At 58.2% G+C, this 57,523-nt stretch carries 52 protein-coding genes (2 of these 52 running past the window's edge); 32 read left to right on the top strand and 20 right to left on the bottom strand.

Annotated features, from left to right (window positions below):
- The 3 genes from EH164_RS10120 to EH164_RS10130 all read left to right on the top strand — a co-directional run.
- Positions 1–566 carry the end of a cytochrome ubiquinol oxidase subunit I gene (locus EH164_RS10120; RefSeq protein WP_124968135.1) on the top strand. It extends 814 nt beyond the left edge of the window, so 566 of the gene's 1,380 nt are visible here — the last part of the coding sequence; its start codon lies off the left edge, out of view; its stop codon occupies positions 564–566.
- A gap of 1 nt (position 567) precedes the next feature.
- A complete protein-coding gene (locus tag EH164_RS10125; RefSeq protein WP_124968136.1) occupies positions 568–1,554 on the top strand; it encodes a cytochrome d ubiquinol oxidase subunit II in 987 nt (328 codons plus the stop codon).
- A gap of 68 nt (positions 1,555–1,622) precedes the next feature.
- A complete protein-coding gene (locus EH164_RS10130) occupies positions 1,623–1,832 on the top strand; it encodes a hypothetical protein (protein ID WP_034812560.1) in 210 nt (69 codons plus the stop codon).
- Positions 1,833–2,060: 228 nt separating this feature from the next.
- Here EH164_RS10130 and katG read toward each other — a convergent pair whose 3' ends face one another.
- Positions 2,061–4,250, bottom strand: coding sequence for a catalase/peroxidase HPI (katG, locus tag EH164_RS10135; RefSeq protein WP_124968137.1), 2,190 nt, complete (start codon positions 4,248–4,250; stop codon positions 2,061–2,063).
- A gap of 263 nt (positions 4,251–4,513) precedes the next feature.
- Between katG and EH164_RS10140 the strand changes: the two genes are divergently transcribed.
- On the top strand, positions 4,514–5,263 hold the full coding sequence (locus EH164_RS10140) for an OBAP family protein (RefSeq protein WP_124968138.1): 750 nt from the start codon (positions 4,514–4,516) through the stop codon (positions 5,261–5,263).
- 17 nt (positions 5,264–5,280) lie between these two features.
- Positions 5,281–6,114 carry an MBL fold metallo-hydrolase gene (locus EH164_RS10145; protein WP_124968139.1) on the top strand — a complete coding sequence of 278 codons (834 nt, stop codon included), beginning with the start codon at positions 5,281–5,283 and terminating at the stop codon, positions 6,112–6,114.
- 45 nt (positions 6,115–6,159) lie between these two features.
- Here EH164_RS10145 and EH164_RS10150 read toward each other — a convergent pair whose 3' ends face one another.
- Both EH164_RS10150 and EH164_RS10155 read right to left on the bottom strand, forming a co-directional pair.
- Positions 6,160–7,038 carry a manganese catalase family protein gene (locus EH164_RS10150; protein ID WP_023479276.1) on the bottom strand — a complete coding sequence of 293 codons (879 nt, stop codon included), beginning with the start codon at positions 7,036–7,038 and terminating at the stop codon, positions 6,160–6,162.
- A gap of 24 nt (positions 7,039–7,062) precedes the next feature.
- Positions 7,063–7,569: a ferritin-like domain-containing protein gene (locus EH164_RS10155; protein ID WP_124968140.1), complete on the bottom strand. Its 507-nt coding sequence runs from the start codon at positions 7,567–7,569 to the stop codon at positions 7,063–7,065.
- Between the two features lie 797 nt (positions 7,570–8,366).
- On the opposite strand from EH164_RS10155, the gene EH164_RS10160 reads away from it, so the two are divergent.
- The 4 genes from EH164_RS10160 to EH164_RS10175 are packed head-to-tail and all read left to right on the top strand — an operon-like array spanning position 8,367 to position 12,821.
- Positions 8,367–8,822, top strand: a complete 456-nt coding sequence (locus tag EH164_RS10160; RefSeq protein ID WP_124968141.1) for a MarR family transcriptional regulator — start codon at positions 8,367–8,369, stop codon at positions 8,820–8,822.
- 22 nt (positions 8,823–8,844) lie between these two features.
- Positions 8,845–10,017 (top strand): efflux RND transporter periplasmic adaptor subunit, encoded by a 1,173-nt coding sequence (locus tag EH164_RS10165; protein ID WP_124968142.1) that lies wholly within the window; start codon positions 8,845–8,847, stop codon positions 10,015–10,017.
- 10 nt (positions 10,018–10,027) lie between these two features.
- Entirely contained in the window at positions 10,028–11,563 is a 1,536-nt protein-coding gene (locus EH164_RS10170; RefSeq protein WP_124968143.1) for a DHA2 family efflux MFS transporter permease subunit, read from the top strand.
- A 22-nt stretch (positions 11,564–11,585) separates the two neighbouring features.
- Complete coding sequence (locus EH164_RS10175; RefSeq protein WP_023479268.1) at positions 11,586–12,821, top strand: MFS transporter; 1,236 nt, start codon at positions 11,586–11,588, stop codon at positions 12,819–12,821.
- A 509-nt stretch (positions 12,822–13,330) separates the two neighbouring features.
- Here EH164_RS10175 and EH164_RS10180 read toward each other — a convergent pair.
- Positions 13,331–15,724: a phosphoketolase gene (locus EH164_RS10180; protein ID WP_124968144.1), complete on the bottom strand. Its 2,394-nt coding sequence runs from the start codon at positions 15,722–15,724 to the stop codon at positions 13,331–13,333.
- 106 nt (positions 15,725–15,830) lie between these two features.
- Between EH164_RS10180 and EH164_RS10185 the strand changes: the two genes are divergently transcribed.
- The gene (locus EH164_RS10185; RefSeq protein WP_124968145.1) at positions 15,831–17,654 is read left to right on the top strand and encodes a glycoside hydrolase family 15 protein; all 1,824 of its coding nucleotides are present in this window, start codon (positions 15,831–15,833) and stop codon (positions 17,652–17,654) included.
- A 9-nt stretch (positions 17,655–17,663) separates the two neighbouring features.
- Here the strand turns inward: EH164_RS10185 and EH164_RS10190 are convergent, their stop codons facing one another.
- On the bottom strand, positions 17,664–18,398 hold the full coding sequence (locus EH164_RS10190) for a MerR family transcriptional regulator (protein WP_124968146.1): 735 nt from the start codon (positions 18,396–18,398) through the stop codon (positions 17,664–17,666).
- A gap of 91 nt (positions 18,399–18,489) precedes the next feature.
- Positions 18,490–19,710: a diguanylate phosphodiesterase gene (locus EH164_RS10195; RefSeq protein WP_124968147.1), complete on the bottom strand. Its 1,221-nt coding sequence runs from the start codon at positions 19,708–19,710 to the stop codon at positions 18,490–18,492.
- A gap of 298 nt (positions 19,711–20,008) precedes the next feature.
- Between EH164_RS10195 and ycgZ the strand changes: the two genes are divergently transcribed.
- From ycgZ to EH164_RS10220, 5 genes are all read left to right on the top strand, one after another.
- Entirely contained in the window at positions 20,009–20,248 is a 240-nt protein-coding gene (ycgZ, locus tag EH164_RS10200) for a regulatory protein YcgZ (protein ID WP_023478790.1), read from the top strand.
- A 159-nt stretch (positions 20,249–20,407) separates the two neighbouring features.
- Positions 20,408–20,716 carry a hypothetical protein gene (locus tag EH164_RS10205; protein WP_124968148.1) on the top strand — a complete coding sequence of 103 codons (309 nt, stop codon included), beginning with the start codon at positions 20,408–20,410 and terminating at the stop codon, positions 20,714–20,716.
- A gap of 37 nt (positions 20,717–20,753) precedes the next feature.
- Entirely contained in the window at positions 20,754–21,029 is a 276-nt protein-coding gene (locus EH164_RS10210) for a biofilm development regulator YmgB/AriR family protein (protein WP_023478767.1), read from the top strand.
- Between the two features lie 121 nt (positions 21,030–21,150).
- Entirely contained in the window at positions 21,151–21,459 is a 309-nt protein-coding gene (locus tag EH164_RS10215; RefSeq protein WP_124968149.1) for a monooxygenase, read from the top strand.
- A gap of 143 nt (positions 21,460–21,602) precedes the next feature.
- Entirely contained in the window at positions 21,603–22,511 is a 909-nt protein-coding gene (locus EH164_RS10220) for a flagellin (protein ID WP_124968150.1), read from the top strand.
- Between the two features lie 88 nt (positions 22,512–22,599).
- Here EH164_RS10220 and EH164_RS10225 read toward each other — a convergent pair whose 3' ends face one another.
- Positions 22,600–23,607, bottom strand: coding sequence for a LacI family DNA-binding transcriptional regulator (locus EH164_RS10225; RefSeq protein WP_124968151.1), 1,008 nt, complete (start codon positions 23,605–23,607; stop codon positions 22,600–22,602).
- Positions 23,608–23,831: 224 nt separating this feature from the next.
- Between EH164_RS10225 and EH164_RS10230 the strand changes: the two genes are divergently transcribed.
- The 5 genes from EH164_RS10230 (at position 23,832) to EH164_RS10250 (ending at position 31,862) form a co-directional block, all read left to right on the top strand.
- Positions 23,832–25,073 carry an MFS transporter gene (locus tag EH164_RS10230; RefSeq protein ID WP_124968152.1) on the top strand — a complete coding sequence of 414 codons (1,242 nt, stop codon included), beginning with the start codon at positions 23,832–23,834 and terminating at the stop codon, positions 25,071–25,073.
- Positions 25,074–25,091: 18 nt separating this feature from the next.
- On the top strand, positions 25,092–26,525 hold the full coding sequence (locus EH164_RS10235; protein ID WP_124968153.1) for a glycoside hydrolase family 32 protein: 1,434 nt from the start codon (positions 25,092–25,094) through the stop codon (positions 26,523–26,525).
- A gap of 429 nt (positions 26,526–26,954) precedes the next feature.
- On the top strand, positions 26,955–28,157 hold the full coding sequence (locus EH164_RS10240) for a hypothetical protein (protein ID WP_241175021.1): 1,203 nt from the start codon (positions 26,955–26,957) through the stop codon (positions 28,155–28,157).
- Between the two features lie 380 nt (positions 28,158–28,537).
- Positions 28,538–30,640, top strand: coding sequence for a hypothetical protein (locus tag EH164_RS22755; protein ID WP_241175022.1), 2,103 nt, complete (start codon positions 28,538–28,540; stop codon positions 30,638–30,640).
- A gap of 178 nt (positions 30,641–30,818) precedes the next feature.
- Complete coding sequence (locus tag EH164_RS10250; RefSeq protein WP_124968155.1) at positions 30,819–31,862, top strand: lytic transglycosylase domain-containing protein; 1,044 nt, start codon at positions 30,819–30,821, stop codon at positions 31,860–31,862.
- Between the two features lie 56 nt (positions 31,863–31,918).
- On the opposite strand, the gene EH164_RS10255 is transcribed toward EH164_RS10250, so the two are convergent.
- Both EH164_RS10255 and EH164_RS10260 read right to left on the bottom strand, forming a co-directional pair.
- A complete protein-coding gene (locus tag EH164_RS10255) occupies positions 31,919–32,974 on the bottom strand; it encodes a hypothetical protein (protein ID WP_124968156.1) in 1,056 nt (351 codons plus the stop codon).
- Between the two features lie 15 nt (positions 32,975–32,989).
- Entirely contained in the window at positions 32,990–33,685 is a 696-nt protein-coding gene (locus EH164_RS10260) for a hypothetical protein (protein WP_124968157.1), read from the bottom strand.
- A 463-nt stretch (positions 33,686–34,148) separates the two neighbouring features.
- Here EH164_RS10260 and EH164_RS10265 point away from each other — a divergent pair, with 463 nt between their 5' ends.
- The 11 genes from EH164_RS10265 (at position 34,149) to EH164_RS10315 (ending at position 46,368) form a co-directional block, all read left to right on the top strand.
- Entirely contained in the window at positions 34,149–35,141 is a 993-nt protein-coding gene (locus EH164_RS10265) for a sigma 54-interacting transcriptional regulator (RefSeq protein WP_124968158.1), read from the top strand.
- 141 nt (positions 35,142–35,282) lie between these two features.
- Positions 35,283–35,522 carry a hypothetical protein gene (locus tag EH164_RS10270; RefSeq protein ID WP_023478588.1) on the top strand — a complete coding sequence of 80 codons (240 nt, stop codon included), beginning with the start codon at positions 35,283–35,285 and terminating at the stop codon, positions 35,520–35,522.
- A gap of 63 nt (positions 35,523–35,585) precedes the next feature.
- Positions 35,586–35,954: an EscI/YscI/HrpB family type III secretion system inner rod protein gene (locus tag EH164_RS10275; protein WP_124968159.1), complete on the top strand. Its 369-nt coding sequence runs from the start codon at positions 35,586–35,588 to the stop codon at positions 35,952–35,954.
- A gap of 5 nt (positions 35,955–35,959) precedes the next feature.
- Complete coding sequence (gene sctJ / locus EH164_RS10280) at positions 35,960–36,724, top strand: type III secretion system inner membrane ring lipoprotein SctJ (RefSeq protein WP_124968160.1); 765 nt, start codon at positions 35,960–35,962, stop codon at positions 36,722–36,724.
- A 6-nt stretch (positions 36,725–36,730) separates the two neighbouring features.
- A complete protein-coding gene (locus EH164_RS10285) occupies positions 36,731–37,312 on the top strand; it encodes a serine kinase (RefSeq protein ID WP_124968161.1) in 582 nt (193 codons plus the stop codon).
- Positions 37,299–37,895, top strand: a complete 597-nt coding sequence (gene sctL / locus EH164_RS10290; RefSeq protein ID WP_124968162.1) for a type III secretion system stator protein SctL — start codon at positions 37,299–37,301, stop codon at positions 37,893–37,895. Before EH164_RS10285 ends, sctL begins: the two co-directional genes overlap by 14 nt.
- 76 nt (positions 37,896–37,971) lie before the next feature.
- Entirely contained in the window at positions 37,972–38,199 is a 228-nt protein-coding gene (locus tag EH164_RS10295; RefSeq protein ID WP_124968163.1) for an HrpF protein, read from the top strand.
- A gap of 24 nt (positions 38,200–38,223) precedes the next feature.
- Complete coding sequence (sctC, locus tag EH164_RS10300) at positions 38,224–40,272, top strand: type III secretion system outer membrane ring subunit SctC (protein WP_124968164.1); 2,049 nt, start codon at positions 38,224–38,226, stop codon at positions 40,270–40,272.
- 17 nt (positions 40,273–40,289) lie between these two features.
- The gene (hrpT, locus tag EH164_RS10305) at positions 40,290–40,475 is read left to right on the top strand and encodes an HrpT family type III secretion system protein (protein WP_094419739.1); all 186 of its coding nucleotides are present in this window, start codon (positions 40,290–40,292) and stop codon (positions 40,473–40,475) included.
- A gap of 62 nt (positions 40,476–40,537) precedes the next feature.
- Positions 40,538–45,922: an AvrE-family type 3 secretion system effector gene (locus EH164_RS10310; RefSeq protein ID WP_124968165.1), complete on the top strand. Its 5,385-nt coding sequence runs from the start codon at positions 40,538–40,540 to the stop codon at positions 45,920–45,922.
- Positions 45,923–45,954: 32 nt separating this feature from the next.
- On the top strand, positions 45,955–46,368 hold the full coding sequence (locus EH164_RS10315; RefSeq protein WP_124968166.1) for a type III secretion system chaperone: 414 nt from the start codon (positions 45,955–45,957) through the stop codon (positions 46,366–46,368).
- Positions 46,369–46,386: 18 nt separating this feature from the next.
- On the opposite strand, the gene sctU is transcribed toward EH164_RS10315, so the two are convergent.
- Genes sctU through sctW form a run of 11 tightly spaced genes read right to left on the bottom strand, consistent with a single transcriptional unit; the run spans position 46,387 to position 56,732 of the window.
- A complete protein-coding gene (gene sctU, locus EH164_RS10320) occupies positions 46,387–47,472 on the bottom strand; it encodes a type III secretion system export apparatus subunit SctU (protein ID WP_124968167.1) in 1,086 nt (361 codons plus the stop codon).
- Positions 47,469–48,284 carry a type III secretion system export apparatus subunit SctT gene (sctT, locus tag EH164_RS10325; RefSeq protein WP_124968168.1) on the bottom strand — a complete coding sequence of 272 codons (816 nt, stop codon included), beginning with the start codon at positions 48,282–48,284 and terminating at the stop codon, positions 47,469–47,471. The genes sctU and sctT overlap by 4 nt, the downstream gene beginning before the upstream one ends.
- Complete coding sequence (sctS, locus tag EH164_RS10330) at positions 48,284–48,544, bottom strand: type III secretion system export apparatus subunit SctS (protein WP_023478855.1); 261 nt, start codon at positions 48,542–48,544, stop codon at positions 48,284–48,286. Before sctS ends, sctT begins: the two co-directional genes overlap by 1 nt.
- Positions 48,545–48,551: 7 nt before the next feature.
- The gene (gene sctR / locus EH164_RS10335; RefSeq protein ID WP_124968169.1) at positions 48,552–49,205 is read right to left on the bottom strand and encodes a type III secretion system export apparatus subunit SctR; all 654 of its coding nucleotides are present in this window, start codon (positions 49,203–49,205) and stop codon (positions 48,552–48,554) included.
- A 5-nt stretch (positions 49,206–49,210) separates the two neighbouring features.
- Complete coding sequence (locus EH164_RS10340; RefSeq protein WP_124968170.1) at positions 49,211–50,254, bottom strand: FliM/FliN family flagellar motor switch protein; 1,044 nt, start codon at positions 50,252–50,254, stop codon at positions 49,211–49,213.
- Positions 50,251–50,790: a type III secretion system HrpP C-terminal domain-containing protein gene (locus EH164_RS10345; protein ID WP_124968171.1), complete on the bottom strand. Its 540-nt coding sequence runs from the start codon at positions 50,788–50,790 to the stop codon at positions 50,251–50,253. Before EH164_RS10345 ends, EH164_RS10340 begins: the two co-directional genes overlap by 4 nt.
- A complete protein-coding gene (locus EH164_RS10350; RefSeq protein ID WP_124968172.1) occupies positions 50,787–51,251 on the bottom strand; it encodes a type III secretion protein in 465 nt (154 codons plus the stop codon). The genes EH164_RS10345 and EH164_RS10350 overlap by 4 nt, the downstream gene beginning before the upstream one ends.
- Positions 51,229–52,587, bottom strand: a complete 1,359-nt coding sequence (gene sctN / locus EH164_RS10355) for a type III secretion system ATPase SctN (protein WP_124968173.1) — start codon at positions 52,585–52,587, stop codon at positions 51,229–51,231. Before sctN ends, EH164_RS10350 begins: the two co-directional genes overlap by 23 nt.
- Positions 52,587–53,453 (bottom strand): FHA domain-containing protein, encoded by an 867-nt coding sequence (locus tag EH164_RS10360; protein ID WP_124968174.1) that lies wholly within the window; start codon positions 53,451–53,453, stop codon positions 52,587–52,589. Before EH164_RS10360 ends, sctN begins: the two co-directional genes overlap by 1 nt.
- A 2-nt stretch (positions 53,454–53,455) precedes the next feature.
- Positions 53,456–55,579 carry a type III secretion system export apparatus subunit SctV gene (sctV, locus tag EH164_RS10365; RefSeq protein ID WP_023478924.1) on the bottom strand — a complete coding sequence of 708 codons (2,124 nt, stop codon included), beginning with the start codon at positions 55,577–55,579 and terminating at the stop codon, positions 53,456–53,458.
- A gap of 10 nt (positions 55,580–55,589) precedes the next feature.
- Positions 55,590–56,732, bottom strand: a complete 1,143-nt coding sequence (sctW, locus tag EH164_RS10370; RefSeq protein WP_124968175.1) for a type III secretion system gatekeeper subunit SctW — start codon at positions 56,730–56,732, stop codon at positions 55,590–55,592.
- A 278-nt stretch (positions 56,733–57,010) separates the two neighbouring features.
- On the opposite strand from sctW, the gene EH164_RS10375 reads away from it, so the two are divergent.
- A protein-coding gene (locus tag EH164_RS10375) for an RNA polymerase sigma factor (RefSeq protein ID WP_124968176.1) crosses the window boundary here: on the top strand, positions 57,011–57,523 show its 5' portion. It continues 33 nt past the right edge of the window; only the first 513 of its 546 coding nucleotides appear in the window; the start codon lies at positions 57,011–57,013; the stop codon falls past the right edge of the window.

The following is a 57,523-nucleotide window of genomic DNA, read 5'->3' on the forward strand; positions in this document are numbered from 1 at the left end:
TGCGCCTCTTTGCGCTGCCGGATATGCAGGCGCGGCGTAACCACTACGAAGTCGCCATTCCCAATATTGGCTCGCTCTATCTGCGGCACAATTTGCAGGGGCGTATCCATACGCTTAACCAGTATCCGGCGGCGGATCTGCCGTGGGTGCCGGGCGTATTCTGGGCCTTTCGCCTGATGGTTGGCCTCGGCCTGCTGATGGTGGCAACCGGGATCGCAGGCCTGGTGGTGCGCCTGCGCGGCAGGTTGTGGCAGGCGCGCTGGTTACAGCGCGTGATGGTGCTGATGGCTCCGGCTGGCTTTGTGGCGATGCTCGCTGGCTGGTGGGTAACAGAAACCGGCCGCCAGCCGTGGAGCGTTTACGGCGTGCTGCGCACCGCAGAGAGCGTCTCGCCGGTCAGCGGGCATCTGGTGCTCGGGTCGCTTATCGCCACCGTGCTGGTCTATTTACTGGTCTTCGCCCTCGGCCTGTGGTTTTTACTCAAATTGATGTTGCACCTGCCCACTGAGGATGAGCCGGGCGCGGCACCGGAAGTGGCGCAGCGTAGCGGAAAGGGGGCGCAGTAATATGTTAACCATCCTCGGTTTTCCCTGGCTTGAAACCCTTTCCGCTGTCGCGCTGGCGGGCAGTCTGCTGATCTACGTACTCCTCGATGGCACCGATCTGGGGGCCGGGATCCTCACCGGTTTTCAGCGCAGCCCGCAGGCGCGCCAGGATATTAACCTCTCGCTGCTGCCGGTGTGGGACGGGAATGAAACCTGGCTGGTGCTGGCGGCGGGTGGCCTGCTCGGCCTCTTTCCGCTGGCGTATGGCATTGTGCTGAGCGCGCTCTATATTCCGCTGTTAGTGATGATGCTGGCGCTGGTGGTGCGCGGCATGGCGATTGAGTTTCGCCCCCATGCGCCACGGCTATTCGACGCGATGCTCTTTAGCGGCTCGCTCCTCTCTGCGCTGGCGCAGGGCGTGGTGGTCGGTGCCCTGATGCAGGGGATCTATACCGACGGGCAGCAGTTTACCGGTACCGGGTTTGAGTGGCTGCGGCCTTTCCCCCTTTTCTGCGGCGTGGCGCTGGCGCTGGGCTATGCGTGGCTTGGCGCGGGCTGGCTGGTGTGGCGCATGACGGGCGGGCTGCGTGCCTGGGCGCGGCGGCTTTTGCCGTGGCTGGCGCTGGCCAGCCTGTTAATGGTGGCGGGGCTGCTGGTGTGGTGCGCGCAGTTGCAGGAGAGTTGGCGGCAGCATCTGCTCAACCCGTTCTTATGGGGGCCCTCTCTTGCCGTGGCGCTTGCAGGTATGGCGCTGTTTATTGTTGGCCTGCGCAAAGGGCGTGATTTTTTGCCGCTGCTCGGCGTGCTGGTAATGGTCAGCGTGGCGTTTTGCGTGCTCGCCTTCACGCTCTTTCCGTGGATCGTGCCGCCGCATCTTACTCTCAGCCAGGCGGCGGCCCCGCCCACCACGCAAAAATTCCTGCTGATCAGTTATGGCGTGCTGGTGCCGGTGACGCTGCTCTACAACACGTGGGGATTTCGGCTATTTAGTGGAAAAATTGGCGGCTAGTTTGGCAAAAGCAGTCTATAAGAATAGGGGCGATGGTTTCTACAACGGCACTACGCGGAGAGGGCTTTATGTCCAGAGCAAAAGCGTACAACCTGAAACAGGCGTATCAGATGGCGACATCGGGCAAATATCAGCAGGTCGAGCTGGCGTTTGATGTCGATGCCGATACCTTTTTTATGTTAACCACCAACTATGGTTTGAGCGGGGCGAAAATCGAACGCCACGATCGCCATTTTGTGCTGACGCTGGAGCAGGAGACTTCCCACACCTCGGGCTAAAATGCCACGCAACTGTCACACCGGCGTGACAATCATCCCTTTTAATGACCGCAAGCCCGCCGGAAAGCCTGCGGCTTGAACTGTTGTTACCCGAATTTTTGGCGGCCCCTTTGCCGCCGCACTTAACTCGTTATCACACACTTTTCCCGGCAACACGCCGGGATTTTTTTTGCCAAAAAAAGCCTGCGCCCCTTTTCAGGCGGCGCAGGCGTCTACGGTGATGCAAGCTTACAGCAGGTCGAAGCGATCCAGATTCATCACTTTCGTCCAGGCGGCGACGAAGTCGGTGACAAACTTCTCTTTACCGTCTGCGCTGGCATAGACTTCCGCCAGAGCGCGCAGCACCGAGTTGGAGCCAAACACCAGGTCAGCGCGGGTGGCGGTAAATTTCAACTCACCGCTGCGACGATCGCGGCCGTCGAACAGTTCGCCTCTCTCGTCGCTCGCCTGCCAGACGGTGCGCATATCGAGCAGATTGACAAAGAAGTCGGTGTTCAGCACGCCCACGTTGTCGGTAAAGACGCCGTGTTTGCTGCCATCATAGTTGGCACCCAGCGCACGCAGGCCGCCAACCAGCGCGGTCATCTCCGGCGCGGTCAAGGTCAGCTGCTGGGCTTTATCCACCAGCAGCGTTTCGGTGCTGACACCATCCCAGACGCGGCGATAGTTACGGAAACCATCGGCCAGCGGCTCCATTAAAGCAAAGGAGTCAACGTCGGTCTGATCCTGACGCGCATCCACGCGGCCTGGGGTAAAGGGAACGGTGATCTGCACCCCGGCCGCGGCTGCCGCTTTTTCCACCCCGACCACACCTGCCAGCACAATCACATCCGCCAGCGACGCTTTGCCGGAGGTTTGCTGAATGCTTTGCAGGGCTGGCAGCGCTTTTGCGGCAATGGCATTCACTTCCCAGCCATTTTGCGGGGCCAGCGCCAGACGTGCGCCGTTAGCACCGCCGCGTTTGTCGCCACCACGGAAGGTTGAAGCCGACGCCCAGGCGACAGAGACCAGCTCGCTCACCGACAGGCCAGATTCGGCAATCGCCGCTTTCAGGCTGGCAATATCGGCCCCGTTTGGCTGATGCACTGCCGCCGGCAGCGGATCCTGCCAGATCAGATCTTCTTTCGGTACTTCCGGGCCAATGTAGCGTGATTTCGGCCCCATATCGCGGTGGGTCAGCTTGAACCACGCACGGGCAAACGCTTCGTTAAACGCCTGCGGATCGTTAAGGAAGCGGCGGGAGATTTTTTCGAACTCCGGGTCGAAGCGCAGGGTCAGATCCGTCACCAGCATCGTCGGTTTGCGTTTCTTCTCCGGGTCGAATGGATCCGGGATCACGGCATCGGCATCGGCCGCTTCAAACTGGATCGCGCCGCCCGGGCTGCGGGTCTGTACCCACTCATATTTGAACAGGTTCTCGAAGAAGTAGTGGCTCCACTGCGTCGGGGTTTGCGTCCAGGCCACTTCCAGCCCGGAGGTGATGGCATCTGCGCCAACGCCGCTGCCATAACTGCTGCTCCAGCCAAGCCCCTGCGCTTCCAGCGGCGCGGTTTCCGGGTCGGCACCGACATAATCCGGCGCATGGGCCGCACCGTGAGTTTTGCCCAGCGTATGACCCCCGGCGATCAGCGCCACGGTCTCTTCGTCATTCATGCCCATATTGCCAAAGGTCGCGCGGATCGCAGCGGCGGCGGAGATCGGCTCCCCGCTGGCGTTTGGCCCTTCCGGGTTAACGTAAATCAGCCCCATCTCGGTCGCACCAATGGCGGCCTGCGCCAGGCTTTCCGGGTGGCGGTGGGTCAGCCACTCTTTTTCGCTGCCCCAGTCCACGTCCATATCCGGTTCCCAGACATCTTCGCGGCCTGCGCCAAAACCAAAGGTACGGAAGCCGGAGTTCTCCAGCGCAACGTTCCCGGCGAGGATCATCAAATCGGCCCAGGAGATCTGCTGCCCATACTTCTGTTTAACCGGCCACAGCAGGCGGCGGGCTTTATCGAGGCTAACGTTATCAGGCCAGGAGTTGAGCGGGGCGAAACGCTGCTGCCCACGGCCAGAGCCACCGCGTCCGTCAACGGTGCGGTAGGTACCGGCGCTGTGCCAGGCCATACGAATAAAGAGACCAATGTAGCTGCCCCAGTCTGCGGGCCACCACTCCTGGGAGTCGGTGAGCACGCCGCGAATATCGGCTTTCAGGGCGCTGTAATCGAGTTGTTTAAAGGCTTCGCGGTAGTTGAACTGCTCGCCCAGCGGGTTCGAGCGGCTGGAGTGCTGATTTAACAGATCGACACGCAGCTGGTTCGGCCACCAGTCACGGTTGGTGGTAGGGCCGCTGCTTTTCGTTTCCGGCTTGCTGGCTTCATGATGAAACGGGCATTTGCCCATTCCGGCATCGCGGTTAGTCTCGTCTGACGTGCTCATAACTGGCTCCATTGGCTTACGTATGCCGTTACGATATCTCGCCACCATATTTAAAGGTACTTGGATGAATCTACGGATTTGATAGTTAATACCTTTCTTAAAAAACAGACCGCTCAGCGGCACACTCCCCGGTTATGGATGGGGATATATCGTGCAGCCCGCGCCACCGCTGCGTTTGTGCCGATCTCATTTGCCGTTTTCACTGGCTGAATAGCCGCAATGGGCTACCCTCATAACTCCAGATCATGATCAAAGGAGAGACAATGAAAAGGCTGGCCCTGTACCTCGTACTTCCCCTCGCTCTTGCCGGATGCAACGCCAATAACACCCCGCCGCAGACGCCGATCCCCGGTGAAAAAACCTCGGGTAAATTACAGACGCTGGAGAGCGGCGCGGCGGTGATGCAGTCCCGCCCGCCGATTGACGCCATCAGCACCTATCTCGACGGTTTCCACTTCTACAGCGGTAACCAGAAGGGGCAGATGGAGGCGCACCACTATGTCACGGTGTTAAATGAGGATGTGATGCAGGCGGTGATCTACGACGGCAACACCCGCGATGCGCGCCTGATGGGCGTCGAGTACATCATCAGCGAACGGCTGTTCAAAACCCTGCCTGCGGAAGAGAAGAAGCTCTGGCACAGCCATCGCTATGAGGTGAAATCCGGCAGCCTGGTTGCGCCGGGCCTGCCTGCGGTGGCGGATAAGGCGCTGATGAGCAAAATCGTCAACACCTACGGTAAGACCTTCCACACCTGGCACACGGATCGCGATAAAACCCTGCCGCTTGGCACACCGGCGCTGATGATGGGCTTTACCGCTGACGGGCAGCTCAATCCGGCGCTGCTGGTCGACCGCGATCGCCGCTTCGATATCAATACCGAAGAGATTAAAGCCGAGCGCGCCGATCTTCCGGCTAATCCTGTCGCCAAAGGCGCTGATGCCTGGGAGCAGGGGAAGGCGGTACAGCTTCGCGTCGTCCCGGTCTCTGCAGGCGCAGCCCATTCTCACTGACTTTTCGGGAGGTCACGATGATCGTCCATCACCTTAACTGCGGGTGCATGTGCCCGCTCGGCGGCGCGCTGTATGACGGCTTCAGTAAAGGACTACACGCGCACCTGGTCTGCCACTGTCTGCTGATTGAGACTGACCGCGACGGGCTGGTGCTGGTCGATACCGGTTTTGGCCGCGAAGATATGCAAGCCCCACAGCGCCGTCTGTCGGGCTTCTTTCGCCTGATGAACAACATTCAGCGCCGGGATGAACTGACCGCGCTGTCGCGTATTCAGGCGCTCGGCTTTAAGGCGGAAGATGTCCGCCATATCGTGCTGACCCATCTCGACTTTGACCATGCCGGTGGCCTGACCGATTTCCCCCATGCGCAGGTACACCTGATGCAGCAGGAGATCGACACCGCCCAGCAGCGCCATAGCTGGCTTCAGCGCGAGCGTTACCGGCCAGGGCAGTGGAGCGCGCGCTCCGGCTGGCATGGTTACGCGCCGCAGGGCGAAAGGTGGTTTGGTTTCGAGGCGGTGAATGCTCTGAGCGGTCTGCCGCCGGAGATCCTGCTTATTCCCCTTGCCGGGCATACGCCGGGACATGCGGGCGTGGCGATCCAGCGTCCGCAAGGGTGGCTGCTGCACGGCGGAGATGCGTGGTTCTATCGTGAAGAGATGGGGCGTCCTGAACGCCACTGCACGCCGGGGCTGCGTTTTTATCAGTGGATGATGGGAATGGACAACCAGGCGCGCCGCGTTAACCAGCAGCGCCTGCGGGAACTCTCCTGCGCCCATCAGGCGGATCTGACGCTTTTTTGCAGCCACGATGCGCTCGAGCTGCGTGCATTGCAGCAGGGCAGGGCATAAAAAAACACACCCCGCAGGGGGTGTGTTTGTTAACCGCAAGCAGAATTACTTTTTCGACTTCGGTTCGCCGGTTCCCAGTTCGAAACCGGTAATCGGTTCAACGGACGGGTCAGACATGGTGCGGTCGCTCATCGCTTTCACCATCGCCAGCTGTTCCGGCGTCAGCTGCACCGTGATCAGACCATCACCGCCATCAACGGCCGGCTGCGGATTGGCAACATACTCAAAGTTCTCGTCGCTGTTCCAGCTGCCGCGCGGATCGTCACCTTCCGACATGTTGTAGTAGACGTTGCTGTACTGCTCAATCGGCGGCAATTTTCCTGGCGGGAAGTTGTTGCGAATTGAGTAGAGCGCTTTTTCAAACGACATCATATGCGCCACTTCACGGGTCATCAGGAAGCCGAGCGCATCTTTCACACCCGGATCGTCAGTGAGGTTGATCAGGCGCTCATAGATGATTTTTGCCCGCGCTTCGGCGGCAATGTTGGAGCGCAGATCGGCTGTCACTTCGCCGATGGTGTCGATATAGGACGCCGTCCACGGTTTACCCGCAGAGTTGGTCAGCGCCGGGCCACCGCCGTAGAGCAGGGAGGTGACATGGCTGTCGTTACCGCTCTGCGTCAGGGAGCGATAGAGTTCCGCTTCGCTCTCGGTGCCTTCCGCCAGTGCGCCTTTCGCACCTTTGTTCAGCATACCGACCAGCGAGCCGATAATTTCGAGGTGGCTGAGTTCTTCGGTCGCGATATCCATCAGCATCTCTTTACGCCCGGCGTCATCATCACCCAGACCCTGAGTGAAGTAGCGGCACGCCGCAGCCAGTTCGCCCTGCGGTCCGCCAAACTGCTCAAGCAGCAGATTGGCGAGACCCGGGTTTGGCTCGCTGACGCGAACCGTATATTGCAGTTGTTTTACGTGACGAAACATTGCTTGCCTCCTGAATTCTAATAATTATTTTTTCGCTTCTACGCCATCCGCATCGCTGCGAAGCAGGAATTGTGCGGTAACGTCCGGAATATGATTCAGCGCCCATTCCGCCATTGCTACTTCCTCGGCAAGAATACGTTTGAAAATATCTACGCTGGCGACATCACCGGCTTTTTCCGCTGCGGTGATAAGGGAGGTGTAACAGGCAATCTCAAATTGCTCGAAGACGTAGCTGCTGATTGAACCTTTAACGACTTCATCCGGTGCAAACATGCCGCCGAAAGCCTGGCCCATCGCGGCCATTTTGCTGGTGGCATCTTTCATTACCGAGCGATTAATATTATTGCGATCCATAACTTCTTCAATTAATTGGATCTGACCCTGCGTTTCGGTTAAATGCTGGGCAATACGGGAACGCAGATCCGGGTAGTTATCGATACGCTCGCTCATGGACTTCAGCATCGACTCAGCCTGTTTTTCCATCGCGTGGGCATCACGTAACCAGTCATGATAGTTTTCTTGAGGTGTCATAATGTAATCCTTCTCTTCGTCGTTTTCGCGTAAGGGGAATTGTGTGCCAGCGTTTCGCTGTAGCACAGAAATATATTTTTGCGGTGATGATTGTTCGAATAACGAACCGGGAATGATTCGCCTTAGTCGTTAATTGAAATATGTGCAAGTCATCAGCTAATAATAATTTCCCTATGATCTCAAAACTCATCTCATTATTAAGCGAAGTTTTTTCGCACCCACAAATAAAACTAGCTGGAACTGCTCTTTAGTCAAATTACGCAGCGAAAAAAACCTTATTAAGCCGAGTTTGAGAACAATCTCAAAGCGGGTTAAAGCGGGGAGCGAAATAAGCGAAGCGGTAAAACAGAAATTAATAACGAAGCAGAACAGTTACCTGATAGACACATTTTGTTTTTACAAAATGCGGTTGCCTGTAGGCCGGATAAGGGCAAGCCGCCATCCGGCGTTGCGGAGTTGCCCGATGGCGCTGCGCTTATCGGGCCTACGAATGTTGACGTTGTGTGGTTTTGTAGGCCGGATAAGGCTAAAGCCGCCATCCGGCATGGCGGAGTTGCCCGATGGCGCTGCGCTTATCGGGCCTACGAATGTTGACGTTGTGTGTTTTTGTAGGCCGGATAAGGCGCAAGCCGCCATCCGGCATTGCGGAGTTGCCCGATGGCGCTGCGCTTATCGGGCCTACGGGGTACGGGTGTGGTGGTCGAAAACTGACAAAATGTGCGCTTATCTTGACAATTTATTGACAGTTATCTGCCTGGTCAGTAATTTCATTTGTAATTATTGACCAGGCAAATACTATGACGAACTCTGCGGATAACCCTAACCCGAAGCTGCACCTCGGCCTGCTGATCCATCTGGCAAACCAGTTTAAAGACCAGCTTCTCAGCCACTACTTTTCCCCGGCGGATATCACCGCCGCGCAGTTCAAGGTGCTGATCAGCATCTATAAAGGCTTCACCAGCCCGGTCGAAGTGAGCAAAAACCTGCTGATGGACGCCGGTGCCATGAGCCGCATGCTTGAGCGCATGGTCAAGCGCGATCTGATTGTGCGCACAACCAACCCCGACGATAAACGCCAGGTGATCCTCGGCCTGACGGAGAAGGGGCGGGTGATTTGCGATCGCTTCCAGAATGAGGCGCTGACGTCGATCCTCGCCTCACTCACCGAGCGCCTCAGCCAGGATGAAGCGCAACAGCTGGTCACGCTGCTGATCAAAATGTTGCCTGACGACGCAACCGAACCCCATCGCTAAGCTTTTCTGAAAGGTGATAAAGATGTCCGATTCATCTACCCAGACTGTACGCGCGCCGAGTAAACGTAAGCGCAACTTTGCCATTCTGTTTGTGCTGCTGGTGATTATCGCCGCTGGTTGTCTGGCCTGGTATCTGCTCTATGCCCGCTATTACGAAACCACCGACGACGCCTATGTCAGCGCCAACCAGGTGACGCTGACGCCGCAGATTGGCGGCACCGTTACCCAGGTCGCGGTTGATGAGGGCGACTTTGTGCAAAAAGGGCAGCCGCTGGTACTGCTCGACCCGGCCGATACGGAAATTGCCCTGCAACAGGCACAGGCCAACCTCGCCAGCACCGTGCGCCAGGTGCGCGGGCTTTACAGCACGGCGGATAACTACCGCGCGCAGGTGGCAGCGAAAAAAGTGGCGCTGCAAACCGCGCAGAGTGATTACGCCCGTCGGCAGAAGATTTTCGCCACCGGCGCGGTCACCGCAGAGGATCTCTCCCATTATCGTGACAACGTCACCAGCGCGAAAAGTGACCTGATTGCCGCCCAGCAGGCGCTCAATACCAATCTGGCGATGGTCGACGACACCGTTATCGACAGCCATCCGGAGATCAAAAGCGCCATCGCCACCCTGCGTCAGCGCTTTCTCGATAACGCCCGCAGCACCATTGTTGCGCCGGTCAGCGGCTATGTGGCGAAGCGCGCGGTGCAGCTTGGCATGCGCGTCGATTCCGGCACCACGCTGCTGTCGATTGTGCCGCTCGATCAGGTCTGGGTGGATGCCAACTTCAAAGAGAGCCAGATGAGCACCATGCGCCTCGGGCAGAAAGTGACGCTGACCGCCGATCTCTATGGCGAAGATGTGGAGTATCACGGCACGATTGAGAGCCTCGGCATTGGTACCGGCAGCGCGTTCTCCCTGCTGCCCGCGCAGAACGCCAGCGGTAACTGGATCAAGATTGTCCAGCGCCTGCCGGTGCGCATTACCCTCGATCCTCATGATATGCAGAAACATCCGCTGCGCGTCGGCTTATCGATGGCCGCCCGCGTCGATATTCGCGACACCGAAGGGCACCTGCTGCCGCAGCAGAGCGTCGCGCAGCCGCGTTTTGCCACAGACGTCTACCAGAATGCGCTGGATAAGGCCGACGCGCTGGTGGCGAAGATCCTTCATGATAATAGCCAGCCGGTAGCCGCCCGCTAAGAGAGACGCGATGCAAGATAAATCGGCATTTACGCCGCCCAGCCTGCTGCTGGCGACGATAGCGCTTTCGCTGGCGACCTTTATGCAGGTGCTGGATACCACCATCGCCAACGTAGCGCTGCCAACCATTGCCGGTAATCTCGGCGTCAGCGCCGATCAGGGCACCTGGGTAATTACCTCATTTGCAGTGTGTAACGCCATTGCGCTGCCGCTTACCGGCTGGTTTACCCGCCGCTTTGGTCAACTGCGGCTGTTTGTCGGCTCGGTAGCGCTCTTTACGCTCTCCTCATTTTTGTGCGGCTTCGCCCACAGCATGACGGAGCTGATTGTCTTCCGTGCGCTACAGGGCTTTTTCGCCGGCCCGATGTTTCCGATGTGTCAGACGCTGCTGCTGGTCATTTTCCCCACCAGCAAACGCAGCATGGCGCTGGCGCTGCTCTCAATGGTGACGGTAGTCGCGCCGATTGTCGGGCCGATCACCGGCGGCTGGATCACCGATAACTACGCCTGGCCGTGGATCTTCTACATCAACGTACCGATTGGTATCTTCGCGGCGATTGTCGTCTGGATGCAGCTGCGCGAGCGGGAAGAGAGCACCACCACCTCGCCGATTGATTACATCGGCATTGCGCTGCTGGTGCTTGGCGTTGGCCTGCTGCAAGTGGTGCTGGATAAGGGCAACGATCTCGACTGGTTCGCCTCGAACGAGATCATCATCATGTCAGTGCTCTCGGCGATTGCGCTGGTGTCGTTTGTGATGTGGGAGCTTGGCGAGCAGCACCCGATTGTTAACCTGCGGCTGTTTAAGGATCGCAACTTCGCCATCGGCACCGCCACGCTGACTCTCGGCTACGCGGCCTTTTTCGCCATCAACATTATTTTGCCGCAGTGGCTGCAAACCCAGATGGGCTACACGGCGATCTGGGCCGGGCTGGCGGCGGCACCGATGGGCTTTCTGCCGCTGCTGCTGACGCCGTTTATTGGGCGCTACGCCCATAAAGTTGACCTGCGCATCCTGGCAACATTGTCGTTTCTGACCATGGGCGCCTCCTGCCTGCTGCGCGCGCAGTTCAATACCGAGGTCGATTTCCGCACCATTGCCGAAGTGCAGATGTTTATGGGCATTGGCGTGGCATTCTTCTTTATGCCCATCACCACCATTGTGCTCTCTAACCTGCACGGCCAGGCGGTGGCGGAAGGCTCCGGTCTGGCAACCTTTTTCCGCGTGCTGGGCGGCTCGTTTGCCTCTTCGCTCACTACCTGGATCTGGTCGCGGCGCGAGATCTATCACCATGCCACCCTCAGCGAAAGCGTCTCGCAGTGGAACCCGGCGGCGACGGATTATCTGCATAAGATGGGTGGCGCAACGCAGCAGCACCTGGCGGCGGTGGATAAAACCCTTGAGCAGCAGGCCTATATGCTCTCGACCATCGACTACTTCTGGTTGCTGGGCTGGCTCTTTTTAGCATTGATGATCGTTATCTGGTTTGCCCGCCCACCGTTTGTGCGCAGCGGTGCGCCCGGCGCGCCGTCGGCCGGACATTAATTACCACCCATAGAGAGATGTTATGGCACCCCTGTTATCCGCCAGCGATGGCCGTTTATTGCAGCACCGATCTTTTGTCGCCTTCTGGCTGGCGCGTACCAGCTCCAGCTTTGGCTTTCAGATGTTGTCGATTATTGTCGGCTGGCAGATCTACTCCCAGACGCAGAGCGCCTTCTGGCTCGGGATGATTGGCCTGGTGCAGTTTATTCCCTCCCTGACGCTGGCACTGCCCGCCGGGCATATCGCCGACCAGTTTGACCGCCGCCGCGTGGTGCTGCTGTCGCAGGTGTGCGAGTGGGTGGCGATTGTGGCGCTCGCCTGGCTCACCTGGCAGGGGGACGCCAGCGTTGGCGTCATCCTGGCGCTGATTTTTGTTATCTCCTGCGCCAAAACCGTTGAGTCGCCGTCGATGATCTCAATGCTGCCAGCGTTAGTCCCGGCCTCGATTCTGCCGCGCGCCACGGCGGCGAATGCGGTCTCCGGCCAGGCGGCGCAGATTGTTGGCCCGGCGCTGGGCGGTTTTCTCTACGCTGCGGGCGCGGATGTGGTTTACAGCGTCACGGCGGCGCTCTATCTGCTTTCGCTGCTGCTGGTGATCACCCTGAGCTATGAGCAGGCGCAGCCAAAACGCACGCCCGCCACGCTCTCTTCACTCTTTGCCGGGGTGCGCTTTATCCGTAACCGGCCCGATGTGTTGGGGGTGATCTCCCTCGATCTCTTCGCCGTGCTGCTCGGTGGCGCGACGGCGCTGCTGCCGATTTTCGCCCACGATGTGCTGCATACCGGACCGCTCGGGCTGGGGCTTCTGCGCAGTGCGCCAGCGGTGGGCGCGCTGCTGGTCGGCTTCTGGTTGAGCCACCGTGCGCTGACGCGCCGTGTCGGCATCATTATGTTTATGTCGGTCGCGGGCTTTGGCGTGGCGACGCTGGTGTTTGCCTTCTCAAGCTGGATGTGGTTGTCGCTGCTGGCGCTATTTGCGCTCGGCGGGTTTGACATGATCAGCATGGTGATCCGTGGCTCGCTGGTGCAGCTCGATACGCCGGATGAGATGCGCGGGCGGGTCAATGCGGTGAACTCGATTTTTATCAATACTTCCAACCAGCTTGGGGAGTTTGAGTCCGGGATGCTTGCCGCGTGGCTGGGGGCAGTGCCCGCGGCGGCGATTGGCGGGGTAGGGACGCTGATTGTGGTAGCGCTGTGGATGAGGTGGTTTCCGGGATTGCGGCATCGGCAGCGGCTGGAGAGTGATGTGGGGTAAAGCGCCTTGCTGGCGGGGGCGTAGGCCGGATAAACGTTTACACGCCATCACCATCACACCACTGCCGGATGGCGGCTACGCCTTATCCGGCCTACAAAAACGGGCTTTCAGCGAAACCGGTACTGCTTTATATCCGCAATATGACAGCGAGGGGTTGTGTCCCCGCTGAAATCGGCGAACCGAAGCGTGAATGACAAGGTCTGGACGCCATGGATGGCGGACAGAGGCGAACCGAGACATGGACGAGTTCCAGAATGGAACGAGTAAGTCGAGTCGAGCCGGCCGCAGTCAGGCATGCGGGAGGTGAGCGCAGTGCGCAGCACCGATTTCCTCGCGGGGCCGCGGGGATTGACAAGGGGAGCGCGGCCGCTTCCCTTGTCCCGTTCACCGCATAAGGGGTTAATGAAACTCCCGAACGCCTGGTGAACGGAACAATGCCACCAAAGCCATATGCAACACCATCGCCGGATGGCGCGTAAACGCTTATCCGGCAAGGACGGTTGCAGAGGTTACTCGGGTGCGCCGCCGTCGCCCTGCGCGGAGGGCCATTTCCAGCCGCGGACTTCGGGGAGATCTTCGCCGTGTTCGCGCACGTAGCGGTGATGCTCGGCGATCTTCTCCGCCAGCTCATCCAGCACCGAATCCGCTTTGCCTTGCAGGGAGGGGGTACGCACAATTGCCTCCTGCGCCAGGTGGAAGCGGTCCAGCTCATTCATCACCGTCATATCAAACGGCGTGGTGGTGGTGCCTTCCTCCATAAACCCGCGCACGTGGAAATTGCCATGGTTATTGCGCGGGTAGGTGAGGCGATGGATCAGGCTCGGGTAGCCGTGGAAAGCAAAAATCACTGGTTTGTCCGCCGTGAAGATGGCGTCAAACGCCTCGTCGCTCAGGCCGTGCGGATGCTGCTCTTCCGTTTGCAGCGCCATCAAATCGACAACGTTCACCACCTGAATGCGCAGATCCGGGAAGTAGTCGCGCAGCAGATCGACTGCCGCCAGCGTCTCCATCGTCGGCACATCACCGGCGCAGGCCATCACCACATCCGGGTCTTCACCTTCATCAACGGTGCCTGCCCAGTGCCAGATCCCGATACCCGCCGCACAGTGTTTCTGCGCCGCTTCAAGGTTCAGCCACTGCGGCGCAGGCTGCTTACCAGCGACAATCACGTTAATGCGATCCCAGGTTTTCAGGCAGTGATCCGCTACGCAGAGCAGGGTGTTGGCATCCGGCGGCAGATAGACACGCACAATATCGGCTTTCTTATTCACCACGTGGTCAATAAAACCGGGGTCCTGGTGGCTGTAACCGTTGTGATCCTGGCGCCAGACGTGAGACGAGAGCAGGTAGTTAAGGGATGAGATCGGTTCACGCCACGGCAATTTGCGCGTCACCTTCAGCCACTTGGCATGCTGGTTAAACATCGAATCGACAATATGGATAAAAGCTTCATAGCAGTTAAACAGGCCGTGACGCCCGGTGAGCAGGTAGCCCTCAAGCCAGCCCTGGCACTGATGTTCGCTAAGGATCTCCATCACCCGGCCATCGGCGGCAAGCTGCTCATCGTAGGGTTTGACCGGCTCCTGCCAGGTGCGGCTGGTGACATCAAACACTTTGCTTAAGCGGTTCGAGGCGGTTTCGTCCGGGCCAAACAGGCGGAAGTTATCGCGGTTGCGCTGGAATATTCCTGCCAGATAAGCCCCGAGCGCGGCGGTGGATTCCGCCTGCGTCTCGCCGGGCGAAGTGACATCAACGGCGTAATCGGCAATCGCTGGCGTATTAAGCTCGCGGCGCAGACGACCGCCGTTGGCCCACGGGGTGGCGCCCATGCGTTTATCGCCCTCCGGTGCCAGCGCGGCCAGCTCCGGGCGCAGCCGCCCCTGCTCATCAAACAGATCGTCAGGCTGATAGCTGCGCATCCACTCTTCGAGGATCTGCCGGTGGCCGTCATCTTCCCGGCAGGAGGAGACCGGCACCTGGTGCGCGCGCCAGAAGTCCTCCACTTTTTTACCATCCACCGTTTGCGGCCCGGTCCACCCTTTCGGGCTGCGCATAATAATCATCGGCCAGCGCGGTAAATCTTCAGCGGCTTCACCGCTGCGCGCCTGCTGCTGGTAGTGGCGAATACGCTCCAGCGCCTGCTCAAGGATCTGCGCCATCTGGCGATGCATCTTCTCCGGCTCATGACCGCTGACAATCAGCGGCTCGTAGCCGTAGCCGCGAAACAGATGCAGCAGATCCTCATCGCTGCTGCGCCCAAGAATGGTCGGGTTAGCGATTTTATAACCGTTGAGATGGAGGATCGGCAGCACCGCGCCATCGCGTGCGGCGTTGAGGAATTTAATACCGAACCAGCTCGACGCCAGCGGCCCGGTCTCCGCTTCGCCGTCGCCAATCACGCAGGCGGCAATCAGCGACGGGTTATCAAACACTGCGCCAAAGGCGTGGGAGAGGGAGTAGCCCAGCTCGCCGCCTTCGTTAATCGACCCCGGCGTTTCCGGCGCGGCGTGGCTTGGAATGCCGCCCGGAAAGGAGAACTGGCGAAAGAGGGTTTTCATCCCCTGCGCGTCCTGGCTCACCTGCGGGTAGATCTCGCTGTAGCTCCCCTCAAGCCAGGTGTTCGCCACCATGCCAGGCCCGCCGTGTCCGGGGCCGCAGATGTAGATCATATCGAGATCGTGCTGGCGAATGGCGCGGTTGAGATGGGCATAGATAAAGTTCAGCCCCGGCGTGGTGCCCCAGTGGCCGAGCAGGCGCGGTTTGATATGTTCAGGCTTGAGCGGCTCGCGCAGCAGCGGGTTATCCATCAGGTAGATCTGCCCGACAGAGAGGTAGTTGGCCGCGCGCCAGTAGCGGTCGATCAGTTGCAGTTGATCATCGGGAAGTGAGGCGTATTGCGTCATGCGTTTCTCCGCGTCAGTGAAATGAGTTCCTGTTAAGCCTGGCACAGATGCGGGAACCCTTTGTGTCACCTACGCTTAAAGCGTAACCGCACGCATAAGGATCCGAATGAAAACCGACACTCAGACCACCGCCGTGATTGATAAGCACGGCATTATCGGCAACCTGCGGACCTGCGCGCTGGTGACCGTTGAAGGGGCGATTGATTTTCTCTGCTGGCCCAATCTCGACAGCCCTTCTGTTTTTAGCTCGCTGCTTGATGCTAAACGGGGCGGCTACTTCTCCGTTGCGCCGCTGGGCGAGGGCTGGCGCGCCATTCAGCACTATTTGCCGGATACTAACGTGCTGCAAACCCGCTGGCTCTCGAATGAGACGATGGTAGAGCTGACGGACTTTATCGCCATCAACGAGGATGACGAAGCCAACCCGCTGATCGTGCGGCAAATCACCCTTATCTATGGCGAGGCGACGATTAAGCTTCACTGCTCGCCGCGCTTCAATTACGCCAGCGACGCGCCGGAGGTAAAGGAGGATAAACGGGTTTATCACTTCAAAGGCAAGAAGGGGGCGGCGCTGACGCTGGCCTCATCCGAAACCTTGCAGGTGAAAAAAGGGTTCATCGAAGGGGAGTTCAGCCTGAAAGCGGGCGAAACGGCGACCTTTGTGCTCGGCGACAGCAAAGTAAAGCACGCGGCGCTAAAACAGGTAGCGGCGCTGCGCCAGCGCACGCTCGCTTACTGGCAAAGCTGGGTGGCACAGAGCAAATACAGCGGCCGCTGGCGCGAAGCGGTAACCCGCTCTTCGCTGGTGCTGAAGTTGCTCACCTCTCAGCGCTACGGCTCGATTGCCGCGGCGGCGACCTTTGGCCTGCCGGAGTTGCCCGGCGGCGAGCGTAACTGGGATTACCGCGCCACCTGGCTGCGCGACGCCTCTTTCAGCTGCTATGCGTTGATCCGCTTGGGCTACGTCGAAGAAGCAAAAGCCTTCGGCGCGTGGATCGGCAGCTGTATGGAGAACAGTAAGTTCGACCCGAAAAAATTGCAGGTGATGTATCGCCTCGACAGCGGAACCGATCTCACCGAAGAGGAGTTGCCGCACCTTGCCGGCTACCTCAACTCCAGGCCGGTGCGCAAAGGCAATGAAGCCTATAAACAGCTGCAACTCGATATCTATGGCGAACTGATGGACGCCGTCTATCTGACGACCAAATATGGCGACAACATCTCCCATCGCGCGTGGGGGCATGTGATGCGGCTGGTGGATTATGTCTGCGAAATCTGGGATTCGCCCGATGCCGGGATCTGGGAGATGCGCGGCGAGCCGGAGAATTTTCTCTACTCGCGCCTGATGTGCTGGGTGGCGCTCGACCGCGCCCTGCGCCTTGGCGCCAAGCGGTCGCTCTCAATGCCGTTTGCCCGCTGGGAGGCGACGCGGCAGAAGATCCGCGACGATATCTGGCATAACTTCTGGAATGAGAAGCTGGGCCACTTCACCTCGACCCGTAACGGCAGCGATGTCGATGGCTCAATGCTGCTGATGCCGCTGTTTCGTTTTATCGGCGCCAAAGATCCCGACTGGCTGGCAACGCTCGACGCCATCCGCACAAAGTTAATGCGCGATGGCATGGTGCGGCGTTATTTGCAGGAGGAGACCCCGGCGGATTCGCTCCAGGGGGAGGAGGGCTATTTTGCGCCGTGCTCATTCTGGTATGTCGAATGCCTGGCGCGGGCGGATTTTGTCGATGAGGCGCGCATTGAGTTTGAGAAGCTGCTGCACTACGCCAACCACCTTGGGCTGTACGCCGAGGAGTTTGATGAGCGCGGCTTCCCGCTTGGCAACTTCCCGCAGGCGTTGACCCATCTGGCGCTGATCAGCGCCGCGTTCTATTTAGATAAAAAGATGTCCGGGAATCAGCAAACCTGGCAGCCGTAAGGCTGCGGGTTACTGTGGACCGTGAAAGGTGAGGGCGAAGCCCTGCTCCTGCCAGTGGGTAAACTGCTGCGACTGGCGCTGGGTCAGCGCTTTGCCTGTCCAGACCACCAGCTGCTTTCCCGGGAAAAACTCCGGGTGCGGGGAGTCAAGCGGATCGGCGAGCACATCCAGCGCCCAGCCCTGTTGCGACAGCCGCCAGGCTTCGAGCCACAGGCGCGTACGATCGTCATTGTTCCAGGCGATAAACAGCGCCTCTCTGCTTCCCTGTTGGCGACTAAGCGCCAGCTGGGTGACGGCAAAGTCGATCAGCACGCCGTCAAGCAGGCTTAAGATCACCCGCGCGGTGTTCTGATCCCGCGCCAGCAGCAGGCGCACCGGCATAATCACTTCATCGATAAATTGATCGACGCTGTATTTACGCCCCATATCCAGCACCATGGCGCGCAGCCTGGCCGGGTTGACCTGGCGCAGGGTTGCCAGCAGATCTTCCTGCACCTTCGCCCAGCCTTGCTCATCGGCGGCGGGCGACTCATCCAGCAACGCTTTTACTTTACTGACCGAGACGCCGCTTTCGATAAAGCGCTTGATCGCCTCAATGCGCAGAATGTCCGCCTCGTCAAACTGACGATGGCCGCCCTCGCTGCGCTGGGGCTTTAGCAAACCGTAACGACGTTGCCATGCGCGAAGTGTGACGGGGTTAATACCGCACCGTTCAGCAACTTCGCCAATACTGTAAAACGCCATGACTTCCTCGTAACCCCGATATACACCCGCAAAGCCTAGTTAAGGCTTGCAGGCTGTACAAGCACTTTGTACAGCTTTACTTAAGGAGCGATTAAGCATCGTCCTGTTTTTCTGGCCAGCAGACCGCTGGTATACCGTTGATATCCGGGCGCGCGAAGAGGTAGCCCTGGAACTGGGAGATACCCGCCGACTCCAGCCACATCCACTCTTCAGCTTTCTCGACACCGACGGCGGAGATCTGAATTTCAAGGGATGTACAACATTTGATGATCGCCTGTACGATCGCCTGGCGTGAGCCGCTCTTGTGCACATCCTGAATCAGATCGCGGTTGATTTTGATGCGGTCAGGCTGGAACTGTGCCAGCAGCAGCAGGCCCGCAAAGCCAGCGCCAAAGTGGTCAATCGCCACGCGGATCCCGGCACCTTTCAGTAATTTCACCGCTTCGGTGAACTCTTCGAGGCGTGAAATGATCTCGCTCTCGGTGAACTCAACAATGATCTGCTCCGGCACCAGGCCGTTAGCCTCAATTTCGCGCAGGATAAATTCGACCGCGCCGGGCACTTCAACCAGCGTCATCGGCAGCAGGTTAACCGAAAGAGTCTGTGCGCCAATATCGAGTGCGGTGGCCATTGCGAACGCCACTTTCTTACTTTCAAGGTCGGCTTTATAGAGGTCATCGCCCGTCAGGCCCTCAAAGTAGGCCTGCGGTGCATCGCCCGAAGGGGTACGCAGCAGGGCTTCAATTGCCACCACTTTGCGGGCAAAGGGGTCAATCAGCGGCTGGAAGGCAAAGCGGCAGTCGGCGCTGGTGGCGGCAACGGACGCGGGCAGGGTGACGGCGCTGCCGTCGGGAACGAAATCCCATTCGTCGTCGACCGGGATCTCAAAGTAGTTCTCTTTCTGCCCCTCTTCGACAAAGGTCTGGAAGAACTGCAGCGCGCGGTCGTCATAAATAAGCTGGTATTTCGAGGTGCCTTTATCCAGCACCGTTTGCAGCACCTCTTCCCGGTCATAGGCGCGCAGATCAAACAGCTCCATCCCGGCTTTACCAAAGCGTCGTGACGGCGCATAGTCGCGCAGTAGCTCTACAACGTTAAAGTGGCGGTCATCATTGCAGATGGCATCGTAAATCGGATCCAGCGTCTCTTCCGGCCCTTCAAGCAGCTGGAAGAAGTGGGTGCCATTAAACAGCAGAATGCCGGTGACGTTGGCCTGGCTGTTTTTTTGATTGGCCGCTTCAACCATCCCTTCAAGCATCGAAAACGATACGTTGTCGCGAAAATGGCTGCGGTAAATAAGGGTGGTGAGCATAAGCGTTCCGAAACGGGTGAATGAGCGCTCACACTACCAGATGCAAAGTACCTCGTCTCCCTTGATTTAGCAGAGAATTATGCTGTTTGTGCCGCTTGTACACGCGGCTTTTCAGCTTGTACAACCTTGGTCAACCGCGTAAAAATTTTCCTGGTTATAATCACCTGATAAATATAAAGATTGTGAAATATTCATTAGATGGCTAACAAACTTGTACAATTACTATGTACAAATCGCCGTTTTTTGTATAACTTTAACGTTACTTTAACAAGTTAATGGACTATTTGAGGAGTGACATATGCAGCAGAACGGTTATTTTCCGAATACAGCTAATGCCATTACCCGCTATTTCAACAAGGCATCACTCCCGACTCAGCAGCAGACGCTGGGACAGATCGCTGTTGAAATCCTGAGCGAAGGACGCAACCTGAACCGCAAGGCAATTTGTACTAAATTGCTGAGCCGTCTGGAGCAGGCTTCTGGTCCGGAAGAGGAGAGCCACTATCACACGCTGATTGGCCTGCTTTTCGATCGCTAACAGAGTTTGACCAACGGCAATACTTTTGGCTTTTGAGTCAATTCTCGCGGGGTGATGAAGCGCTTCATGCGCGTGCAGAAAAGTTAATCGTCCCCAAGGGAGAATTGGCTTCATGCCGCAATTGCAGTTCGGCAAGTAGCGGCAACCCGAGATGCAGTTATGAATAGTAGTGAAATAGAGCAACTTACAGATGAACTTATCGGAGTGGCAGTATTGTCACTTCTGAAAGATAACTCACCCATCAGCACACGTGCGTTGATCAACCGGCTGCGGTCGATGGAGACCAGCGAGCAGGACGTTCAGCGGCGGCAGATGCTGGGGCGGATTATTGCTGAAATCAGCAACAATAATTTTGCCTCATTGAAGCGCGACAAAGGAAGCGATCGCGATGAGTGGGATGAGCAGAGCAGGGATAACGTTTTCCAGCTGTTTGGTGACAACAGCGCCGGCAGTTCGAAAAAACATTAACAGACACGGTTATTATCACTAAAAAATGGGGTAAACGATGAGCCAGGTTTTGCTGGATTCACACGAATATGAAAATTTGCCTGATCTCTCGCTTGCTGAGTATTTTCGCAGCGGCGGCGAGACGCTCGCAGAGGAGTCTGTGGTACTGGGCGCGGCGATTCGTGGTGTTATGGCAGCCGGTGAACGTATTACCCACAAGGCCTTGATCCTGGAGTTGATCAAGATGATCGAGACCACAGAGGATGTGGTGAAAAGCGATATTGTACGCCACACCCTGGAAATCGTTGTACACCATACAACGGACGATATTTAACCGTACTGGTTTCACCTGCTCTGACAGCAAATCCACGCTCCGGCGTGGATTTTTTTTTGCTATTACTCGAGCGATGAAATAGTGTCGACAGGCTCATAAACATGCCATCACGGAGGATAGTATGGCCAATAAACTCGTGCAGATTTACTTCGATTTTAACGGCCCGTTTGGCGATGAAATGTCGCAGCAGCTGGTGGAGCTGGCCGAATCAATCAATCAGGAGCCGGGCTTTCTGTGGAAAGTGTGGACCGAAAATGCGCTCGCTCAGGAAGCGGGAGGGATCTATCTCTTCGACAGCGAAGCGAACGCGCAGCGCTATATGGATAAACATATGGCGCGGTTAAAACAGTTTGGTGCCACCAACATCACCGTCAAACTGTTTGACGTCAATGAACCCCTGACACGCCTGAATCACGGCCAACCGGGATAGTTATTTGTTGTTATGCGGTAGCGAGCCTTCATAGCGCTTGTTACCGCAATCTCCTTAAAGAGCATAAAGTTTTCAATGCTCGTGCCGATGCTAATAGATAACCGCACCGCTGGTTTTAATCTATTTCTACAAGGAGTCGTAGCATGGCCGTCATCAATACCAATACGCTGTCACTCATCAACCAAAATAACCTTAATAAATCCCAGGCGGCGCAAAGCTCTGCAATTCAGCGTTTATCCTCCGGCCTGCGTATTAACAGCGCGAAAGATGACGCTGCGGGCCAGGCGATTGCCAACCGTTTCTCCTCCAGCATTAACGGCATGGGCGTGGCCGCAAGAAATGCCAACGATGCTATTTCGCTGGCACAAACGGCTGAAGGCGCATTAAGCGAAATAAATAACAACTTGCAGCGTATCCGCGATCTGGCCGTGCAGGCGCAAAATAGCACTAACTCTGCCTCCGATGTCGACTCTATTCAGTCGGAAGTGAATGAACGTATGGCCGAGATTAATCGCGTAACCCGCCAGACAGACTTTAACGGCATTAAAATTCTTGATAGCGGCTCTGGTTCGTTTGGTTACGGCTTCCAGGTGGGTGCTGATGATGGCGAAGAGATTGTTCTCACGATAGGTGGCAGCGATGACTATAACCTGGGGGCAAATTCCGGTTCGATTGGCGAAGTCTCTGGCGAATCTATCCACGGTAGCGCGCGTAGCGTAAAAGCAATGGGCTTTGATGTGCTCCATGGCACCGTCACCCCCTTTAGCGGTGCGATACTCAATAATCCGCTTGCCGCCATTGACGATGCGATAAAAGCCGTCGATACCCAACGCAGTTCGCTCGGGGCATTTCAGAACCGCTTTGAATCGACGATAAACAACCTCAATCAGGCGGCGAACAGTCTCTCCGCTGCGCGCAGCCGAATAAATGACGCCGACTATGGTACGGAGGTCTCAAATATGAGCAGGGCGCAAATATTACAACAGGCCGGCTCGTCCGTGCTGGCGCAGGCCAACCAGGTGCCGCAGACCATGCTGTCGCTGCTGCGTTAACCGTCCGTTAAATGATAAAAAATCCACGCTTAAGCGTGGATTTTTGGTTTGTGGCTAACGAGGCGTAAAGCTTCGGCAAAGCAGCAAACTAATCAGCCGCCAGCACCGAATCACGCAGCAGAAACGGGCTGGCAACCCGCGTGGTCTGCTTGTGTTCACTACCGTTAATAATATGCAGGGCGCTCAGGCGCCCAATCTCATAATGCGGGAGCTGCACCGTTGCAAGGGAGGGGAGGAACAGCTCACCGATACCCACCATATTGTCGTAACCAACCACTGCCACATCCTGCGGAATGCGCAGCCCCTGCGCGAGTAACGTTTGATAGACCATAAACGCAATGCGGTCATTACCGCAGATCACCGAATCGAACTGCGGCTTTTGCGCGTGGATATGCGCCAGCACCTGCGCCGGAATATCACGATAATGCTCGTCACCCAGCGCCATATAGCGGTGGGTGAGAGTATCCGGGTTAACCCCGGCTTCACGGCAGGCGCGCTCCAGCCCTTTACGCCGGCGCGCGGTGGCAAGCAGCGGTTCGGGCAGATGCAGACAAAGGGGCTGGCGATAACCCGCCTCCAGCAGCGCTTTTACCGCGCTGTACTGGCCCTGTTCATCGTCGGGAATATAGCTGGCGACCTGATCGTGCAGGCTTTCGCAGTTGGCGAGCACGCAGGGAAGGGTGAGCAGCTTGGCGGGCAGCGGCACCTGGCGCAGCCCCATAGTGGTGTAGATAATGCCGTCGGGCCGGTGGGAGAGCAGCAGATCAACAATCGCATCCGGGTTGTCGTCGGTGAACATATTCATCACAAAGCTGTTCCAGCCGTGCGCCCGCGCGGTCTCTTCAATCGATAAGGTAATTTCCACCGAGAAGGGCGTGGTGACGGTATCCAGCGCCAGCACGCCGATGGTTTTCGGCGAGGCGTGCGCGCCGCGGATCTTTTTCGCCGAGAGATCCGGGACATAATTGGTCTGCTCAATCGCCGCCTGCACCCGCGCCAGCGTCTCCGGCTTGAGGCGTTGCGGGCTGTTCAGCGCGCGCGAGACCGTCATCAGCGAGACATTCGCCAGTTTTGCTACATCCTTCAGAGAGGCCATATCTGTTACTCCATGCGGGCTTACTCGCGCAGTCACTGCGGCCAGAGAGGGCGCTATCGTAACGTATTTGCGCTTTCGTCACAGGCGCGGAGTTTGATCTCCCTCTCACTCCTGTTATGTTAACGTTAACTCTTGTGATTAACATCATGAATTTCAGCAGAAGACCATGAGTGACGCACAATGTTAACGTTATCATCGATGCACAACTCCAATATGAGACTGTCATGATGAAAGCCCATCACGCTCACAGCTACCCACTGCTCAGTGCCTTACTGTTCTTCTTTTTTGTCACCTGGTCCGCTTCCGGCTCGCTGCTCTCCATCTGGCTTCATCAGGAGGTGGGCTTAAAAGCGGGGGATACCGGGATCATTTACGCCGTGCTCTCCGTCTCCGCGCTGTTTGCGCAGATCTGTTATGGCTTTATTCAGGACAAGCTCGGCCTGCGCAAAAACCTGCTCTGGTATCTGACCGCCATGCTGGCGCTCTCCGGCCCGGCGTTCTTACTGTTTGGCTATCTGCTACAGATCAACATCCTGCTCGGCAGCGTGTTTGGCGGCATCTATATCGGCTTAACCTTTAACGGCGGCATCGGGGTGCTGGAGTCCTACACCGAGCGCGTTGCGCGCCAGAGCCAGTTTGAGTTTGGTAAAGCGCGGATGTGGGGATCCCTTGGCTGGGCGGTGGCGACCTTTTTTGCTGGTCTGCTGTTTAATATCAACCCGAAACTCAACTTCGCGGTGGCAAGCGCCTCCGGGCTGATCTTCTTTGTGCTGCTGGCGCGCTTAAAAGTCTCCTCTGCGCCGCACGCGATGCAGGAGGCAGTGAGCGGCGGCAAGGTGACGATTAGTGATGCGCTGGGTTTGCTGACGCTGCCGCGTTTCTGGGCGCTGGTGCTGTTCGTGATTGGCACCTGTATTTACGGCGTCTATGACCAGCAGTTCCCGGTCTATTTCTCGTCGCAGTTCCCGACCTTGCAGGAGGGCAACGCCATGTATGGCTACCTCAATTCGTTCCAGGTGTTTCTTGAAGCGGCGGGCATGTTCTGCGCGCCGTGGCTGGTAAACAGGATTGGCGCGAAAAACGGCCTGATTTTCGCGGGCATGGTGATGGCAATGCGCATGATCGCCTCCGGGCTGGTGGAGGGGCCGCTGCTTATCTCCATCACCAAACTGCTGCACGCGGTCGAGCTGCCGATCCTGCTGGTGGCGATCTTTAAGTACAACAGCCTGCATTTCGACAAACGCCTCTCCTCAACCCTCTACCTGGTGGGCTTCGCCTGTACCAGCTCGGTGATCGCCTCGGTGCTGTCGCCGCTGGCGGGGTACAGCTATGAGAAATATGGCTTTGCCCAGTCCTATCTGATCATGGGGCTGCTGGTCTTCGCCACCACCTTTATCTCCATCTTCCTGTTGCGTTCCGGTAAGTCATCTTCTGACCCGCTGATGCCGCAACCCTCCACCATTTAACCGAAAAGAGTAGCGACTATGACATATTCACTTGCCGACGCTGAACAGGCGCTTGTGGCCAAACGAGACACGTTAAACCTGCGCTGGTATCCGCGCTACCACCTCGCGGCGCGCGCAGGCTGGATGAACGATCCGAACGGGCTGGTCTGGTTTGATGGCTGGTACCATGCCTTTTATCAGCATCACCCCTATTCAACACAGTGGGGGCCGATGCACTGGGGGCATGCGCGCAGTAAAGATCTGCTGCACTGGGAGCATCTGCCGGTGGCGCTGGCGCCTGAAGGCCCGGCTGATAAAGATGGCTGCTTTTCCGGCTCGGCGGTGGTCGATGGCGACACGCTGGCGCTGATCTACACCGGGCATAAATTTCACGGCGATGCCACGGATGAGACCAATCTGTATCAGGTGCAGTGCCTGGCCACCAGCCGCGACGGCATCCATTTTGAGCGCCAGGGGATGGTGCTGGATACGCCGCCCGGGCTGCACCACTTTCGCGATCCAAAAGTGTGGCGGGAAGGGGATAAGTGGTACATGGTCGTCGGCGCACGCGATGGCGAAACGGGCCATGTTCGTCTTTACCGCTCCGACGATCTGCGCGAGTGGCAGGACGCCGGTGTGCTGGATGAGGCGGAAAAAGCGCTCGGCTTTATGTGGGAGTGCCCGGACTTTTTCACCCTCGGCGATAAACGGGTGCTGATGTTCTCGCCGCAAGGCATCGCGGCGCAGGGCTACAACAATCGTAATCTCTTCCAGAGCGGCTATATTCTCGGCCAGTGGCAGCCAGGGCAGCCTTTTGTACGCGAGAGCGAGTTTACCGAGCTGGATCACGGCCATGACTTTTATGCCCCGCAGAGCCTGCTGACCCCTGATGGTCGGCGGATTGTTATCGGCTGGCTGGATATGTGGGAATCGCCGCTGCCGGAGCAGCAGGATGGCTGGGCCGGGATGCTGTCGCTGCCGCGCGAAGTGAGCCTGAGCGCCGACAACCGCGTGCAGATGCGCCCGGCAAGAGAGGTGGAAACCCTGCGCGGCGCGTGGATGCCGTGGCCGGTTACGCGGCTTGAGGATCAGCAAATCACGCTGCCGGAGAGCGGCGACGCGCTGGAAGTGCTTCTGCGCTGGGATTGCGGCAACAGCAGCGCAGAGCAGTATGGCGTCAGCCTCGGCGAGGGGCTGCGCGTTTACGTTGATGCGCAGATGCAGCGGCTGGTGCTGGCGCGTCACTATCCGCAGTATGGGCTGTGCGGTATGCGTAGCGTGCCGGTTGATATCCACGCGTCACTGGAACTGCGCCTCTTCTTCGACAGCTCGTCAGTTGAGGTGTTTGTTAATGACGGAGAGGCGTGCCTCAGCAGCCGCATCTATCCTGAGGCTGATAAGCGCGCGCCCGCGCTGTTTGCGTGGAGCGGTTCGGCGCGCGTAATTGAAGCCGGGGCCTGGCCGCTGGCGTAAGAGAGCGAAAACTCCACGTCCGCGCGTGGAGTTGTTAATGATGGGGATAAAGCGCTTCGCACAACGCCCTAACGCAAATTGTTTGACGTTAAGGTGAGAGCGCTCAAGTGATTGATATATATCATTAGACGCCATACGCTCGGCGGCGTAGAGTACCCGCGAGATTATCTTGTTATAGCCCCCAAATCAGGGGGCTGTACGTATGAGCAAATTGTCGGGAAAGTATGCGCAGAGAATAATATTGACGCATGGCGCTGGGCACCTGCCGGAAACCATATTCTCCGCGAGAAATAACACGATCAGAAACCGCTGCTTCAATTAATCAGCGGCTTTTTTTGCAGAAATATTTCACTTTTTAAGCTACTTCGGACACACAGCAAGACGTGAGTAAACAACAGGTTAAACAATAAAATGACAAATTATACGGATGTGGCGGTGAAAGAGCAGAATCTCGGGCCCGGATTGTGCTTTTTACTGCTGTCAGCGGTTTGGGCTGGCGTATTTTTCCTGCCTGAAGCTATTATTTTTATTCTTCCCGGGATGATGGCTTTTGCACTGCTATTTTTTATTTATTACCTGGCATCGGAAGGGCATCTTGCCGGTATGCTGCGTGGCATGGTTATCAGCTTCATTTTGATGGCTATCGCCGCGGCCATTCCGATTATTGGTTGGATTGTTCTTATCTGCTGGATTTTGTACAACATCGGCAAAGCGTTTGAGGGTATTAAGAATTTGCTGCCGGATGCTCTGCTGAGCGTAACGCTTTATGCCAGCCTCTTAATTCCTGTTATTTATCATCTTAATAATAGCGACAGCAATGTGTGGCTGACGGCAGGATGCGGCCTCGTCTACTTTATCGCGGCGGTGGCATCTGTTGGGCGTCTCAGTGAACGTTCGGCTACGCCAAAACACACTTTTTTCCTCTTCTGTGTGATGTTGCTGTCCGTACCGATGATTATGCTGCTGATCGCCTCGATTTTCGCCTCGCTGCGCGCGGCTTTCAGGATGAGCCTGGTAAAAACCTCTGCGACACTGCCGCAATCCGTTAGCGGATACACCACTGCACGAGGAACCGTCGTTGCCGACTATACGCGCAACGTTACCCAAACGGTGGTCACCTCGACGATCGTTCCTGGCGCCGGAGCCGTGGGCGCATCGCTAACCCGCTCTCTGGCTGAAGTGAGCACGCCTGCGGATGAACAGCCTGTCTACCTGTTGAGCAATGAAACAGAGCAGCGCTACGCGACGAACAAAGATCATCACTTTTATCGCTACGATCACCTGAACGATAAAAAAATCGCTCATTTTATTCAGGCCGTTGCCGCAGCGGGGACATTACCGCCGCTTAAAAAAGACGATCTTCTTTTTTACTTTGATGAAACCCTGGCAGGAAAGGGCGATCGTGGCGTGGTGTTAACCGATGAGGCTATCTTCTGTTTACCTGGCATGTTTGAAGCTGAAGATAAATTCTTCACGCGCTTCAGCGATATTAAGAAGGTGACTTTTTCCGGTGCGCTGAATAAGCAGATTACGCTCTGGCTGAAAGAGGGAAAAAAACAAAAAATCACGCTGACGCAATCGAACGCCGGTGCGAAAAAACTCTTTGAAGTCATTGAACTGGCGATTGCCTGATAGAACATAAAAAAACTCCACGCAACGGCGTGGAGTTTATGGTTTACCTGATACTGCAATCAGGTAGCGTGGAAAAATCCCCTCTATTGATAAGTTATTAAGCGAACAGTTATGAATAACTTTCCCGCGTGGCTCCGCATAGTCGTTTGGTTTTACCCGGTCCATATCAACTGTTAAAAAACGCTTTTCCCCGCTGAATCGCAGCGCATCTGGCTGCTTTTTATTAACTGCATCACAAAACCTTAAAAAATCTCCGCAAAGGTGAAACCGGGCCCGCTCGCATCCCACTCAACGCTATCGTTGCGGGGTGAGTTACTCATTTCGCAAGTCATCAACTGACCGGTTGCTGATAACCGGCACAACCTGGCGGAGTGAGAATTATGGAAGGAATTAGACGCCCAACTTCCCCTGTACAGCACGATGCGATTGAACTGGCCTCGCGCGGTGGGCCATCAACCAGCGCAGTCGCTACGACAACCCCTGCTGCGAGGGCACGTTTAGCGGAGATTGGGCGTATTGCGAATACGCTGCATAACGCCTGTAGAGGCGGGGCGGATGTACATGAATACCTGGATGATATAGCTGTTGCCCTGCACGATGATTTGCACCAGACGGACGATCAGGTAAAAGATGTGCTCAAATTTGCTCGCAGCTGCGACACGATGATCATGGCTAAGGCAAAGGGGGCTATTGGAATGACCTATGCCCTTTCCGGTGTCCCCGGCGATCTGGTTGGTAAGGGGATAGCGAGCGCGATGAAGCTGGAGCCGGGCACTCCCATGCACAACTTTGTCGCTGGCGTGGCGGGGGGGATGACCGCCGTAGCGTTTAAAGCCGTGCTCACACGGGTTATCGGTAGCAGCATTCAGGATTCGAGATGGATGCAGGCGGATATGGATGCGCTGCACCCTCTTATGCAGGAAGAGGCAAAAAAACGCGATACCTTTCTGCATAAATTAAAAATGACGGCGCTGGGCGGGACGGGCTTTAACGTCCGCAACCCGATTACCGGTGGGATCTCCAGTGCAACTCAGCTATTACCTGAAAATAAGCCGCGGCCAGAGCCGATGGGGATTATACAAGGCACGCTTAAGCCGGGTTATGCCATTAATCAGATTGCTGGTTTTGGCCTGACCTCGGGTGCCGGTTCATTGAGTGGCGTCGTTGAAAACTACTACGACAACCTGCACGGCGCGGAGTTTTTATTTGGCCGTAACGACTGGAAGGATCGTTATATGGCGCTGTCCAACGGCAAGAAGAATAGTGGCGAGGGTAGCCACTTCGATGCGGTGTGGGCGCACGCAAAATCGCCAAAACGTTGGGTTGAGGGCGTTACCACGCTGAGTGCATTAAGCGTGGTAGCCTCGGAGGCGATGGAAGCCCTCGGTTTAGGCACCGGGGCGGGCGCAGCGCGCGTGGCCAAAGGTGGCTTCGAGAAAATTTTCACCGACGGTCAGAAGGGTGCGGCCGAGGCCGCTTTGGAACTGGCGAAAAAAGGCAGCTTCCGCGCTTCCCGCGAAAGTGTGGGCAATGCGGCGGCCCTGATACCGAACGCCTATTCCTACTTCCAGCAGGGCTTGTTCGGTCTTCTGTATAAAGAAGCTGAGGGGGCAGTGGCAAACAAGCTGCGCCCGAAGGCCGCCGCCACTACAGGTGAGGGAGCGCCGGTAAGTTCCGGCGCAAGACCGCCAGCAGGCGAACCGCCGGTAGCGGGCCCGTCAACCGAACCTCAGGCGCCAGCCGAAGAGGCCCGCCGTGAATCGCCGGAAGCGCCAGTTGTCGAGGCCCGCCGTGAAAGTTCGCCTGAAGCGCCGGAGGTAGAAGCCCGCCGTGAATCGCCGGAAGCGCCAGTTGTCGAGGCCCGCCGTGAAAGTTCACCGGAAGCACCGGAGGTTGAAGCCCGCCGTGAAAGTTCACCGGAAGCGCCGGAAGTAGAAGCCCGCCGTGAAAGTTCACCGGAAGCGCCGGTTGTAGAGGCCCGCCGTGAAAGTTCACCGGAAGCGCCGGTTGTCGAGGCCCGCCGTGAAAGCTCGCCGGAAGCACCGGTCATCGAGGTTCCTCGTGAAAGCTCGCCGCAAGCGCCTGCCGTTGAAGCCCGCAGGAGCGATTCGCCGGCCGCGGGCGAGTCGGACAGCGCCAGCGTCCATTCGCATACCTCCGGTCCGTTGCGTAACACTCCTCCCGGGCGCTCACCCGAGATGCGCCGGAGTGATACCTATGCATGGTGGCAAACCTTCCCGGGGCTGGCGAATATCAAAAGCCCACAGCCTGAGCATTTAACGCAGGCCGACTACGAAGCCATCATCGCCCTACTTGAAACTGAAGCAGAGAAGATGAGCGAGCGTATCGCCGAGATGATCCCGCTGCCTGACTCCTTACCGACATCATCAGCGTCATCAGCAGCGTCCGGGTCATCCGCCTCATCAGAAGCCGCAGGGCCAGCAGGATCGCCAGAGCCTGAAGAGCCGAAAAAGGCCTCCTGATCCCCCCTCTTAAAAGCCGCAGCGATGCGGCTTTTTTTTCGTCTGAATTTTCTCTGTAGCACGCTCTGCCCGGAACCCACGCCTCGCGCTTTCCACTCAATCATACCCCGGTCATACCGGGAGGGATGCGTCAGCGTGACTGGCGCTAATGATGACCCTTTGTTGAGAGGACAGAAGGATGAATATCTCGTCAGGTTCGGTTTTCGGGCCGATACAGCCGCAAATGCCTGATTTTAGCGCGCTCAATGAAAAAAACTTTGCCTCGTTCAGCCCGACAGATTTTGCTGGCGGCAGCCAGGCGATTAACTTTGGCAATGATGCCATGAGCGGCACGGATTTCAGTAGCCTCACCGCCACGCCCGACAGTGAGAGCAATATGGATCCGATGCAGATGCAGGGGCTAATGCAGCAACTGGGGCCGCAAATACAAGCATTACTGCAACTGTTGATGATGCTGCAGCAGCTCTTCTCCGGTCAGCAGCAAAATAACAGCGCAGGAGCAGGAGCAGGAGCAGGTAGCGGCGGCGGGGCAGGGATGCCGGGCGGCTCAGCAGAGGAGGGAGCTGCGCCCGCCGCACCGGTGAACGCCGCCGTGCAGCAGCCTGTTGATCAGCCTGCCGCCGCCTCTGCGCAACAGCCGGGCAGTGCTGCACAACCGGGCTCTCCCTCCAGTGCTGCACTGAACACGCCTGCCCAGCAGACACCGACATCCGGCGGCGTTCCGCTGATAAAAGGCGAGTCGGGACTGCATTTGCCCGCGCCGCTACTCGATCATGAGAAGGCGATAATGCATGCCGCCAGAGAGACCGACCAACCGCCTGAAGTGCTGGCGGGGCAAATCTGGCAGGAGTCACGCGGGAAAATCGATGCGACCACCGTTAACGGCGGCAATGGGCTTTCCGATAGCGGCCTGATGCAGGTGAATTCCAACACCTTCGCCGATCTGCAAAGCAGATACCCGCATCTGCTGGGAGCGGATGCCAGCCCGTCCAACCCTAAAGACAGCATTATGGCCGGTGCGCTCTATTTGAAAGAGCAGCGGCAGGCGTTTGGCGGCGATCTCGGTGCCGGGCTGCGGGCCTATAACTCAGGGCCGGGGAATGTGAACGTCAACGATCTGACCGATATCTCGAAAACCGGTACCGGCGATGCAACCTATGTCGGGAAAGTGCTCAATTTTGCCGACGTTATCTCCAGCGGCAAAGGTACGTTACCTGCATAGCAGGCAAAAAAAGTCCCTGTACCAGGTACAGGGACAAACATCAGCAAGGTAATAAATCAGGCAAACGGCGGCGGTTCGTTCTTCCCTTTCCCTCCGGCATTCTCCACCGCAATCTGCACGGTGTCGGTAGCGGCCGTAATGCCCCAGCCAATCGGCCCGCGCGCCACGCTCATACCACCCTCAGCCAGTCCTTTCAGGCCACCGGTAAAGACTTCGCCCAGGTTACGGGCCTCGCCAATGTTGTTGAAGAAAGGCGCAGCAACAGATTTGAGAATCGGGATATTCGACAATATCTTGCCGAACTCGCCCATGCCCCACTGGAAGTTGTCCTTATTGGTACCATCCTTACGCACGTGCGTATCATTGGTTTGCGGCAGCTGTTTATTCTCCGGCAACATCTTCAGTCCCTGTTCGGCGATATCCTTCAGTACGCCCGCCTCGGTACCGTGACGCGCGTCGCCATCTTTCGTGATGCCCTCTATTTTGTCGTTAGCGGAGATCTCCTTGCGCTCGCTGCCATCGCGGGCATTAAGGCCTTTGATGCTGTTTAACACACAGGCCATGTTGTACGCCGCATCAGCACGACTCTTCGGATCTTTATTGGTATCCGTCCAGTCGCCGAAGCGCTCTTTTAACTGCTCGCGCTTAATATCTTTCTGATTGCCGAGGTTTTTCAGCACCGGGTTTTCATCAATGATCTGCTCGGCGCTGCGGTTATCTCCCGGCGGACGGCCCTTCAGGTTCTCTTCTGTCGGCCTGACGCTGGTGTCCTTCTCGCTGGTCCGCACGCCATCGCCCGTTGCCTGCGGCGCTTCTTCACCTGCGGTTTCGCTGGTAAATAACGCTTCGGGCATCGTTTCCTCATTGGCTGCGGGATCAACAAGCGCACCCAGTCCAACCTGCTTTAACAGCTGATCGAACTGTTGGGTCGGATCGCCCAGGCCCGCCAGCGGCGTTCCGCTAGTTCCGGAGTAGCAGATCGGCAGATCGTTACCCAGACCCGGCAAGGAAGATCCGGGCAGGGGAGTGGTTAATGGCAGGTTACCCGGCAGTTGCCCGCCAGGTGAAAAAGCGGGGGTGATCCCCCCCGCGCCAGGTACTTGCATAACCATATAAGCCCCCCTGAATTAGAGCTGCGTATTCTTCTGGGAAGATTGCCCCTGACCGCCGCCCAACAGACCCTGCAACAGTGATGTCAGCCCTAACAGCGACAGCAGGTTTTGCATCATCCCACCCTGCTGACCACCACCGTCAGCCGCTCCCTGAGCAGGTGCCTGCGGTGCATTACCGCTCTGCTCTCCGCTCCCGGCCCCTTTGCCTTTATCGAGGCCCATCAGTTGCTGAAGCAGTTGCTGGAGCATCTGCATCAACTGCTCAAGCGGGTTACCGCTCTTATTCGCGCCCTGGGAAGGCGCAGGGGTCGTCGGCTGTTCCGGCTGCTGCGCCTTATTACCGCCGCCCAACAGCTGTTGCAGGCCTAACAGCATCATAAGCTGCTGCATTAAGCCACCGCCTGGCAGGGAGTTGCTGCCGCTCGCAGGCGCATTTGCACCATTTGACTGGCCGTTGCTTTGGCTTCCGCCGAGGCCGCCAAGCCCGGTCAGCGACGCGAGCGTACTCAGGCCACCAAAGGCGTTACTGGCAAAAGAGAGCGGGCCCATTTTCGAATTATTGAGGAAAGATAACGGCGAGGACTTGCCTGGTTGATCGGGCAGGTCTGGTTTACCTGACGGCGTGCCTCCCGGTTTGCCTGGCATATTCGCCGGCGGGAAATCGGCTCGGTTTGCGTTTGTTGCTCCACCACCAAATCCTGGAATCTTCATAAATGTGTTCCTCAGAGTTAATAAGTCAGCGATCGGTTGGGCAGCAGCAGTAGCGGTAACATTTTGCAATCCTAATTCATGCTGATTGCACAATTTTACCTTTCGGGCTGATGCTACCTCGCACTGTGAGTGGTGATTGTTGCTGGGTAGTTCCGCCTGAAAATTTCCGTTTGTGACGCGGATTCCGAGTTTTGAAACTTATCGTCACCGCCGTGCATTCTTCAATTTGTTGTTTTTTTGACTCTTTTTTCAAATCTTGTCAGGAAATCCTTACGTGGTGAGCGGCTATCCCTACAAAATAATAATCCTGGACTGATAGCGGGGATTACGTGATTGAGTGAGAGTGAGGCCGCTGTAAATTTGTAATTCTTTACATCAGGCTCAACTTCCAAAAAATCCACAAGCGCTGAATTACCCGCGCGTCCCGTGCAAGGCGCGCTTACGTGAAGCTAATGGAGAATGTATGGTTCGTCTTACCAGGACAGAGTTAATCCAGGGGACTGCAGATGAGGGGAGTGCGGATAACGTTTTACGCCAGGTTGACTCCCGGCCACATGCGGCGGCGGGTTATCCGGAACCTGTGACCGATATCCATGCCCATCTGTATAAGATTTTAAATACGATTGCACCGTTAAAAATTGATGTCTTGATCGAGGGGGAGACAGGAACCGGGAAAGATGCACTGGCCCGGCGGTTGTATCAGCTTTCCGGCTGCCGCGGCCCGATGGTGGCGGTTAACTGTGCGGCCATCCCGGAGACACTGGCCGAAAGTGAGCTGTTCGGGGTGATGGCCGGGGCGTTTACCGGCGCGAGCACGTCCCGTGCAGGCTATATTGAGAGCGCCAATCACGGCATGCTGTTTCTGGATGAAATAGACAGTATGCCGCTCACGGTGCAGGCCAAGCTGCTGCGCGTGCTGGAGAACCGTGCGGTGGAGCGACTCGGCAGCACCAAAAGTATTGAGCTCGATCTGCGCGTGGTCGCCGCCTCGCAAATTCCGCTCTCGCAGCTGGTGGCGCAGGGGCGTTTTCGCCGCGATCTCTTCTTTCGCCTCGATACGATTAAACTTGCCACGCCAACCGTGCGATCGCGGCCGGAGCTGATTCTGCCGATGTTTCGCCGCTTTACCCAGGAGGCGGCGCTCCGCCTGAATCAGCCGCTGCCGCCGGGATCGCCCGTGCTGGATGAAACCCTGCTGCTGCATAGCTGGCCGGGGAATATCCGCGAACTGAAAGCGGCGGCGGAACGCTTTGTGCTGGGCTTGCCGCCGCTGTGCTGTGAGATAAAGCAGGAGGGGCGCGGGCTATTAAAAGAGCGACTGCGGCGCATTGAGCGCAGCCTGATCCACGACTGCCTGAAACGGCACGGTAATCGTATTGATGACGTTATTCTTGAGTTAGGGATCCCCAGGCGCACCCTCTATCACCGCCTGAAGCTGTTAAAACTTACCGCCTGACATGTCGCCCGCCTCTCTCGCGGTGGGCCAGACGGCGTTTTCTGCATAAATTTTTTCTTTGCGATGGAACCAGGTGGCTTCGTTTATCACTTAATGAACGCAACACCCAAATACAACCCATCATTAACGCGAGGAATTACTATGTCAGGTGCTAGCTTACTTGCCAACGGGATCACCAACGCCGCCTCTGCTTACACTCAGGTTGCCGGTGCCTATAGTGGTGCGAAATATATGGTTCGATCGCAACAGGCGATGGACAGAATGCAGGAAAACCAGGCCGATAAAATGGATCGCGATGTAGAGTTCCAGCGCATTAACGGCATCGCCGAAAGTAATGCGCAGGCCGCATCTGCCGCAGCCCAGGTCAAAATTCAGTACTAATCGACTCCGGCAGGGAGACGTTATCCACGACTCCCTGCTCACTCACCTACAGGAGTTTTGCTGATGAAAGTCTCTCAATCTCCCTCGCTTACTTCCGAACCGGTACCGTCAGTCGACATCTACGATGAAGCCCCTTCGGCGGACGATATTCAATGGTTTAATGCCCGGCTTAATGGCCCTGCGCCTGAGAGCAGCACGTCGGCTTCTTCAGAGCCGGGCGTGGTCGGTAATGTTCTGCAATCCCTTAGCGGCAACCAGCGAGCGCAAAAAGATGCCTTTCACGATCTGAGAGTCGCTTCGCGATCTTCCAGTGCGGAAGATTTCTCCCGCGCCAATGCGCAGCTGTCCAATTACTACATCGAGAGCCTGATGAACGCCAAAGTGATCGCCAAAACCGTTCAGTCAGTCGACAAACTCAGCAACCTGCAGTGAATCCTATGAATGGCTCTGTCATTAAATGCCTCTGCGCCCTGTGGCTGGCGCTGCTGCTTACCGGCTGCGGTGACCAGACTCAGTTGCACAGTGGGCTTTCGGAAAACGATGCCAACGATGTGGTGGCAGAACTGAGCCGCTTTAAGATCGAGGCGGAAAAACAGGTCTCCAAAGAGGGCGTGAGTGTCAGCGTTGCGCGCGGTGATATCGAGCGGGCGGTGAATATCCTCAATGCCGCCGGGCTGCCGCATCAGGCGCGGACCAACCTCGGCGCGGTCTTTCAGAAAAGCGGCGTTATCTCCAGCCCGCTGGAGGAGCGCGCCCGCTATATCTATGCCCTGTCGCAGGAGGTAGAAGCGACACTGTCACAAATTGATGGCGTCGTGGTGGCGCGCGTGCATGTGGTTCTGCCGGAGCGTATCGCCCCCGGCGAGCCGGTACAGCCCGCTTCCGCCTCGGTATTTATCAAGTATCACGAAAACCTCGATCCGGACAGTATCGAGCCGCGCATTCGCCGGCTGGTGGCCACCAGTATTCCGGGGCTGGGCGGGCGCGATGACCGCGATCTGGCGATCGTCTTTGTCCCGGCGAAAGCCTGGCAAGATAAAGTTGAAATAGTGCAACTGGGGCCGTTTCAGCTGACTCCGGAGCGTTACGGCATGGTCAAAATAGTGACAACCTGCTTAGGGGTGCTGCTGCTGTTACTGGTGGCAAACGCATTTATTCGACAGGCACTAAATCGCAAGCGCCTGGCTGCACAGGCGAAGTGACGCATTATGCTGAGCGCTGCGCCCGACGAGGAACTCGCCCTGCGCTGGCTACGCTGGTGGCACGCTGACTTTTGGTTACAGGCCGATGAAAGCTGGCGCACCCAGCCGCTGGCCCGCTTATCAGCCCCTTTGCAAAGGCACTATCTGCGCCAGCATGCCGCATGCTGGCAGCGCACGCTGGGGGTAACGGGCGAGCTGGTAGCGCCGGAGCCGATGGTGCTGGCAATCAGCGACTTAAGCTTTGAACAGCGCGCGCAACTGTTGGTTCTGGTGGCGGAAATTTGCGCCGGGGCCATGCCGCTACCCGCTGAGTTAAAGATCTGGCTGCGGCGTGTGGCGAAAGGGATGCGCACGGAGTGCTGGCTGCCCGCCGGGCTCTTCACCGCCAGCGGCAGCGCCGACAGCCTCTGCCTGCTGCAAGCGTTATTCCCGGCCATCTGGCCACGCCTGCGGCTGCTCTTTCCTGCCAGCGACGCGCCGGTAAGCCCGGCGCTCTCACTGCCTGTCCATCGTCTGCGTCCTTTATGGGAAGTGGCGCTCTGGCAGGTGCAACAACATTCGGAAGAGACGCGCGATGTGGAAACTTAAACGCCTGCACCTGGCGGAAGGAAGCGCGCCAGGTGGTAATTTGCTACGCCGCGAGGAGATTGCGCTCGGGCTTGAAGCCGCCTCAATTATCGAGTTGGCCCACAAAGAGGCGCAGACGATCCGCGAGCAGGCACGCGCCGAGGCGCAAGCTGAAAGGGAGGCCTGCCAGCGTGAATGGGAAGCCGCGTTCTGGCAGCAAGCGCAGGCGCTGCTTGCTGGCTGGCAGCAGCAGCGCACCGCCGAAGAGGCGCAGCTGGTGGTGCTTGCCGGGAAGATCGTCAACGAGGCGCTGCAACACCTGCTTGATGAGGTGGACGATGAGCGCCGTTTTCACGCGTTGCTCAAACAGCTATTGCGTCACTATCCGCGCCAGCAGCAGGCGACGCTCTATTGCGCAAGCCTACAGGAGCAGGAGATTAACGGCTGGCTGGCCGCACAGCCGCAGCTTAGCTGGACGCTATGCGCCGACCCGGCGCTTGAGCCAGGCCATTTGCGGCTCACCACTGATGTGGGCGAACTGAGGGTTGACTGGCAAACGCTGCGCCAGCAGCTTGCGCCCTCGCTTGCAGAAGAGGGGGCATAAAAAAAAGCAAAATGCGTGGAACTGCTTCGCTTGCCGCACCACTTAAGAGTGGTGCCTAACAAGAGGAGTGAACATCATGAGTTCAAACGATCTGTTTCAGCGTCAGTTATCTTCCAACTCCACCCGCAAACATCATGAAGCCTATCAGTTTGCCCGCGATATCTCGGGCGAATCCTTCAGTCTTGCGGATATGTATGCCTTCCAGAACCGGTTGCAGGATATGTCCAACGCCAGCTGGGCTAGCTCGCAATATACCCAGTTTAAGTTTGGTATCCGTAAAGCGATTATCGACGCTATTAACTAAGCCCCTGTCAGCAAGGAGTCAGGCGTGTTTACGTTTTCTTTTCCGGGCCGCCTGCTGGCGGCCATTACCCTGCTGGTGCTGAGTATGGGCATCACTAACGCCCGTATGCCGGATGAGTGGAAAAACGGTGCGTATGCCTATTCGGCAGATAACACCCCGCTTAGCATTATTCTTGAAGATTTTGCCACCAGCTTTGGTGTCGAGATCAATCTTGGCACGCTGGGCGACAGCAATGTCACCGGTAAACTGCGCGCAGACAGCCCGGAAGCGTTTCTTAATCGCCTGGCGCTGGAGTATCGCTTTCAGTGGTTTGTCTACAACGACACGCTCTACGTCAGCCCGCAGTCCGCGCAAACCTCTCAGCGTATTGAGATTTCGCCGGAAGCCGCGCCGGATCTGAAAGAGGCGCTGCGCGGTGTCGGCCTGCTGGAGCCACGCTTCGGCTGGGGCGAACTGCCGGATGAGGGCGTGGTGCTGGTGACCGGCCCGCCGGAGTATGTGCGCCAGATAACTGAATTTGCCCGGAAATCGGAAAGCAAACCGGAAGCCGAGGAGAGTAAAGATATGATGGCATTCCCGCTGCGCTACGCGGCAGTGGCGGATCGCACCATTCGCTATCGCGATCAGGAGTTACTGGTGCCGGGGGTAGCCACCATTCTGAATGAACTGCTGGGTCAGGCCAGCAGCGCCTCTGCCGGTGGCAGCTCATCAGGCCAGGGGGATGATGAGCAGGTATCACGTGAACAGTCGCAAACGATTTTAAATGAGCTGATTAATCGCAACATGCCGGTCTCCGGGCGTAAAAAAGCGCCGGTCAGTAAGCTGGCGGGGAAAGTGTCGGCGGATGTGCGTAACAACCTGCTGCTGGTGCGTGACGATCCGAAAACCCGCGGCTCTTACCAGGCGTTAATCAACTCCATTGATGTTCCGCAAAAGCTGATTGAGATCGATGCGGTGATTGTCGATATCGACCGCAGCGCGCTGAAGCGCTTCTCCAGCAGCCTGGGCGGTCAGTTCGGCAGTGTCGCCAGCGGCGCTAATATGCTCTCCGGTGCCAGCACGCTGTTTGTCACTGATTTCCAGCGCTTCTTTGCCAGTATCGAAGCGATGGAGGGGGAAGGGACGGCAACAATTATCGCCAACCCGACCATCCTGACGCTGGAGAATCAGCCTGCGGTGATTGATTTCAGCGATACCGCCTTTATTCGCGCCATTGGCGAGCGGGTGGCGGATATTCAGTCTGTCACCGCCGGAACCAGCCTGCGGGTGACGCCACGCGCCATCAGCACCTCACAAAAATCGGCTATCCAGCTCATTGTTGATGTGGAAGATGGCAAGCTCAATAAAGATGACGAGGGCGACGCACAAGGCACCCATAACGCCGCGGTCAGCACCCAGGCGCTGGTGGAAGCGCGCCGCTCACTGGTCCTGGGCGGGTTCCACTCCAAAGAGACGGGCGATCGCGAACGACGCATCCCGATCCTCGGCAGCATTCCGCTGATTGGCAAGCTCTTTACCTCCACGCGCTACGAAACCTCCCAGCGTGAGCGGCTATTTATTATTACGCCGCATTTGATTGGCGACCAGGTCGATCCCTCGCGCTATATCGCTGCCGAGTCGCGCGAGCAGCTTAATAACGCGATGGATGAGGTGACCAACCGCCATAAATACACCGACATTCGCGGGATGGTGGAAGGCGCGATGCGTGACCTGGCCCTGAACCGGGTGCCGACGGGGATGACCAGTGGTGGCACCGGGCAAACGCTCTCCGCGTTGTGCCGTATTCCGGGCACGTTCCAGAGCGATTTCCGCCGCCACCAGTGGTACGGCAACAGCAGCGTGCAGATAACCGTTGGGGTGATCACCAATAACACCCGTCAGACGCAGCGGTTTGATGAGAGTGTTTGCCGCAGCGATCGCACGCTGGCGGTGGCAGTCTGGCCGCGCGCTGAACTGCCGCCGGGAGGATCGGCGGAGGTGTTTGTCGCCTTTGACAGCAATGCCCCGGCACGCCCGTCGCGCGCTTCGCTGCTCTCGGCATCTGGCGGCGCACCAGCACAAAACTCCAACTGAGCTGATAAGGAAAAAGCATGTTACTGCGAATGATGTTGCTTGCCGCCGCCGCGCTAATGCTGAGCGCCTGCGCGCGGCCGCAGGCCGGGTGTAACGACGTAAGCTGCCGCCCGTCGTCCGATCTGCATAAGCTGACTATCTGGTGGCAACCACAACTGCGTAATGGCCCGAACGACTACACGCAGATAGCGGTCGATAACTAACCGCGTTTCGGCAGTCTCAGACCCCGGGCGATCGCCGGGGCCGTATTTGAGCGAGGATCATCATGGCTATTCACCTCCCTTTTCTGGGAAGCCTGCGTGCGGCGCAATCTGTGTCGCACGCCAGCACTGGTAACGCGATTCCGTTACGTCAGTTTTCCCGCCGCCCGCAGCAGACCGCAGGCGGCTCGCTGGATCAGGAGGTGGCCAGCCAGGCCGCGCCGACCCTGCGCCAGCAGGCAGCCGAAGCCCGCCAGCGTATGGGAAACCTGCGCCAGAGCCTCAGCCGCCTGCGGGAAAGGCGCCACCCTCAATCCACACCCGCAGCATCGAGCTGCCCCCGCCCGCCGGATGAGATGAATAGCGCTCCGCAGGCGGCGAGCAGGCGCCACAGTGAAGCCGCGCCCGACGAACCGCCGTTGCGCCCGATGCGCGAGCCGGAACCGCGGCCATCACGCCGCCGCCACCTGCTTTCCCCCATCGAAGAGGAGCGCTATGCTGCGCTGCAAGAGAGCCAGCGCAATACCCAGCAACAGCGGGCCTACCGCGCGGGGGAAGAGAATGCAGCCACACGGCGAGGCGGTCTGCAACCGCAGTTTGCCCGCCTGGCGCTTACGGATAACGGCACCTTAAGCGTTATTGAGAGCGCGTCGGAGCCTCTCACCGCGCTGCTCAACGAAACCCTCGCCCGACCACAGCATCGCTGGCTGGCGCACCAGGCCAGCGACGATAATTGCCAGCATCTTCTGATGGATCCCGGCGGCAGGCTCTTTACGCTGCAAGGGTCGCCGGTGGCGTTTGTCGGCCTGACCAGTAGCCGTCCGGTGCCCGGCTGGCAGCATCAAACCCCACAGCAGCGGCTTGCAGCATTACCGGATGAGGCGACCCAGGCGCTGATGACCGGTATCTTTCGCCACCAGCGCAAACTCACTAGCGGTGATGAAGCAGGCAGCCTGTCTGGGGAGCCTGTTACGGAGCAGTTGCGCGAGCATAACGGGCGTCTCTACCGGCTAAACGAAGCCGCCATGCGCTGGGAGCAGGTCGATAAAGATGAAGAGAAAAGCTATAGCAAGTTAAGCAAGCAGCCTGACGGCATGCTGTATGCCATTTACGATAAGAAGACCCTGCATAACCTCTCCAGCGGCGAGACGTCGGCAAAAACTGGCAAAATCACTGCCTATTGCGTCAGCGCGCAGGGTTCTGCACTGCTGCTGCTCAGCGATGAGAAAACCGCCGAACAGTCGGTAATGTTGCTCAACATCCTCAGCGCGAAAAAAGAGCAGCAGGAGAAAATCACCCTCAAAACAGTGAACGCGGAAGGCGACAAGCAGGCTTTTCACGCCACCGGCGTTGCGCTGCATAACCAGCGTTTCTATGCGCTGGACAGCGAAGGGGGGCTGTGGAGCGCCGCATTACCGCAGGCGCAGGAGGGCAGCGAAATCATTATGCAGCCTGATATGAAGCAGGCGGCGCTGCCGGAGCAACTGGGCGCAGGGGTGATGCTAAGCAGCCTGGTCTGCCATCAGGATGGAGAGCTGATGGCGGTGGTAAAAAGCGGTGCTGACCAGAAACACCTCTGTACGCTCAATGCGCAAGGCCAGTTTGCGGCGCGCTGGAATCTCAGCGAGAGCCTGGTGCTGGATCATCATGAAGGTCTGTTTCAGCCGCGCCCCTTAGCCCATGAGAGCATCGACCTTGGCCGCGCCGGGCAACTGCTGGTGCATGAAGGCAAACTCTATGTCTGGGATAAAAACGCCGGGCGCTGGGAGGCGAGCCAGGAGAAGGCGGATAGCATCAAGCGGGCGCAGGATGGCAGCGGCTGGGTGATCCGTGACGGGCTGCCTGCGCGCGTTAAGATAAGCCTGAAGAGCGACAAAATTGACGGGGCGCACCACCGTTTCGCCCTGCGGCAGTTAAAAGCCAGCCTGAGCGTGGAACTGCCGTTGCCGGGGTTTGATGAGCGTAATAAAGCGCGCGCCATTGCGCCGCTGGATGGCGAGCACTGTGCGGCGATAAGCGAAACCAACACCCTGCAATATCACCGCACCCAGGCCGGAACCCGTCAGGCGCATAAGATGATGCAAACCCTGACGAAAGCGGGGATCGCCAACTGGCTACCGCACACCCGCGCCACGCTGCCTGCTAATGGCGAGGGCAACACCCTTACGGATATCACCACCGATCAGAAGCGTAACCTCTATGTTCTCGACTCACAGGGCAGGCTGTGGACCATGCCGGAAGCGGAGTGGCGCGCATCCCCTGGGAGCCGCCCGGATGCGCGCTGGCAGCCGGTGTCACTGCCCCGCGAACTGGGGCCATTAGAGCGACTGCATAACAGTTCCAGCGGCGCGCTGATGGTGGCGGATAAAGGCGGGCGCAGCGCGATTTTGCAGCTGGCCGGTATGCCGCAGGAAAGGAGGGATGAACAGCAAGAGGGCGCAAATCAGCCGCCGATCGCTCGGGAGGCGAGCTGGCTGATAGCGGGGGAGTTTGACCCGTCAGCGCTGCCCGTCAGCACTCCCCGCCCTGAGCCGCTAAAAGCGATGGAGCGGCTGGATGAAGCCTCGAAAAGTGTCAACATTCGCGGCATGACGCTGAAGTATGAGACCAGCATCGCCGGAATGACCGGGCGAGACGGTAACCATGTCAACAGCCGCCTGCGCGACCGGCTTGGCGCGCACTTAATTAATACCCGGCTAACCACGCCAAGACCCCTGAAAACCGCCTGGTACGCCACGCGCCATAACTGGCAGGGGCGTGACGGGCTGCGTCCGCTCTATGCGCAACAAGCGCAGCTCTATCAGCGGCTTAAAACCTTACAGGCAACGCCTGGCGCGACGGCGCAGGAGAGTTTAGCAGCGCGGCTCGCCGCGCTCGATACCCGCCACTTTGACCGGCAGTTTATCGCCCATCTGCAAAACCTTATCGACACGGTTGCCGACAGCGCCCAGCACCACGGCACGCTGCTCGGACAGCATATGGGCGCGTTACGCGGGGACGGGCGTGAAAAAGAGGCGTTTAGCCCTTCGCGGATCAAGGCGGCTACCCAGGCGCTCAACCCCTACAGTGATGATGAGAACCTGCTGAAACGGCTGGATGAGGTCTACCGGCGCTATCCGCTGCGCGAAGGCAGCAGCACAGCGGATAGCGACTTGCAGGCGCACGGCGTGGTGGCCCGGCACCAGAAAGCGCAGCCGCCGCTGGCGCGCAGGCGCGATCCCCATGATGAGATGGGGCTGGTGAAATCCCGCCTGATCCTTGACGGGTTAATGATGTCTGCCCTGCACGAGGTGGTGGATCAGATGGCTGCCTGTCATGCTAACCCGCAGGCCAGCCAGGCGCAGATCGCGGCGATTAAAGAACGGGTGCGTTTTTTGCGTGACGAGGAGTATGGCGAAAATCTGGTGCAGAAAGCCACCAGTCAGGGCTTTTTAAATAACAGCCAGCTGGAGGCCTGCTATGACGCCATCAAATCCTTTATTAATGCGCTGAGTAAGCCGCACCACGGTCTGAATATGACCACCCGCACGGTGCTGAAAACCCCCGACCAGCAGCAGATGGCGGCGCAACTCCTTAAAACGCTCAAAGCGCTGGAGCCGGGGGAAAACTTCGCCTTTGGCCGTAACTACGGCGGCATGGTGACCCTGTCGGTGATCCCCGGCGGGGAGGTAATTGGCATTCCGGGCGTGCGCGGCAACCTCGATCGCGCTTACAGCGCCAGCTTCTCCCGCGGCGATGGGGGGATTAATGTCACCTTTAGCCGTAACGGCGGCGGCACCGGTACGGTGTTTGGTGCCGTAGGCTGGAGCCCGTTGAGTCAGCTTGCCGAGAGCGGCAAAAAGGAGCCTGGCGGCAACCGCAGCATCGCCCCCTCGGTGCGGCTCGGTGGTCTGGTGGCTATCGCCATGCAGCGCCAGTTGCAAAACAGCGTCAGCTTTACGCTGAGCGAAGCGGAGCTTCAACCCTTTATCGCGCAGCTTACCGGCGGAGAACTCAATCCCGGCGAGCTGCTGGAGAAGGGCGTCAGCCATAAAGTGAAGCAGGGCACCACGCTTAACTTTACTGTTGACGCCACGGCAATGGCGATGGCTGGCGGCGCTCTGCGTTTTCCCGTCGGTGGCGGTGATGGCAAGAAAAACAACGCCACGGTGCGCGCAGGCGGCATGGCGCAGATCGGGGCGAATATTTTGAATGCGCAACGTGAGCGCTCCACCACTCACAGCGCGACGGGCAGCACGCTCGGCCGCAGCGATAACCGCCTGCGGATGTTTAACACCGCCAGCGCCGGGATCGGACTTAACGGCGGAGTGGGCATCACCGCCAGGCCTGCGTCTAGCCTGCGTATCCCGCTGTTTGGCGTTAACAGCACCACGATTCAGGCCAGCATTGATAACCGTACCAAACACAGCATGAGCATCGATATTGCCCGGGCTGAGCCGGTTCACCCGCGCCAGCTGGAGAAGCTGATAGAGCAGGCTGGCAGCAACTTTGACGATCCGCAAACCAATAAGCTGTTGCAGGAGATAAAGGATGCCGACAAACCGCCGGAGAAAGCGAAAAGCGAGCTTTCGGCCGGGCTAAATGCGCTGCAAAAAGCGAGCCTGAGCGCGCGCAAGGCGCACCCTGGCACCTTACGTCCGCTTTCTAAAACCGAACGCAACACGCTTGAGACGTTGAACAAAGAGGACGGTGCGGCAAAGGCAAAAGAGAAGCGCGACACGTTCAGCACCTTTATGCAGGATGAGCCGCAGGCAACGGCGAATAAGCTCGATAAACTGCTGACTCATCTGCTGGCGCTGACGCCTGCCAACAATGGTCAGTACGGTGTGATCAACAGCGCCCGGGCGCTGGATCTACAACGCCAGGCGCACGCGCTGCACTGCCATCAGCTCAACAGTGCCGAGTATCAGAGCACTTATAACAATCTGCGCAAAGTCGACAGCAATAACCTGATGCATGTGGTGCACAGCCTGTTTGCCAGCGAACTGCCGGAGAGTGCCGCCGAGGCAATCAGCCGTTTTATGGAGGAGAAGCCGCTGCTAAAAGAGGCGATCCGCGAGTTGCAAAAAAACCGCAACACCCAGGCGGTGGTGACCCTTGAGCTACATGATGACCGGCGCTATGCGCTTCAGCAAATGTGGCTGCGCCATGAAACCCAGCCGGAGGAGGTCGCAGCGCTGCTGCGCGATCGGCACAGCCTGCGGGTCAAATCGATTGCTTTTAGCGAGACCGACAGCAAGCAAGAGGGCATCTCCATCCCGCTGTTTGTCGCCGGGAGCAGTAGCGCCGCCAGCGTCAGCCGTAACCTCGGAAAAATTAACTTTAACTATGGTGCAAACCAACTGTCACCTCTCGCCTTTACCCTTGAGGGCGAAATCGCCCACGCCAGCCAGGCGCTGGTGGATGCGCTGACGAATGCCGAAATTCAGGAGAAGCGTGGGCGGCTGTAAGCCCGCGTTAAATCTCACTTTTACAGGAGCTTATGATGACGCAGCAACGACAGCTACAGCGGCTACTGGAGGATTTTGGCCGCCGCCAGGGCATCTCTTTGACTCTCGATAACGGCGTTTGCGCATTGCAGGATGAGCAGGGCCAGGAGGCGGTGGTGCTGGAGCTACCGCCGGGAAGCGATACGCTACTGCTCCATTGCCAGCTCTTTGCCGCCACCCAGCTTGCAGAGCAACTCACCACCTGGCGGCTGTTAATGAAGCTCAACTTCGAGATGCATGCCATGCGCGGCTGCTGGCTGGCGCTGGATGAAGAGGAGCAGGTGCGGCTCTGTTATCAGCAACCGCTGGCCGCTTTAACCCCGGCTACTTTTAGCGCACTAATGCTGGCGTTTATGCAGCAAGCCCGTGAGGCGCGGGCGTTACTGCCGGAGATTGTGGCAGCCTGATAAGCGCAGATCCGCGCACTACTCTTCGCGGATCTCTATCACCTCATCCAGGTAGTGATCTTCCAGCTCGCGCAGCAGGCGATAGACGTGGGCCACGGCATTTAACGTTTCGCGTGGGATATAGGCCCCTTCGCGGGTAGTGCGCCACAGCGTGCGGGTGAGCCAGATAAAGCGGATCACTGGTCTCTTTTTACGCTGCGCCTCTTCAATCAACGCCCGCGCCTCTTCATCACACGCCTTAAACAGCAGACGCGGCAGCGGCGTTTCATCCGGGCGGTAGTAGAGGCCGACGGCGAAATGGGTCGGGTTAACCAGCAGCACATCCGCCTCTTCGACGTTGATCTCGCGGGCGGGAACCGGCTCCTCATTCAGGATCTCCTGCGCCACCTGGCGGCGGTGGCCTTTCATATGCGGATCGCCTTCGCTCTGCTTGAACTCGTTTTTCAGATCTTCATGGCTCATACGCTGCTGTTTCAGGAAGAAGTAGCGCTGAATACCAAAATCGAAGAGGCTTATCACCAGCATTACCATCAGCACCCGGCGCGACACCTTCATAAACAGCGCCATAACGCCTTGCCAGAAACCATTGAGATCGCCAAGCGCCAGCTGGGCAAGGCCGCCGAGGTCCGGCAGGATCGCTTGCCATACCACCAGGCCTATCACCACCGCTTTAACGATGCTGGTCAGGAGTTGGGTAAACTGACGGGCGGAAAACATATTCTTCAGGTGATTAACCGGGTTAAGCGCATCCAGTTTTGGTGCCAGCGCTTCGCTGGAGAAGAGCGGGCCGAACTGCACCCAGCCGCCCACCACGCGCAGCAGCATGGCAATGGCGCAGGCGAGACCGACCAGCACCAGCATAACGGTGACGCTGTCACTTATCACCTCTTCCAGCGCGTGATCAAACGGGTCGCGCAGGCGGGATAACGGCAGCAGCATCATCGCCTGCAACCGCTGCATACTCGAGTCGACCATCGCAAAAATGGTCTCAAGGATGCCGATTGAGATAAGCAGCTTAGGGATATCCTGGCTCTGGCTGACCTGGCCTTTTTTACGCGACTCTTTCAGTTTTTGCGGTGTGGCGTCTTCGGTTTTTTCGCTCATGGCGCGCTCCCGGCGGAAGGGGTGAAGATCTGCGGCAGGATATGGATAAGATCGCGCAGCTCATACAGCCGCGCATTGCCCAGATGGTCCAGCAGCGGCAGATAGAGGATAAAAAAGAGCATACCGAGCAGGCATTTCAGCGGGATCGTCAGGGCCGTCGCCTGGAGCTGCGGGCTATAGAGGCTCATAATCCCGATGGCAAAATCGAGCAGCAGCATCAGCGCCACCGGCGGCCCGGCGTAGAGCACCATATCGCTGAAGATTTTCCCCACCAGCGTCAGCCAGACGTGAAACCCCGCCTCTTTGGGAAACGGCATCCACTGGGTGGCGGACCACAGATGGTAGCTGTCCCAGATCACCTGGGTGATGGTTGATAATCCCAGCCCGGTCACCAGCAGCAATATCAGCACCTGCTGCATTAACTTGCCGAGCGGCGTCACATCCGGCCCCAGTTGGGGGTTGATCTGCCCACCCATTAATGCGCCGCGCTGGTTATCGAATAACGCACCGACAGACTCATACAGCCAGAAAGGCAGCGCCAGCAACAACCCGATCATAGTGCCGATCAACAACTCTTTGAGCACCAGACCTGCCAGCGTCATCATCGTCGGCTCAAGCAGGTCAATCTGCTCTTTAATACCCGGCGCGATAAACAGCGCCAGCGCCACGGCAATCGCGGTGCGCAGCATCCCTTTAATGACGCTAAACGAGAATATCGGCGTCAGTAGCAGGCAGGGGAAGATGCGCGCCATACCAAGGGATAGCGCGAGGATCGCATTGAAGGTGTCGGTAAGCGGGTAACCTATCAGCATCAGGAGCCGACCGTTGACATCATGGCAAACGCCGCCTGCGCCAGCTCCATCAGCTCAACGCCGACCCAGCGCCCGGTGAGCGCCAGCGTCAGGCCGACCGCCATCAGCTTGATGCAAAACGGCAGGGTCTGATCCTGTAACTGCATCGCGGCCTGCACCAGCGAAATGATCACCCCGGAGATCACCGCCACCAGCAGCGGCGGCGCGGAGAGAATAACCACCAGCAGTAACCCCTGGCGAAACAGCGTCAGAATATCCATGCGGGCCTCATAAATAGCTGTAGAACAGACCGTCGAGCAGCCGCGTCCAGCCGCTGATGAGCACAAACAGCAGGATTTTCAGCGGCAGCGACACGGTCATCGGTGAGACCATCTGCATCCCGAGCGCCAGCAGGATATTGGAGACGATCAGGTCCACGACAATAAAAGGGATGAAGATCAGAAAGCCGATTTTGAAGCCGTTTTGCAGCTCCGACAGCACGAACGCCGGGATAATAAGCAGCATATTGTCCGGGGTGACCGAATCAGCCATGCGCTTTGGCCACATACGCTGGGCATTTTCCTGCAAATGGATAACGATGTCCGGGTCGGTGTTTTTGCGCATAAACGTTTTCAGCGGTTCGATCCCGTTAGTGGCGGTATATTCGAGCCGCTCCATACTGCTGAAATCGACCGGGACCGCTTTCAGCCGGTCGGTCATATCGCTAAACACCGGCGCCATAATAAAGAGCGTTGCCGCCAGCGCGATGCCGTTAAGCGCCATGGTTGGCGGTACCTGCTGCACGCCCATCGCGTTGCGCGTCAATTGCAGCACCATGGTGATTTTCAAAAAGCTGGTACAGATAATGAGCATCATCGGCAGCAGCGCCAGCGCGCCGAGAAACAGCGCCAGCATAATTGGGTTTAGCGGCCCCATCTCCATCGGAATCACCTGTTCACATCCACGACGCTCGCCACGCCCGGCAGCATATGGGTAATTTGCAGCCCCAGGCGCCCTTCGACATCGACCAGCTCGCCTTTCGCCAGCGGAAACTCGCCGTGACACAGCAGCGCTTCACCGGGCACCACGTTATCGACCGTTACCGTCGAGCCGACATCCAGGCGGTTTAACTCACCCAGCGTCAGTCTGAGATGACCGCAGCGCACGGTTAACGCCAGCGGCAGCGCATCAAAAGGCGAGGCCGCAGGCATCGTGGTTTCAGTCAGGTTTTCATCCGGGTGTGGGGTGTCGGCAGGCAGATTATCTTCGGGGGTCACATTCACGTAAGTATTCTCCAGACGGGTAATAAGAAAACGGGCAGGATGCCCCTCCTCGAACAGCAATTCGCCCTCAAGGTGTAATTGCGCAAGGCGAAGCTCGCCGCGACCGGTCGGGGAAAAATACGAGGTAGCAGGGAAAACCACATCATCGGGGCGAAGTGTGCGTAACTGCGCGGGGGCAAACGACACCACGCCCAGATCTATCGGCAACGATAACGGCAGGTCGCTGCAAAGCGGTGCAGGCAGCGAAACCCAGCCAGGCTGGTTTAACAACGCCGTAAGCGTGGCGGGCGCAAGGTATATCTGACTCTGCGCCTGCGACTCGCCGAGCGTGACGCTCATCGCAAGCCAGATACCGTCAACCGGCGCGCAGGTGGCCTCCTGCGGCGTCAGGTCGCCAAACAGCGCGCGCAGCGCCGGGCTGAGATGCTGGTTAAAGAGCGGCCAGTACCACTCAGCGCACGCGCCAGGCTCCGGCAGCAGCGGGCAGGCGGAAAAGAGGCTCAGCAGCGCTTCACTGCCCGCCAGAGATAACAGCCCCGCCTGGCAGGAGAAGCGCTGCGTCGGTGGCCGATCGCCGGGGAGAGTCAGCCGGAGCTGAAGCTCACCCGCTTCACCCGCAAGGGTAAAGGGATAGCCAACACCGTGGCCGATACGGCGGCGCAGGCTGGCTTCCTCGCGCGGCAGAGTGCGCAGGGTCAAGGGTTTCATTCCCGGCCTCCGCGCTGCTCAAAGCGCAGGCGCACGGCGCAGGCCATCCGGCGGCGCAGCGACTCCCGGCAGCGCTCCTGATGGGCAGCCATCATATTCATCGCCGCTGGCGCAAAACGCAGGCTGATATCCCAGCCCGCGGCAAAAGGGCTTAGACGGGCATCCACTTCACCTAACAGGGGCAGCAGCAGCGTCATGGCGACCGGCCCGGCAGGCTGCTTCTCCACCATGGCGCACAGGGGCGGCTCCAGCTGTTGCCAGGCTCTGGCCGGTGAAGCGGGAGGCTCATGCTCATGGCTTAGCTGTGGCCCAAAAGAGGCGGGGCCCTCCCACGGTGTGATAAGCGGTTGCGGCACGTCGCTGGTGGGGAGCAACAGCGCGTCAAACAGCGAGCTCTCTTCGCGAAACGGCTCGGCGCGGGGTTTACGCTCGGGGTTAGCGGCGTCTGACGCTCCTGTTTGCGGCGAACGGCGCGGCACCTCCGGGCGGGCAGGCGGCGCGGGGTTATTTTGCTGGGTGTGGGGTAAAGCTGTCATCGTAATGCCTCGCTATGCTCCATCAGGTATTCCAGTTTTTCCACATCACGCAGACGCGCCTGGGTTTGCTGCTGCGCGTGCTGCACCTGCTGCTGTTGCGTGGCCTGCTGTGTGCGGCACTGTTGCAGCTGGTTGCGCTGCCCGCTCACTGCGTCGCTGGCCTGGCGCTCCTCCGTCAATCCTTCGACCAGACGCTCCTGTTTTTGCAGCCCCGCCTGGTGATGTTCGGCAAAGCTCTCGCGCAACTGCTGATAGTGCTGCTGTGCGGCTGCGAGCTGTTGTTCCGCTTCGGCTGACTGACGCTGCGTTTCGCATAACGCCTGCTCCGCTTGCCGTTGCAGGCGTTCGCAGCGGCGTAAGCGCTGGCGGCGAATCGGCAGCAGCAGAGCGAAGGCCTGCTGCAATTCAGCGCTGCCATCATCAGTCACAATGTCGTTATCAGGCAGCGGATGACGGCGCATGCTGGCTTACCTCCGATAAGTGGTGCAGGGTGTCGTCATACCCGCTGGGAGCGTGCATTGCCTGTTGCAGATAGCCGTTAATTGCCTCCTGAGCCGCTACCGCCGCATCGGTCATCGCATCGTGGCCCGGCTGGTACTCCCCAAGGCGAATTAACATCTCAACCTGCTGCCAGGCGGACATCATGCGCCGCAGCTGCGTGGCGTCGCGGATATGCTCGCGCGTGGCGACGTTGCTCATGGTACGGCTCAGGCTTGCCAGCACATCGATAGCCGGATAATGCCCGCGCTCCGCCAGGCGGCGGGTCAGCACAATGTGGCCATCAATCAGGGATCGCACTTCATCGGCGACCGGATCGTTCATGGAGTCGGCTTCAATCAGCACCGAGTAGAGGGCGGTAATAGCGCCGCGGGAGGTTTGCCCGGCGCGCTCCAGCAGGGTCGGTAACAGGGTATAAACCGAAGGGGGGAGACCGCCGCGCCCCGGCGGCTCGCCGAGGGCAAGGCCGATTTCACGCTGGGCGCGGGCAAAGCGCGTCAGGGAGTCGAGGATCAACAGCACGCTTTTGCCCTTGTCGCGCCAGGCTTCGGCAATGGCGGTGGCGGTAAACGCGGCTCTGGCGCGCTCCATGCTGCTGCGATCGGAGGTGGCGCAGATAAGCACCGTACGGCTGCGCAATGCCTCGTCCAGTTCGTGGTCGAGAAACTCCCGCAATTCGCGCCCGCGCTCGCCAATCAAACCAAAGACGATGACATCGCAGGGGGTGTTACGGGCGATCTCCGCCAGCAGGGTGGTTTTCCCGCAGCCTGCACCGGCAAAGATCCCGACCCGCTGGCCGACGCCGAGAGTCAGCGGGCCGTCGATCGCGCGAATACCGGTTGGCAGCGGCGTATCGATGCGCGGACGATCGGTAGGGGCCGGGGCATCGCCCAGCACGCCGACCGCATTCTCCACCGTACCGGGCAGGGCGAAGGCGCCAGGCTGGTCGACATCGAGCGGGCGGCCAAAGCCGTCCAGGACGCTGCCGAGCAGGGCGTCAGACACTACAATCGAGTGCGGCAGGCGCAGCGGAACCACGCGCGCGCCCCGGGCGATGCCATCAAGCTGGCCGAGGGCGGAGAGCAGCGTGTGCTGCGGGTTGAAGCCAACGACTTCTGCCAGCACGCTCTGCCCGTCATCCCGGGCGATCTGGCAGAGATCGCCAATTCGCGCCTGGGGCAGGCTGCTTTCAAGCAATATGCCGTTAATCCCGGTGATGCGGCCAAAACTCTCGACCGGTGAAAAGCTTGCCAGCCGCCGCCGCTGCTGTTGATACCACTCCTCCAGCGCCACCGTCATTACCAGCTCACCTTGATGTTGTCGCGACCGTTAAACTCAATCTGATCGCTGGTGATCGATACCAGCCGCAGGTGGTCCACTTCATCGCCGACAAACAGGCGTTGCCCGTCGTCGGTGACGATGTTGGCGCGGCTACCGGTGGTGATTTGCACAATCCGGAAGGGCAGGCTGACCTTCAGCAGTTTGACCTGGTTATCCAGCGGGGTAGCGCTGGTGTAGGTGGCGTTAAAGCGCTCCAGCATTCGGTTAAAAACCTGCATCTGCGACTTACTGAGGCGGCCCGTCAGACGCAGCCGCTGGTTATGCATATCCAGCTTCACCACCTTTGCCAGATCGCGCTCGCGCAACATTTTCTGTAACGGTGCCTGTAACTCTGCTGGCGTGCTCTGGGGTGTCGGGGAGGCAACCTGGGTCTGGGCAACGGTGGGCTGCAACATCCAGCTGGTTACCGTCAGGGTGAGCAGCAACATCAGGCTCCATGAAAGCGTGCGGATGCTGCGGGTGAAGAACCCTTTGCTGGCGGCGACGGGGGGAGCGGCCTGTGGCTCTGCTTCAGCAGAACCCTCTGGCGCAGACGGTGTGGCAGGCGGCAGGCAGGCGGCCCACGGCGTGTCGATCCGCGCCACGCACAGCCAGACGTCGGCGACCTGGAAAGGCGCTTCAATATTGACAGTAAAAGCCTCCGCACCCTGCGGCTGTGCCAGCCACTGCGTCTCTTCCCGGCGTAGTTCGCACGCCCGGGCAGTAACGCGCGCATCGCTAAGCATCAGATCGGCCTCATCGGCCTGGCCAATCAGCCATTGATCGCCGAAGAGGGGTAACGCGGCGCCCAAATGCAGGCCAGACAGCACGCGCAGTTCGAACATGATCAACTCTCCCACGTGGTAAGCGAGTAAGCGGCCGGATCCAGCTCTATACGCCCCAGCACATTTACTGCGAGATTAGGTTGTAGCTCTGCAAACGAGAGCACCGGCACATAGTGAAACTCTTCCTGGATAAGCCCGCGCATCGGGCTGCGCAGATCCTGGGCGACCAGCAGCACGGCACTTTCCGGGGTGTCGGCCGGGAAGGCGTTAGCGATGACCGAAAGAATGGCGGTGATCTGCTCATGGGTGAGCGCAAAGAAGAGGTCGTTTTGCGTCTGACGCAGCGAGTCGCGCAACTGCTCTTCCAGCTCCGGTGTCAGCAGCCAGACATGCAGGCCATCCGGACGGGCATACTGGTAACAGAGGTGATTTTTTAGCGAGATGCGCACCTGGTCGGTCAGCAGCCAGACGTCGCGCTCATGCTGCCCATGCTCAATCAGCGCTTCGGCAATGGCGCGAACCGATCGCAGCGGAATACGTTCGGAGACCAGTTTTTGCAGCACGCTGGAGAAACGAGAGATGGGCATCACGCGCTGTAACTCCTGCGACAGCTCCGGCTGCTCCGCTTCCAGCCAGCTCACCAGCGCGCGGGTCTCCTGTAGGCCGATAAAGTGCGGGCTACTGGCGTGAATGGCGTTCTCCATGCGCTTGACCAGCATTTCGCGCGCCGTCCAGCGCTCGACCTCTTCGTTTTGCAGCAGCGGATGATCCGCCGCCAGCCAGATAAGATCGCCCTCCTGACGCCGCTCATCGCCCTCGACCACGCTCTCCCGGTCGGCTGGCGCGATCTCGTCCAGCCAGCGGCGTTTTACCGCCCGGTGCGTCACAGTAAATGTGCCGATCACTTTCGGGATCTCATACACCGAGAAGCGAAACTCATCTTCCGTTTGCTGGTCGAGAAACTCGATATCGAAGGCGGGCAGGGTAAAGCCGAAGTGGTAAACGATACGGTTACGAAGGCGGCGAATATCCTGCACCAGCTCCAGCATCTCCGGATGGCCGCGCCATGAGGAGGGGAAATTGATCAGATAAGGGCGCGTTGGGTTGAACTGACGCAAATCTTCTTTGCCGTTTAGCTCAGGCGGAATGACCTCATTCTCCATTTGTGGCTGCGCCAGGCTCAGGGTCTTTCTGATGCGCCAGATCTGAAAACCGCCGCTAATCATCGTTAATGCTGCCAGCAGCAGAAAAATCGCCGTTGGCATACCGGGCAGCAGGGCAAAGCCCACCATCCCCATTGAGGAGAGCAGCCAGGCTTTCGGCTGGCTGGTTAACTGCTCGGCAATCTCGCGGCCGATATTATTATCTGCCGTCTGCTCATTGTCCGACGAGACGCGGGTAATCAGCATCCCGGCGGTCAGCGAGATCAGCAGCGCCGGGATCTGCGCGATCAGCCCATCACCGATGGTCAAAATCGAGTAGATATGCATCGCTTCACCGGCAGGCATGCCCAGTTGCAGCACGCCAATACTGATGCCGCCAATCAGGTTGATCACCACAATCACCAGCCCGGCGATGGCGTCGCCTTTGACAAACTTCATTGCGCCATCCATCGCCCCGAATAGCTGGCTCTCTTTTGCCAGCTCATTACGGCGGTTTTTGGCCTGCACCACATCAATCAATCCGGCGCGCAGATCGCTGTCGATGGACATCTGCTTACCGGGCATCGCATCAAGGGTAAAACGCGCCGCCACTTCGGCCACCCTTTCGGAACCCTTGGTAATCACCAGGAAGTTCACCACGGTGAGGATCAGGAACATCACCATCCCGACCGCAAGGTTGCCGCCCACCACGAAGTTACCGAACGCCGCCACCACATGGCCCGCGTCCTGCTGAATTAAGATCTGCCGGGTGGTGGAGATGGAGAGCGCCAGGCGAAACATGGTGGTCAGCAGCAGCACGGCGGGAAAGGTGGAGAACGCCAGCGGCTTGGGCAGATACATCGCCAGCACCACCAGCAGGGATGAGAGGCAGATATTCACCGCAATCAGCGCATCAATTAATGGCAGCGGTAACGGAATGATCAGCATGAACACCAGCGCCATGGCAAAAGCGGCACCGACCACTTCGGAGCGTTGCATGGCGCTGATGGCGATTCGATTTAATATCTGAAACAGGGTATTCATCTTGATTGCCTCACGACGCGGCGTTCCGGTTGCGGCGCTGCTGTTGCTGCTCCGTTTTGGTGACGTCCGTAATGATGCCGCGCAGCAATTTCAACGCGTTACCACGTTTTTCCAGGTCCGGCCACAGCGAGCGAGGCACGCCGCGCAGCAGCGGAAAAAGCGAGCTGAAAAAGAGCGGCTGATGGTGTTTGCTCTCGCCGATGATCTCCTGCGCAAGGCCGGTGAAATCACTCTGGTAAGCGCCGTTGTGGCTGATCTGTAACATCCGGCGCGCCAGCGTCAGGCTGTTCATGTCAACACTGGGCAGTTTGCTGCGCATACGCTGCAAAAAGGCAGTGCTGTCGCTCAGGGTCTGGCTTATCCCGGCGGCATCGCGCAGCCCGTGGTGAATACGCCCGAGGGTAAGGGCGCTAATCGAGGGGGCAAGGGCGGCCATATCATCCGCCAGCGCGCGCTGCAGGGTACGCAGCGTCGGTATCAAATTGCGTGAGCCGATCGCCTCCAGCAGCATATCCAGCATCATGGGGGCGGACTGCTGGTGGACGATGCCGTCGTAATAGAGGTTGCGCAGGGACTGTTTACGCTGCGGGTCACTGGTATACCCGGCGATGGCACAGGCCGTGTTGTTGCCTGCGCGGATGGTCTGGCCGTGGGTTTGCTCAAGTTTTTCCAGCTGTGCTCCGGCCCGCGCGGCCAGCTCCCCGTCGCCTTCATCTTCTGCCTGTTCGCCGAGCATCCGCAGCAGCAGGGCGGTGCGCGCCGGATCGCCGCCGGTCTTCTCCAGCAGCGTGTCGCTATCCGGCGGCGGGTTCTGGCGCAGGGCGTTACGCAGCCACTCCATCTGCTCAAGGGCTTGTTGTTCATCGCCGCCATCGAGCAGGGAAAAAAGCTCATTCAGCTCGCCGATTTTGCTGAGCCCATGCTTGCCACGCAGCTGGTTACGCAACCCATTACGGCGCTCTTGCGCCTTTTGCTTACGCTCCATCTTTTCACTGAACGCGGCGCCAATCTCTTCCATCGCGTCATTTAATGACTCTGCCCGCACGCGGACATTGTCCGGCACGTTGGTTTTGCCTGCCGCTTGTGGCGTGTTTTTATGCAGGGCTTTTAGCGAGTGCGCCAGCGCCGGTATCGCATGTTGTATCTTGAGCATCGCCAGCCATCCTCAGTGGTCATTACCCTCTTTCTGTGTCAAAGCACGCTTCCCGGTTCCGTAAAAAGCAGCAAAAAAAAATGTGAATAATTTCATCAAGTAACCAATGCAATTTTTTGCATAACGCAGCGGCCACGTGAGGTAAAAACTGGCTCGGAAAAGTCTGCATTCAGAATTAATTGCTTTTATAAACAGTTGGTTATGAAGGAAAGGTCCGCTGGCATATCTCTTGCTAAGTAGCAGCGCACTCATTTGCTACCTAACAGAGAGACAAGAAAATGATTAATTCAACGCTCGTGTCCACTGTCGTAGAGTCACCGGTTGCGATTAACGTTAACTGGGATGAGATCTTCGTTACGCATAATAAGAAGCTCTTAAACTTCATTCGTAAACGTATCGCCAGCCAGGAGGATGCTGATGACATCTTGCAAATGACCTGTCTGGAAGTGTTGTGTAACCGGCATAAGTTTCGCGGTGCCTCCCGCCCGGAAACCTGGGTGTTTGGCATTGCCGTTAATTTGATCCGTAACTACTACAAATCGAAACAGAGCCACTATCTGTTCGACAGGCTGGATGATGAGATTACCGCCGATCTGCTGCTGGATGACGATCCCAGCGATTTGACGGAAAACAGGCAGCTCCTTAGCCATACGCTGGCATCCATCGAAATTTTATCGAAAGACGTTAAGTTGATGCTCTCAATCCTTGTGGAGGAGGAGGGCAGTTATCAGGATATTGCGCAGCAGTTAGCTATCCCGGTCGGCACCGTGCGCTCGCGGCTTTCACGGGCG

This window comes from Kosakonia sp. CCTCC M2018092, from assembly GCF_003864115.1.
In the GTDB taxonomy this organism is placed as follows: Bacteria; Pseudomonadota; Gammaproteobacteria; order Enterobacterales; family Enterobacteriaceae; genus Kosakonia; species Kosakonia cowanii.

Excerpts from the sequence above, each read along its gene's own strand:
- EH164_RS10345 (WP_124968171.1), bottom strand. The coding sequence starts at position 50,790 with ATGACAGCTTTACCCCACACCCAGCAAAATAACCCCGCGCCGCCTGCC.
- EH164_RS10190 (WP_124968146.1), bottom strand. The coding sequence starts at position 18,398 with ATGGCGTTTTACAGTATTGGCGAAGTTGCTGAACGGTGCGGTATTAAC.
- EH164_RS10165 (WP_124968142.1), top strand. The coding sequence starts at position 8,845 with ATGTCCGATTCATCTACCCAGACTGTACGCGCGCCGAGTAAACGTAAG.
- EH164_RS10360 (WP_124968174.1), bottom strand. The coding sequence starts at position 53,453 with ATGTTCGAACTGCGCGTGCTGTCTGGCCTGCATTTGGGCGCCGCGTTA.
- EH164_RS10180 (WP_124968144.1), bottom strand. The coding sequence starts at position 15,724 with ATGACGCAATACGCCTCACTTCCCGATGATCAACTGCAACTGATCGAC.
- EH164_RS10125 (WP_124968136.1), top strand. The coding sequence starts at position 568 with ATGTTAACCATCCTCGGTTTTCCCTGGCTTGAAACCCTTTCCGCTGTC.
- EH164_RS10160 (WP_124968141.1), top strand. The coding sequence starts at position 8,367 with ATGACGAACTCTGCGGATAACCCTAACCCGAAGCTGCACCTCGGCCTG.
- sctL (WP_124968162.1), top strand. The coding sequence starts at position 37,299 with ATGTGGAAACTTAAACGCCTGCACCTGGCGGAAGGAAGCGCGCCAGGT.
- sctW (WP_124968175.1), bottom strand. The coding sequence starts at position 56,732 with ATGCTCAAGATACAACATGCGATACCGGCGCTGGCGCACTCGCTAAAA.
- sctT (WP_124968168.1), bottom strand. The coding sequence starts at position 48,284 with ATGCTGATAGGTTACCCGCTTACCGACACCTTCAATGCGATCCTCGCG.
- EH164_RS10185 (WP_124968145.1), top strand. The coding sequence starts at position 15,831 with ATGAAAACCGACACTCAGACCACCGCCGTGATTGATAAGCACGGCATT.
- EH164_RS10195 (WP_124968147.1), bottom strand. The coding sequence starts at position 19,710 with ATGCTCACCACCCTTATTTACCGCAGCCATTTTCGCGACAACGTATCG.
- sctV (WP_023478924.1), bottom strand. The coding sequence starts at position 55,579 with ATGAATACCCTGTTTCAGATATTAAATCGAATCGCCATCAGCGCCATG.
- EH164_RS10225 (WP_124968151.1), bottom strand. The coding sequence starts at position 23,607 with ATGGCCTCTCTGAAGGATGTAGCAAAACTGGCGAATGTCTCGCTGATG.
- EH164_RS10130 (WP_034812560.1), top strand. The coding sequence starts at position 1,623 with ATGTCCAGAGCAAAAGCGTACAACCTGAAACAGGCGTATCAGATGGCG.
- hrpT (WP_094419739.1), top strand. The coding sequence starts at position 40,290 with ATGTTACTGCGAATGATGTTGCTTGCCGCCGCCGCGCTAATGCTGAGC.
- EH164_RS10150 (WP_023479276.1), bottom strand. The coding sequence starts at position 7,038 with ATGTTTCGTCACGTAAAACAACTGCAATATACGGTTCGCGTCAGCGAG.
- EH164_RS10315 (WP_124968166.1), top strand. The coding sequence starts at position 45,955 with ATGATGACGCAGCAACGACAGCTACAGCGGCTACTGGAGGATTTTGGC.
- EH164_RS10210 (WP_023478767.1), top strand. The coding sequence starts at position 20,754 with ATGAGCCAGGTTTTGCTGGATTCACACGAATATGAAAATTTGCCTGAT.
- katG (WP_124968137.1), bottom strand. The coding sequence starts at position 4,250 with ATGAGCACGTCAGACGAGACTAACCGCGATGCCGGAATGGGCAAATGC.
- EH164_RS10270 (WP_023478588.1), top strand. The coding sequence starts at position 35,283 with ATGTCAGGTGCTAGCTTACTTGCCAACGGGATCACCAACGCCGCCTCT.
- EH164_RS10350 (WP_124968172.1), bottom strand. The coding sequence starts at position 51,251 with ATGCGCCGTCATCCGCTGCCTGATAACGACATTGTGACTGATGATGGC.
- ycgZ (WP_023478790.1), top strand. The coding sequence starts at position 20,009 with ATGCAGCAGAACGGTTATTTTCCGAATACAGCTAATGCCATTACCCGC.
- EH164_RS10275 (WP_124968159.1), top strand. The coding sequence starts at position 35,586 with ATGAAAGTCTCTCAATCTCCCTCGCTTACTTCCGAACCGGTACCGTCA.
- EH164_RS10260 (WP_124968157.1), bottom strand. The coding sequence starts at position 33,685 with ATGAAGATTCCAGGATTTGGTGGTGGAGCAACAAACGCAAACCGAGCC.
- EH164_RS10250 (WP_124968155.1), top strand. The coding sequence starts at position 30,819 with ATGAATATCTCGTCAGGTTCGGTTTTCGGGCCGATACAGCCGCAAATG.
- EH164_RS10220 (WP_124968150.1), top strand. The coding sequence starts at position 21,603 with ATGGCCGTCATCAATACCAATACGCTGTCACTCATCAACCAAAATAAC.
- EH164_RS10285 (WP_124968161.1), top strand. The coding sequence starts at position 36,731 with ATGCTGAGCGCTGCGCCCGACGAGGAACTCGCCCTGCGCTGGCTACGC.
- EH164_RS10340 (WP_124968170.1), bottom strand. The coding sequence starts at position 50,254 with ATGAAACCCTTGACCCTGCGCACTCTGCCGCGCGAGGAAGCCAGCCTG.
- EH164_RS10170 (WP_124968143.1), top strand. The coding sequence starts at position 10,028 with ATGCAAGATAAATCGGCATTTACGCCGCCCAGCCTGCTGCTGGCGACG.
- EH164_RS22755 (WP_241175022.1), top strand. The coding sequence starts at position 28,538 with ATGGAAGGAATTAGACGCCCAACTTCCCCTGTACAGCACGATGCGATT.
- sctJ (WP_124968160.1), top strand. The coding sequence starts at position 35,960 with ATGAATGGCTCTGTCATTAAATGCCTCTGCGCCCTGTGGCTGGCGCTG.
- EH164_RS10230 (WP_124968152.1), top strand. The coding sequence starts at position 23,832 with ATGATGAAAGCCCATCACGCTCACAGCTACCCACTGCTCAGTGCCTTA.
- EH164_RS10255 (WP_124968156.1), bottom strand. The coding sequence starts at position 32,974 with ATGGTTATGCAAGTACCTGGCGCGGGGGGGATCACCCCCGCTTTTTCA.
- EH164_RS10205 (WP_124968148.1), top strand. The coding sequence starts at position 20,408 with ATGAATAGTAGTGAAATAGAGCAACTTACAGATGAACTTATCGGAGTG.
- sctU (WP_124968167.1), bottom strand. The coding sequence starts at position 47,472 with ATGAGCGAAAAAACCGAAGACGCCACACCGCAAAAACTGAAAGAGTCG.
- sctR (WP_124968169.1), bottom strand. The coding sequence starts at position 49,205 with ATGGAGATGGGGCCGCTAAACCCAATTATGCTGGCGCTGTTTCTCGGC.
- EH164_RS10155 (WP_124968140.1), bottom strand. The coding sequence starts at position 7,569 with ATGACACCTCAAGAAAACTATCATGACTGGTTACGTGATGCCCACGCG.
- EH164_RS10235 (WP_124968153.1), top strand. The coding sequence starts at position 25,092 with ATGACATATTCACTTGCCGACGCTGAACAGGCGCTTGTGGCCAAACGA.
- EH164_RS10175 (WP_023479268.1), top strand. The coding sequence starts at position 11,586 with ATGGCACCCCTGTTATCCGCCAGCGATGGCCGTTTATTGCAGCACCGA.
- EH164_RS10310 (WP_124968165.1), top strand. The coding sequence starts at position 40,538 with ATGGCTATTCACCTCCCTTTTCTGGGAAGCCTGCGTGCGGCGCAATCT.
- EH164_RS10145 (WP_124968139.1), top strand. The coding sequence starts at position 5,281 with ATGATCGTCCATCACCTTAACTGCGGGTGCATGTGCCCGCTCGGCGGC.
- EH164_RS10295 (WP_124968163.1), top strand. The coding sequence starts at position 37,972 with ATGAGTTCAAACGATCTGTTTCAGCGTCAGTTATCTTCCAACTCCACC.
- sctS (WP_023478855.1), bottom strand. The coding sequence starts at position 48,544 with ATGGATATTCTGACGCTGTTTCGCCAGGGGTTACTGCTGGTGGTTATT.
- sctN (WP_124968173.1), bottom strand. The coding sequence starts at position 52,587 with ATGACGGTGGCGCTGGAGGAGTGGTATCAACAGCAGCGGCGGCGGCTG.
- EH164_RS10140 (WP_124968138.1), top strand. The coding sequence starts at position 4,514 with ATGAAAAGGCTGGCCCTGTACCTCGTACTTCCCCTCGCTCTTGCCGGA.
- EH164_RS10215 (WP_124968149.1), top strand. The coding sequence starts at position 21,151 with ATGGCCAATAAACTCGTGCAGATTTACTTCGATTTTAACGGCCCGTTT.
- EH164_RS10265 (WP_124968158.1), top strand. The coding sequence starts at position 34,149 with ATGGTTCGTCTTACCAGGACAGAGTTAATCCAGGGGACTGCAGATGAG.